This window comes from Leifsonia shinshuensis, from assembly GCF_013410375.1.
Taxonomy (GTDB): Bacteria; Actinomycetota; Actinomycetes; order Actinomycetales; family Microbacteriaceae; genus Leifsonia; species Leifsonia shinshuensis.
The window spans coordinates 1,012,443-1,066,442 of the sequence record NZ_JACCFL010000001.1 but is presented as its reverse complement, the minus strand read 5'-3'; the positions used below and the strand labels follow the sequence as shown (position 1 = coordinate 1,066,442).

59 protein-coding genes and 1 pseudogene (2 of these 60 running past the window's edge) are annotated in these 54,000 nt (G+C 69.8%); 15 read left to right on the top strand and 45 right to left on the bottom strand.

All coding sequences use genetic code 11. The features are described from left to right. The 11 genes from HNR13_RS05190 to HNR13_RS05140 form a co-directional block, all read right to left on the bottom strand. Nucleotides 1-451, bottom strand: the beginning of a protein-coding gene (locus HNR13_RS05190; RefSeq protein ID WP_179604770.1) for an ABC transporter substrate-binding protein. Its footprint begins 908 nt before the window's first position; 451 of the gene's 1,359 nt are visible here — the first part of the coding sequence; the start codon lies at nt 449-451; its stop codon lies beyond the left edge, outside the window. Nucleotides 452-568: 117 nt separating this feature from the next. After that, nucleotides 569-1,309, bottom strand: a complete 741-nt coding sequence (locus HNR13_RS05185) for a FadR/GntR family transcriptional regulator (RefSeq protein WP_179604769.1) — start codon at nt 1,307-1,309, stop codon at nt 569-571. A gap of 87 nt (nt 1,310-1,396) precedes the next feature. Beyond that, complete coding sequence (locus HNR13_RS05180; RefSeq protein WP_179604768.1) at nt 1,397-2,371, bottom strand: aldo/keto reductase; 975 nt, start codon at nt 2,369-2,371, stop codon at nt 1,397-1,399. A 49-nt stretch (nt 2,372-2,420) separates the two neighbouring features. Further along, nucleotides 2,421-3,179 carry an SDR family oxidoreductase gene (locus HNR13_RS05175; protein ID WP_179604767.1) on the bottom strand — a complete coding sequence of 253 codons (759 nt, stop codon included), beginning with the start codon at nt 3,177-3,179 and terminating at the stop codon, nt 2,421-2,423. After that, a complete protein-coding gene (locus HNR13_RS05170) occupies nt 3,176-4,201 on the bottom strand; it encodes an alcohol dehydrogenase catalytic domain-containing protein (RefSeq protein ID WP_179604766.1) in 1,026 nt (341 codons plus the stop codon). Before HNR13_RS05170 ends, HNR13_RS05175 begins: the two co-directional genes overlap by 4 nt. Before the next feature lie 105 nt (nt 4,202-4,306). Next, nucleotides 4,307-5,164: an inositol monophosphatase family protein gene (locus HNR13_RS05165; RefSeq protein WP_343063464.1), complete on the bottom strand. Its 858-nt coding sequence runs from the start codon at nt 5,162-5,164 to the stop codon at nt 4,307-4,309. After that, entirely contained in the window at nt 5,161-5,862 is a 702-nt protein-coding gene (locus HNR13_RS05160) for a glycerophosphodiester phosphodiesterase (RefSeq protein ID WP_179604765.1), read from the bottom strand. The genes HNR13_RS05165 and HNR13_RS05160 overlap by 4 nt, the downstream gene beginning before the upstream one ends. Then, nucleotides 5,859-6,926, bottom strand: a complete 1,068-nt coding sequence (locus HNR13_RS05155) for an ABC transporter ATP-binding protein (RefSeq protein ID WP_179604764.1) — start codon at nt 6,924-6,926, stop codon at nt 5,859-5,861. The genes HNR13_RS05160 and HNR13_RS05155 overlap by 4 nt, the downstream gene beginning before the upstream one ends. 23 nt (nt 6,927-6,949) lie before the next feature. Then, entirely contained in the window at nt 6,950-7,771 is an 822-nt protein-coding gene (locus HNR13_RS05150) for an ABC transporter permease (protein ID WP_179604763.1), read from the bottom strand. After that, nucleotides 7,771-8,718 carry an ABC transporter permease gene (locus tag HNR13_RS05145; RefSeq protein ID WP_179604762.1) on the bottom strand — a complete coding sequence of 316 codons (948 nt, stop codon included), beginning with the start codon at nt 8,716-8,718 and terminating at the stop codon, nt 7,771-7,773. The genes HNR13_RS05150 and HNR13_RS05145 overlap by 1 nt, the downstream gene beginning before the upstream one ends. Beyond that, nucleotides 8,718-9,869 carry an extracellular solute-binding protein gene (locus HNR13_RS05140; RefSeq protein WP_179604761.1) on the bottom strand — a complete coding sequence of 384 codons (1,152 nt, stop codon included), beginning with the start codon at nt 9,867-9,869 and terminating at the stop codon, nt 8,718-8,720. Before HNR13_RS05140 ends, HNR13_RS05145 begins: the two co-directional genes overlap by 1 nt. A 207-nt stretch (nt 9,870-10,076) precedes the next feature. On the opposite strand from HNR13_RS05140, the gene HNR13_RS05135 reads away from it, so the two are divergent. After that, a complete protein-coding gene (locus tag HNR13_RS05135) occupies nt 10,077-10,829 on the top strand; it encodes a DeoR/GlpR family DNA-binding transcription regulator (protein WP_246312718.1) in 753 nt (250 codons plus the stop codon). Between the two features lie 54 nt (nt 10,830-10,883). Here the strand turns inward: HNR13_RS05135 and HNR13_RS05130 are convergent, their stop codons facing one another. Further along, nucleotides 10,884-12,278 carry an APC family permease gene (locus HNR13_RS05130; protein ID WP_179604760.1) on the bottom strand — a complete coding sequence of 465 codons (1,395 nt, stop codon included), beginning with the start codon at nt 12,276-12,278 and terminating at the stop codon, nt 10,884-10,886. A gap of 61 nt (nt 12,279-12,339) precedes the next feature. Continuing rightward, nucleotides 12,340-13,974: an amidohydrolase gene (locus tag HNR13_RS05125; RefSeq protein WP_179604759.1), complete on the bottom strand. Its 1,635-nt coding sequence runs from the start codon at nt 13,972-13,974 to the stop codon at nt 12,340-12,342. A 99-nt stretch (nt 13,975-14,073) separates the two neighbouring features. On the opposite strand from HNR13_RS05125, the gene HNR13_RS05120 reads away from it, so the two are divergent. After that, complete coding sequence (locus tag HNR13_RS05120; RefSeq protein WP_179604758.1) at nt 14,074-14,754, top strand: TetR/AcrR family transcriptional regulator C-terminal domain-containing protein; 681 nt, start codon at nt 14,074-14,076, stop codon at nt 14,752-14,754. On the opposite strand, the gene HNR13_RS05115 is transcribed toward HNR13_RS05120, so the two are convergent. Further along, nucleotides 14,751-15,803: a hypothetical protein gene (locus HNR13_RS05115; RefSeq protein WP_179604757.1), complete on the bottom strand. Its 1,053-nt coding sequence runs from the start codon at nt 15,801-15,803 to the stop codon at nt 14,751-14,753. The two genes, HNR13_RS05120 and HNR13_RS05115, sit on opposite strands and share 4 nt — an antisense overlap. Nucleotides 15,804-15,897: 94 nt before the next feature. Next, nucleotides 15,898-16,650, bottom strand: a complete 753-nt coding sequence (locus HNR13_RS05110; RefSeq protein WP_179604756.1) for a PASTA domain-containing protein — start codon at nt 16,648-16,650, stop codon at nt 15,898-15,900. A 209-nt stretch (nt 16,651-16,859) separates the two neighbouring features. On the opposite strand from HNR13_RS05110, the gene HNR13_RS05105 reads away from it, so the two are divergent. Together HNR13_RS05105 and HNR13_RS05100 are read left to right on the top strand one after the other, a co-directional pair. Continuing rightward, nucleotides 16,860-17,465, top strand: a complete 606-nt coding sequence (locus HNR13_RS05105; protein ID WP_179604755.1) for a DUF1269 domain-containing protein — start codon at nt 16,860-16,862, stop codon at nt 17,463-17,465. Nucleotides 17,466-17,537: 72 nt separating this feature from the next. Next, a pseudogene (locus HNR13_RS05100) lies at nt 17,538-18,563 on the top strand (LLM class flavin-dependent oxidoreductase). A 41-nt stretch (nt 18,564-18,604) separates the two neighbouring features. On the opposite strand, the gene HNR13_RS05095 reads toward HNR13_RS05100, so the two are convergent. Further along, on the bottom strand, nt 18,605-18,925 hold the full coding sequence (locus tag HNR13_RS05095; RefSeq protein WP_179604754.1) for a hypothetical protein: 321 nt from the start codon (nt 18,923-18,925) through the stop codon (nt 18,605-18,607). A gap of 579 nt (nt 18,926-19,504) precedes the next feature. Between HNR13_RS05095 and HNR13_RS05090 the strand changes: the two genes are divergently transcribed. Continuing rightward, entirely contained in the window at nt 19,505-20,485 is a 981-nt protein-coding gene (locus HNR13_RS05090) for an AraC-like ligand-binding domain-containing protein (protein ID WP_179604753.1), read from the top strand. Here the strand turns inward: HNR13_RS05090 and HNR13_RS05085 are convergent. The 9 genes from HNR13_RS05085 to HNR13_RS05045 are packed head-to-tail and all read right to left on the bottom strand — an operon-like array spanning nt 20,482 to nt 29,706. Then, the gene (locus HNR13_RS05085) at nt 20,482-22,158 is read right to left on the bottom strand and encodes an FAD-dependent oxidoreductase (RefSeq protein WP_179604752.1); all 1,677 of its coding nucleotides are present in this window, start codon (nt 22,156-22,158) and stop codon (nt 20,482-20,484) included. The two genes, HNR13_RS05090 and HNR13_RS05085, sit on opposite strands and share 4 nt — an antisense overlap. After that, entirely contained in the window at nt 22,158-22,421 is a 264-nt protein-coding gene (locus HNR13_RS05080) for a UBP-type zinc finger domain-containing protein (protein WP_179604751.1), read from the bottom strand. Before HNR13_RS05080 ends, HNR13_RS05085 begins: the two co-directional genes overlap by 1 nt. Then, the gene (gene trxA, locus HNR13_RS05075; protein WP_218881171.1) at nt 22,408-22,911 is read right to left on the bottom strand and encodes a thioredoxin; all 504 of its coding nucleotides are present in this window, start codon (nt 22,909-22,911) and stop codon (nt 22,408-22,410) included. Before trxA ends, HNR13_RS05080 begins: the two co-directional genes overlap by 14 nt. Continuing rightward, entirely contained in the window at nt 22,908-25,559 is a 2,652-nt protein-coding gene (gene clpB, locus HNR13_RS05070; RefSeq protein ID WP_179604750.1) for an ATP-dependent chaperone ClpB, read from the bottom strand. Before clpB ends, trxA begins: the two co-directional genes overlap by 4 nt. Next, nucleotides 25,550-25,867 (bottom strand): chaperone modulator CbpM, encoded by a 318-nt coding sequence (locus HNR13_RS05065; protein ID WP_179604749.1) that lies wholly within the window; start codon nt 25,865-25,867, stop codon nt 25,550-25,552. Before HNR13_RS05065 ends, clpB begins: the two co-directional genes overlap by 10 nt. Continuing rightward, nucleotides 25,864-26,814 carry a DnaJ C-terminal domain-containing protein gene (locus HNR13_RS05060; protein ID WP_179604748.1) on the bottom strand — a complete coding sequence of 317 codons (951 nt, stop codon included), beginning with the start codon at nt 26,812-26,814 and terminating at the stop codon, nt 25,864-25,866. The genes HNR13_RS05065 and HNR13_RS05060 overlap by 4 nt, the downstream gene beginning before the upstream one ends. 4 nt (nt 26,815-26,818) lie before the next feature. After that, the gene (locus HNR13_RS05055; protein ID WP_179604747.1) at nt 26,819-27,373 is read right to left on the bottom strand and encodes a nucleotide exchange factor GrpE; all 555 of its coding nucleotides are present in this window, start codon (nt 27,371-27,373) and stop codon (nt 26,819-26,821) included. 13 nt (nt 27,374-27,386) lie between these two features. Next, entirely contained in the window at nt 27,387-29,261 is a 1,875-nt protein-coding gene (dnaK, locus tag HNR13_RS05050) for a molecular chaperone DnaK (RefSeq protein WP_179604746.1), read from the bottom strand. Next, entirely contained in the window at nt 29,254-29,706 is a 453-nt protein-coding gene (locus HNR13_RS05045; RefSeq protein ID WP_179609136.1) for an Hsp20/alpha crystallin family protein, read from the bottom strand. Before HNR13_RS05045 ends, dnaK begins: the two co-directional genes overlap by 8 nt. Nucleotides 29,707-29,872: 166 nt before the next feature. Between HNR13_RS05045 and HNR13_RS05040 the strand changes: the two genes are divergently transcribed. Next, the gene (locus HNR13_RS05040) at nt 29,873-31,540 is read left to right on the top strand and encodes a PucR family transcriptional regulator (protein WP_179604745.1); all 1,668 of its coding nucleotides are present in this window, start codon (nt 29,873-29,875) and stop codon (nt 31,538-31,540) included. Here HNR13_RS05040 and HNR13_RS05035 read toward each other — a convergent pair. The 3 genes from HNR13_RS05035 to HNR13_RS05025 form a co-directional block, all read right to left on the bottom strand. Continuing rightward, nucleotides 31,528-33,423: a hypothetical protein gene (locus tag HNR13_RS05035; protein ID WP_179604744.1), complete on the bottom strand. Its 1,896-nt coding sequence runs from the start codon at nt 33,421-33,423 to the stop codon at nt 31,528-31,530. The genes HNR13_RS05040 and HNR13_RS05035 overlap by 13 nt on opposite strands. An 18-nt stretch (nt 33,424-33,441) precedes the next feature. Beyond that, on the bottom strand, nt 33,442-33,762 hold the full coding sequence (locus HNR13_RS05030; protein WP_179604743.1) for a putative quinol monooxygenase: 321 nt from the start codon (nt 33,760-33,762) through the stop codon (nt 33,442-33,444). Between the two features lie 122 nt (nt 33,763-33,884). Then, nucleotides 33,885-34,457, bottom strand: a complete 573-nt coding sequence (locus HNR13_RS05025) for a TetR/AcrR family transcriptional regulator (protein WP_179604742.1) — start codon at nt 34,455-34,457, stop codon at nt 33,885-33,887. Nucleotides 34,458-34,536: 79 nt separating this feature from the next. Here HNR13_RS05025 and HNR13_RS05020 point away from each other — a divergent pair, with 79 nt between their 5' ends. Then, a complete protein-coding gene (locus HNR13_RS05020; RefSeq protein WP_179604741.1) occupies nt 34,537-34,833 on the top strand; it encodes a hypothetical protein in 297 nt (98 codons plus the stop codon). 139 nt (nt 34,834-34,972) lie between these two features. On the opposite strand, the gene HNR13_RS05015 is transcribed toward HNR13_RS05020, so the two are convergent. From HNR13_RS05015 to HNR13_RS05005, 3 genes are all read right to left on the bottom strand, one after another. Continuing rightward, nucleotides 34,973-35,422: a DUF1931 family protein gene (locus HNR13_RS05015; protein WP_179604740.1), complete on the bottom strand. Its 450-nt coding sequence runs from the start codon at nt 35,420-35,422 to the stop codon at nt 34,973-34,975. Between the two features lie 7 nt (nt 35,423-35,429). Further along, nucleotides 35,430-35,828: a hypothetical protein gene (locus HNR13_RS05010; RefSeq protein WP_179604739.1), complete on the bottom strand. Its 399-nt coding sequence runs from the start codon at nt 35,826-35,828 to the stop codon at nt 35,430-35,432. 152 nt (nt 35,829-35,980) lie between these two features. Further along, the gene (locus HNR13_RS05005; protein ID WP_179604738.1) at nt 35,981-36,673 is read right to left on the bottom strand and encodes a class I SAM-dependent methyltransferase; all 693 of its coding nucleotides are present in this window, start codon (nt 36,671-36,673) and stop codon (nt 35,981-35,983) included. Between the two features lie 88 nt (nt 36,674-36,761). Here HNR13_RS05005 and HNR13_RS05000 point away from each other — a divergent pair, with 88 nt between their 5' ends. Beyond that, on the top strand, nt 36,762-37,211 hold the full coding sequence (locus tag HNR13_RS05000; RefSeq protein ID WP_179604737.1) for an NUDIX domain-containing protein: 450 nt from the start codon (nt 36,762-36,764) through the stop codon (nt 37,209-37,211). A gap of 66 nt (nt 37,212-37,277) precedes the next feature. After that, nucleotides 37,278-38,003 carry an aminoglycoside phosphotransferase family protein gene (locus HNR13_RS04995; protein WP_179604736.1) on the top strand — a complete coding sequence of 242 codons (726 nt, stop codon included), beginning with the start codon at nt 37,278-37,280 and terminating at the stop codon, nt 38,001-38,003. A gap of 24 nt (nt 38,004-38,027) precedes the next feature. On the opposite strand, the gene HNR13_RS04990 is transcribed toward HNR13_RS04995, so the two are convergent. The 5 genes from HNR13_RS04990 to HNR13_RS04970 form a co-directional block, all read right to left on the bottom strand. Next, a complete protein-coding gene (locus HNR13_RS04990) occupies nt 38,028-38,933 on the bottom strand; it encodes an alpha/beta hydrolase (RefSeq protein WP_218881169.1) in 906 nt (301 codons plus the stop codon). Between the two features lie 27 nt (nt 38,934-38,960). Further along, nucleotides 38,961-39,464, bottom strand: a complete 504-nt coding sequence (locus tag HNR13_RS04985) for a beta-class carbonic anhydrase (RefSeq protein WP_179604735.1) — start codon at nt 39,462-39,464, stop codon at nt 38,961-38,963. Nucleotides 39,465-39,721: 257 nt separating this feature from the next. Further along, nucleotides 39,722-40,075: a hypothetical protein gene (locus tag HNR13_RS04980; protein WP_179604734.1), complete on the bottom strand. Its 354-nt coding sequence runs from the start codon at nt 40,073-40,075 to the stop codon at nt 39,722-39,724. Further along, complete coding sequence (locus HNR13_RS04975) at nt 40,072-40,854, bottom strand: permease prefix domain 1-containing protein (protein ID WP_179604733.1); 783 nt, start codon at nt 40,852-40,854, stop codon at nt 40,072-40,074. The genes HNR13_RS04980 and HNR13_RS04975 overlap by 4 nt, the downstream gene beginning before the upstream one ends. Next, nucleotides 40,851-41,174 (bottom strand): PadR family transcriptional regulator, encoded by a 324-nt coding sequence (locus HNR13_RS04970; RefSeq protein ID WP_179604732.1) that lies wholly within the window; start codon nt 41,172-41,174, stop codon nt 40,851-40,853. Before HNR13_RS04970 ends, HNR13_RS04975 begins: the two co-directional genes overlap by 4 nt. A 212-nt stretch (nt 41,175-41,386) precedes the next feature. On the opposite strand from HNR13_RS04970, the gene HNR13_RS04965 reads away from it, so the two are divergent. Both HNR13_RS04965 and HNR13_RS04960 read left to right on the top strand, forming a co-directional pair. Beyond that, complete coding sequence (locus HNR13_RS04965; protein ID WP_179604731.1) at nt 41,387-42,259, top strand: methyltransferase domain-containing protein; 873 nt, start codon at nt 41,387-41,389, stop codon at nt 42,257-42,259. Between the two features lie 94 nt (nt 42,260-42,353). Next, nucleotides 42,354-43,361: a LacI family DNA-binding transcriptional regulator gene (locus HNR13_RS04960; protein WP_179604730.1), complete on the top strand. Its 1,008-nt coding sequence runs from the start codon at nt 42,354-42,356 to the stop codon at nt 43,359-43,361. On the opposite strand, the gene HNR13_RS04955 is transcribed toward HNR13_RS04960, so the two are convergent. The 5 genes from HNR13_RS04955 to HNR13_RS04935 are packed head-to-tail and all read right to left on the bottom strand — an operon-like array spanning nt 43,346 to nt 48,217. After that, nucleotides 43,346-44,281, bottom strand: coding sequence for a ribokinase (locus HNR13_RS04955; protein WP_179604729.1), 936 nt, complete (start codon nt 44,279-44,281; stop codon nt 43,346-43,348). The genes HNR13_RS04960 and HNR13_RS04955 overlap by 16 nt on opposite strands. Further along, on the bottom strand, nt 44,278-45,114 hold the full coding sequence (locus HNR13_RS04950) for a carbohydrate ABC transporter permease (RefSeq protein ID WP_179604728.1): 837 nt from the start codon (nt 45,112-45,114) through the stop codon (nt 44,278-44,280). Before HNR13_RS04950 ends, HNR13_RS04955 begins: the two co-directional genes overlap by 4 nt. Next, a complete protein-coding gene (locus HNR13_RS04945; RefSeq protein WP_218881168.1) occupies nt 45,111-46,037 on the bottom strand; it encodes an ABC transporter permease subunit in 927 nt (308 codons plus the stop codon). The genes HNR13_RS04950 and HNR13_RS04945 overlap by 4 nt, the downstream gene beginning before the upstream one ends. 9 nt (nt 46,038-46,046) lie before the next feature. Continuing rightward, entirely contained in the window at nt 46,047-47,336 is a 1,290-nt protein-coding gene (locus HNR13_RS04940; RefSeq protein WP_179604726.1) for a sugar ABC transporter substrate-binding protein, read from the bottom strand. Further along, entirely contained in the window at nt 47,333-48,217 is an 885-nt protein-coding gene (locus tag HNR13_RS04935; protein WP_179604725.1) for a nucleoside hydrolase, read from the bottom strand. The genes HNR13_RS04940 and HNR13_RS04935 overlap by 4 nt, the downstream gene beginning before the upstream one ends. Before the next feature lie 532 nt (nt 48,218-48,749). Here HNR13_RS04935 and HNR13_RS04930 point away from each other — a divergent pair. Beyond that, nucleotides 48,750-49,478 carry a hypothetical protein gene (locus HNR13_RS04930; protein ID WP_179604724.1) on the top strand — a complete coding sequence of 243 codons (729 nt, stop codon included), beginning with the start codon at nt 48,750-48,752 and terminating at the stop codon, nt 49,476-49,478. Nucleotides 49,479-49,732: 254 nt separating this feature from the next. On the opposite strand, the gene HNR13_RS04925 is transcribed toward HNR13_RS04930, so the two are convergent. Then, complete coding sequence (locus HNR13_RS04925) at nt 49,733-50,170, bottom strand: hypothetical protein (RefSeq protein ID WP_179604723.1); 438 nt, start codon at nt 50,168-50,170, stop codon at nt 49,733-49,735. A 241-nt stretch (nt 50,171-50,411) separates the two neighbouring features. Here HNR13_RS04925 and HNR13_RS04920 point away from each other — a divergent pair, with 241 nt between their 5' ends. Then, nucleotides 50,412-51,020, top strand: coding sequence for a DUF1254 domain-containing protein (locus tag HNR13_RS04920; RefSeq protein ID WP_246312716.1), 609 nt, complete (start codon nt 50,412-50,414; stop codon nt 51,018-51,020). Further along, nucleotides 50,983-51,156 (top strand): DUF1214 domain-containing protein, encoded by a 174-nt coding sequence (locus tag HNR13_RS21465; protein WP_343063463.1) that lies wholly within the window; start codon nt 50,983-50,985, stop codon nt 51,154-51,156. The genes HNR13_RS04920 and HNR13_RS21465 overlap by 38 nt, the downstream gene beginning before the upstream one ends. A gap of 186 nt (nt 51,157-51,342) precedes the next feature. Here the strand turns inward: HNR13_RS21465 and HNR13_RS04915 are convergent, their stop codons facing one another. Further along, entirely contained in the window at nt 51,343-51,915 is a 573-nt protein-coding gene (locus tag HNR13_RS04915) for a hypothetical protein (RefSeq protein ID WP_179604722.1), read from the bottom strand. Nucleotides 51,916-52,097: 182 nt separating this feature from the next. Between HNR13_RS04915 and HNR13_RS04910 the strand changes: the two genes are divergently transcribed. After that, the gene (locus tag HNR13_RS04910) at nt 52,098-52,628 is read left to right on the top strand and encodes a flavodoxin domain-containing protein (RefSeq protein WP_179604721.1); all 531 of its coding nucleotides are present in this window, start codon (nt 52,098-52,100) and stop codon (nt 52,626-52,628) included. Here HNR13_RS04910 and HNR13_RS04905 read toward each other — a convergent pair. Both HNR13_RS04905 and HNR13_RS04900 read right to left on the bottom strand, forming a co-directional pair. Further along, complete coding sequence (locus tag HNR13_RS04905; protein WP_179604720.1) at nt 52,625-53,680, bottom strand: zinc-dependent alcohol dehydrogenase family protein; 1,056 nt, start codon at nt 53,678-53,680, stop codon at nt 52,625-52,627. The genes HNR13_RS04910 and HNR13_RS04905 overlap by 4 nt on opposite strands. Nucleotides 53,681-53,858: 178 nt before the next feature. Next, nucleotides 53,859-54,000: the final stretch of a vWA domain-containing protein gene (locus tag HNR13_RS04900; RefSeq protein ID WP_179604719.1), read on the bottom strand. It continues 1,964 nt past the right edge of the window; only the last 142 of its 2,106 coding nucleotides appear in the window; its start codon lies beyond the right edge, outside the window; it ends in the stop codon at nt 53,859-53,861.

Below are 54,000 nucleotides of genomic sequence, written 5' to 3'. Positions count from 1 at the left end.
CGGTCGCGAATCCGGAGAGGGTCGCCGCGGGGATCAATCCCTTGTCGAGGCGAGCCGCGAACGGCTGCTTTCCGGCGACCTTCTGGCTGGCCCAGGACGCGTCGTTGTTCTGGCTGGAGAACACGACGTCCGGCCAGCCCTTCCCCGCCCGGTCGTAGAGGCCCATCTTCGTCTTGAAGGAGTTCGAGCCGTTGGCGGAGCCGTCGTAGGTGACCGCCTTGACCTTGATCGACGGGTTGGCCTGCTCGAAGGCCTTCACCGCGGGGGCACGGGTGGCGTCCACCCAGACGGTGATGGTCGCGTTCTTGTCCTGCTGCGCTTCGGGGAAGCCGTACTGACCCTGGGACCCGGTGCTCTGGCCGGAGCAGCCGGCCAGCGTCGCGGTCACGGCGAGAACCGCGGCTCCGAAGAGCACGGTCCGCCTGCTGTTGCGGAACGGAGTGATTTTCATGGGTTCCTCTTCGTGTCGACATCGTTGACGACCGCGCGGATTGCGCTGTCTCGCGCTTTGATCATACGTGTGACCTTTCCTGGAATGCAAGAGCGATCCGGATCGACGCGATGCCGCTCAGCTCAGCTCGTGCCCGCTGCGGCGGCGCCAGGCGTCCAGGATGTGCACGCGCATCGCCTCGCCCGCGGCGACCTCGTCCCCGGCGGCGATGGCCTCGTACACCGCTCGGTGCTGTTCGATCGTGTAGCCGGCGGGGTCCTCCTGCGGAGCCCCCTCGAACCGAGCGAAATGGCGGGCGCGGCTGTACAGGGTGTCCGCGATGTTGGCGGACAGGAAGTTGCCGGACAACCGCATCACGAGGCGATGGAAGTCCGCGTCGGCGTCGCGGAACCGGGCGTAGTCGTCGGCCAGCTCCCGCATCCGGTCGAGGGCCGCGGCGAGCTCGGCGTGCTCCGCGGGCGACGTCGACGCGGCGGCCTGACGCGCCATCAGGCTCTCCAGCGAGGCTCGGATGAGGGTGAGCTCGTCGAGGGTGTGGTTCTCCTCGTCGTGGGCGATGATGACGCTGAGCACCAGCGGGTCGAGGACGTTCCACTCCGAACGAGGACGGACGAGGGTTCCACGGCCCTGCTGGATGGTCACCAGGCCCTTCTCCTCGAGGCGCTTCATCGACTCGCGGATGATCGTGCGGCTCACCCGGAAGTGCAGCGCCAGGGCGGCCTCCGGAGGGAGCGCCTCGTCCAGGCCGTAGCGGCCGCTCACGATCGAGTCCGCGATCTCGTGCATGAAGGCGTCCGCGGGGCGGAGGTGGTCCTCCGGCGCGCTCAGTCCGCGCAGAGAGGTCGTCGGCGAACTCATGGCATCTGCTCCTAGCACGGGCCCGACCCGCAAACGGCTGATTCGTGTGACCTTTCGATTATCCCTGAATCGGCGCGGCGCGGCGGATCACCGCGCTGGGTCGATCAGTCCGGCGTCCGCCAGCTCCTCCCACAGCTCGGCGGGAACGTCCGCCGCGCCGCGCTCCGCCCCGGAGCGGACGTGGGCGGCCGTGCCCGTGCCGAGGACGACCGAAACGACCTCGGGTCGCCGCAGCGCGAACTGAACGGCGGCGGTGGGGAGGTCGACGTCGAAACGCGCGCACACCTCCGCGATCCGCCGGGCGCGGGCCAGGATCTCCGGGGGCGCAGCCGAATAGTCGTAGTGCGCCGCCTCCGGCACGCTGGCCCGGCTGAGGATCCCCGAGTTGTACACCCCCGCGACCACCACGCTGACGCCGCGCTCCGCGGCGGCGGGGAGCAGGTCCGCGCCGGCGGACTGGTCCAGCAGCGTGTACCGTCCGGCGACCATCACGATGTCCACGTCGCACCGCCGCACGAACTCCGTCAGCATCGCCGACTGGTTCATGCCGGCGCCGATCGCGCCGACGACGCCCTGCTCGCGCAACTCGGCGAGCGCCCCGACGCCGCTGGTGGACGCGGCCTCCCAGTGCCGGTCCGGGTCGTGCAGATAGACGATGTCCAGCCGGTCGACCCCCAGCCGCTCCAGGCTGGACTCCACCGAGCGCAGGATGCCGTCACGACTGAAGTCGAAGACCCTGCGGTGGTCCGCGGGCACGGCGAAACCGTCGTCGTCCGGCCGGTCGGCGGTCTCCGGGCTCGGCACGAGGAGCCGCCCCGCCTTCGTGGAGATCACGAGCTCGTCGCGCGGCCGCCCGGCCAGCGCCTGACCGAGGCGCCGCTCGGACAGGCCGAGCCCGTAGTGCGGAGCGGTGTCGAAGTAGCGGATGCCGTCGCTCCAGGCGGCGTCGATCGCCGCCAGCGCGTCGTCGTCCGAGATCGCGCGGTAGAGGTTCCCGACCTGGGCGCCGCCGAAACCGATCTCGGTGAGCCGGCCGCCGCGACGGTAGGGGCGCTCCCTCATCCGCGGCCCCCTCTCGGACGTGTGCGGCCGGATGTCTGCGGCGCGGCGCTCATCGCGCGAGCCAACCGCCGTCGACGGGCAGAACGATACCGGTCACGTAGCCGGAAGCGGGCGCCGAGAGGAACACCACCGCGGCGGCGAGGTCCTCCGGGTCGCCCCAGCGTCCGACCGGGATGCGGTCGAGGATGGCCTGCCGCCGGGCCGGGTCGTCGCGCAGCGCCCGGGTGTTGTCGGTGGCGATGTAGCCGGGGGCTATCGCGTTCACCGTCACGCCCTGCCCGCTCCACTCGTTGGAGAGGGCCTTGGTCAGCCCGACGATGCCGGACTTGGCGGCGGCGTAGCCGGGAACATTGATCCCGCCCTGGAAGCTCAGCAGGCTGGCCGTGAAGACGATGCGGCCGTACCCGCGGTCGAGCATCCCCGCGCCGACCGCCTGGGTGAGCGCGAACTGGCTGGACAGGTCCACCTCGACCACGTGATCCCAGAGCCGCAGCGGATGCTCGCGCGCCGGCGCACGTTCGATGGTGCCCGCGTTGTTCACGAGGATGTCGATCCGGCGGTCCCGCAGTTCCTCCGCGAACGCCGTGACCGCACCCCGGTCGGCGAAGTCGACCGCGTGCGCCTCGAACCGGCGGCCGTGGGACGCGACGAGGGCCTCAGCGGCGCTGCCCTCGGGTTCGAGGGTCGCGCTCACCCCGATGACGTCGGCGCCCGCCGCGGCGAGGGCCCCCGCGAACGCCAGCCCGATCCCGCGCTTGGCGCCGGTCACGACGGCGGTCTGACCGGTGAGGTCGAACGGCCCGTTCACAGCGCGGCCCCCGCGACGTCGACGAGGACCTTCATCGCCTGGCCGGACTCGAGGCGCGCGAACGCCTCCTGGGTCTCCTCGAGCGGGACGACGTCGGTGATCAGGCGCTCGGCCGGGATGACGCCGGCGGCGACGAGCCCGATGGCCTCCTCGAAGTCGGCCCGCTCGTACACCCGGGCGCCGAGGAGGCGCAGCTCCCGCCAGAAGACGCGCTGCACGTCGATCTCCCGAGGCACCGGGTGGATCGCCACGATCACCAGGGTCCCGCGCACCTTGGCGAACGAAGTGGCCGACCGCAGGGCGGCAGCGGCTCCGGACACCTCGAACACGACATCGGCGCCCGCTCCCTCGGTCCAGCGCTCGACCGCGGCCACAGGATCCTCGCCCGCCGGATCGATCACGTCGAAGCCGAGCTCCGCCGCCTGGCCGCGCCGGGAGGCGTCCACCTCGGACACGACCACCTCGGCACCGCGATGGCGGGCCACCGTCGCGATCAGCAGGCCGATGGGGCCGCCGCCGATGACGAGGACCCGGTCCCCGCCGCGCAGCTCCGACCTCCGCACGTCGTGCACGGCGACGGCCACCGGCTCGACCAGAGCCATCTGCCGCAGGGGTGCGCTCTCCGGCACCGGGATGACGATGCGCTCGGGAACCGTCCACAGCTCCTGGAGCGAACCGGGCGAGTCGATGCCGACGAAGTCGAGATTCTGGCAGATGTGCTCGTGCCCGGCCCGGCACGCGGGGCAGGTGCCGTCCCAGGAGAGCGGCATCACCGTCACGTGCTGGCCGGGCTGGACCGCCGTCACCCCGGCGCCGACCGCGGCGACGATACCGCTCATCTCGTGCCCGAACGCCAGCGGGCGTCGGACGCGGCCGTCCATGTCGCCGTGGACGATGTGCAGGTCGGTGCCGCAGAGCCCGGTGTAGGCCACCCGGATCTGCACTTCGCCCGCTTCCGGTGCGGCGGGCTCCGCCTCGACCGCGGCCACTCGATGGTCACCCAGATACTGTGCCGTGCGCACGGCGACTCCTCTCGTCACGGAGAAACATAATACGTGTGACCTTATGCCACGCCGCGGCGGAACGGCAAGTCGGAGCCGGAGGTCCGTGCGAGGGCGGCGCCGGCGCTACACCAGCGCCGCCCCCTCCCGCGCGTCCCTCCACAGCGCGTACAGCCCGTCCGCGACCTCCGGGGCGGCGACTAGGATCCCGCCGGTGGCGGGGAAGAGCGCCGGGCGCCCGTCGTGGCCGAGCACCGCGGCGCCGGCCTCGTGGGCGATGAGCACCGCAGCCAGGTGATCCACCGGGCTGAACCGGTGGACGATCCCGCCGATGCCGCGACCCGCGGCCGGCCCGAGCAGCGTGAGGGTTCCCGAGCCCATCACGCGCAGCGTGCAGAACGCGGTCGAGAGCGACTGCGCGAGCTCGCGGAGGCCGGTCCAGGCGCGGTGGCCGGCGAGCTCGGTGCCGACGACCCCGCCGGTGAGCGAGCCGCCCGGAGCGAGCGTCAGCGGCTCGCCGTTGCAGCGGGCGCCCGCGCCGGCGACGGCGTCGAAGAGCGCGTCGTGCCACGGGTCGGCCACGACGCCCACCAGGGGACGGTCGTCGACGGCCAGTGCGAGGGAGAAGGCCGTCCAAGGCAGGCCGTTGGCGAGGTTGGTGGTCCCGTCGACCGGATCCAGGTACCAGGTCGGGCGGCCGGGCACCGCTTCGCCGCCGAACTCCTCGCCCACGAACGCGTGGCCGGGGAAGCGGCGGCGGACCTGTTCGCGGACGTGCCGCTCGATCGACCGGTCCAGGTCGGTCACCAGATCGGCCGGGTCCGCCTTGGTCGTCACCATCGTCACGGGATGCGTCCTGGTCTGCTGGATCGCCCAGGCGCCCAGCCCGACGGCGAGGGTGCGGGCGGCGGCCAGCTCCTCCGCCTTCATGGCGTCGCCCACTCGCACAGCGTCGTCCCCGTTCACAGCGTCGTTCTCCTTCACAGCGCCACCATCCCCGCGCGCATCGTCAGCAGCCGGTCGAGCCGGTTGGTGGTGATCGTGTCCACGCCCGCGTCGAGCGCGCAGGCCAGATCCGCCGGCTCGTCCACCGTCCAGGCCGTCACCGTCAGCCCCAGGTCGTGGACGCCGCGGACGAACGCCTCGCCGGCGATCCGGAACGGGACGTTGACCGTCACCGGGTCCAGCTCCGCCAGCTCCGCCGTGGTCGGGACGCGCAGCATCCGCCACGGCAGCCAGATCCGGGCGGAGGCGTCGAGCGCCCGCAGCACGCGCATGCCGTCGAGATCGCCGCACCAGTCCACGCTCGTGCTGGTGGCCGCGGCGAACGCGGAGGCCACGGCGTGCGCCGGCGCGGCGAACCGGGCGTCGTCCATGTCGATCACCAGCCGGCTCTCGCCTCCGTCGAAGAGCGGGAGGACGTCGGCGAGCAGCGGAGGCCGCTCGTCCGGCCCTCCGAACGCCGCGAGCTCCGCCGCGCGCACCTCATGGATGCCGCGCGGGTCGCCCCAGAGCCGCTCGAGCGTGGGGTCGTGCAGCACGACGACCTCGCCGTCGGCCGTGAGCCGCACATCGATCTCGACGATCTCGGCGCCCTTCGCGATCGCAGACCGCACGGCCGGGAGGGTGTTCTCGCGGAACACCGACGAGTCGCCGCGGTGGGCGGAGGCGCGTGCGATCATGCGACCACCGCCTCGGGCTGCCGCACCAGGCGGCCGTCGCGGTAGACCAGCGCCGCCTCGATGGCGGCGAAGCCGACAGCCCCCAGCGCGGGCGGAGGCCCCGAGACGTACGCCGCCAGGGTCACGTCGTCGCGGCGCAGCCGCAGCTCGTGGAAGTGGCCGTGCGGGACGATCCGCTCGACCGTCGCGCGGAGCGCTCCCGGGCGGGGCGTCGTGGTGAACGCGACGCTCTCCGGGCGGACGCCGACGACGCCGTCTCCGTCGACGATGCGGACGCCGTCGAAGGCGCCGTCGAAGCGGTTGAGGGAGCCGATGAAAGTGGCGACGAACTCGGTCTCCGGCCGCGCGTACAGCTCCGCCGGCGTCGTGAACTGCTCGATCCGGCCCTGGTTCATGACCGCGACCCGGTCGGAGATCGACAGCGCCTCTTCCTGGTCGTGGGTGACGATGACCGTGGTGATGCCCAGCCGCTGCTGCAGGTCGCGGATGTCCTCGCGGACCTTGACCCGCAGCTTGGCGTCGAGGTTGCTGAGCGGCTCGTCGAGCAGCAGCACGTCCGGCTCCTGCACGAGGGCGCGGGCGAGCGCGACGCGCTGCTGCTCCCCGCCCGAGATCTGCGGAGGACGCGAGCCGCGGTGGTGCAGGAGGTTGACCAGCCCGAGCACCTGCTCGACCCGCTCGGCGATCTCCGCGCGCGACTTCCGCCGCAGGCGCAGCGGGTAGGCGACGTTCTTCGCGACGGTCATGTGCGGCCACAGCGCGTAGTTCTGGAACACCATCGCGCTGGGCCGCTTGTCGGGGCCGAGACGCGTGACGTCGCGGCCGGCCATCGTGATGCGGCCGGCGTCGGGGGCGAGGAAGCCGGCGATCATCCGCAGCGTCGTGGTCTTCCCGCATCCCGACGGCCCGAGGAGCGAGACGAGCTCGCCACGCTGCACGGTCAGATCGAGGTCGTCGATGATGGTGCGGCCGCCGAGCGTCTTGCGCAGTGCGGTCAGGCGCAGACCGCCGTCGTCGGCGCGGTCGGCCGGGTCGGCGGCGCCGACGGGGGTGGGCGAGGACATGGAACGCTCCTTCAGGTGGACGATCACTTGAGCTGGAAGCCCTCGGCCAGCTGGCCGCCCATCACGTGCTTGCGCACGGCGAGCAGCAGCACCACCGAGGGGATGGCGAGCAGGATCGAGAACACGGCGGCGACCTGCTTGGGGAAGTTGAGGACGAGGCTGTACATCTCGGTCGGCATGGTGAGGATGTCGGGGGCGCCCACGAGATAGGTGCCCTGGGCCTCGTCGAACGCGGCGAGGAAGGCCATGACCGCGCCGACCAGGATGCCCGGGAGCGCCAGCCGCAGCGTCACGGTGAAGAACACGCGCGCCCGGGAGGCACCGGCGTCGCGCGCCGCCTCCTCGAGCGACCGCGGCACCGCCGAGAACGCGGCGGCGGGGATCCACGTCATGAAGACGATGGTGCCGAGGAGCTGCACGATCACGATGCCGGCGACGGTGTTCATCAGGCCGAGGGCGTAGTAGAGCGACGCGAGGGTCGCGAACAGCCCCATCCGCGGGAAGGCGTTGGTGGCGAACAGCCCGATCAGGAACAGCCTCCGCCCGGGGAACTCGAAGCGCGCGAACGCGTACGCGGCGGGCAGGCAGACCACGGCCGAGACGAGCACGACCACCGGGGTGATCAGCAGCGAGTTCTGGATGGAGGAGCCGAGCGCCTGGTCGCTGAGCACCTGCTGCCACCAGCGCAGCGTCCAGGAGTCGGGGAGCAGGTTCGGGTAGGTCCAGCGGTCGGCGAAGGCGTGGGCGCCGAGCCACACGAGCGGTCCGAGCACGAACACCAGCAGGACGATCGCGAAGGCGGCCGCTCCCGCGGTGCGGAGGGCCACGGCGAGAGGGCGCGGCATCAGATCCTCCCCTCGCGGCGGGCGCTGCGGAAGTTCGCCCAGACGTACAGCGCGCCGATGCCGGCGGCGGCGAGGAACACCACGAACGCCATCACGAGCGACTGCTGCGGCTGGTTGTAGGCGGTGAAGTAGCTGGCCAGCGAGACGCCCAGCATGGTGGGCGCGTTCGGGCCGGTGAAGTACGGCACCGTGTAGGAGCCGATCACGCCGATCGCCGTGAACGTCACGGCGATGACGATCGGCACGGCGCTCATCGGCAGCAGGATCGTGCGCACGATGCGCGCGGTGCCGGCTCCCGCGTCCCTGGCCGCCTCGATCAGGGCGTCGGGGACGGACTGCAGGCCGGAGGCGATCATCAGCACGGCGAACGGCAGCGAGGTCCAGGCCGAGCCGATCACGATGGCGACGGCCGTGTACGACCACACCGGGGCCGCGATGCCGGCCTGGGCGAACAGGCTGCGCAGGAAGCCGTCGGCGGAGTAGAAGGTCAGGATCGCCCAGGACGCGATCACGACCGGGATGAAGAGCGGCACGATCGCGACCGCGGACAGCAGCCGGGCCAGCCATCCGCCGCGGAGCCGCAGGTACAGGCCGATGCCGCCGGCCAGGACCACGACGATCGCCGTGCTCGCGACGGTCACGCCCAGGGTCAGAGCGAGATCCTGCCAGAACGCCGGGGTGCTGAACACGTCTCCGTAGGCGGCGAAGGTCGGCACGGCGCCGTCGGCGTGGTGGACGTGCTGGCCCACGGCGGCGACGACGGAGTTCAGACCGCCGGTGAAGCCGACGCTGAATGCGAGGGCGAGCACCACGGGCACGCCGACGAAGAGCGCGATGACGACGACCGGAGGCAGGGCGAGCAGGAAACCCGCCGCCGCGGACCGCGACGCGTGGTGCGCGCCGCGATCCGCGGTGGCCGCCGCCGGGGTGGCGGTGACGGTGGCCATTACTTGCCGGGGACCTTCTGGGCCCACGCCTTGTTCATGTCGGCCGAGACCGTGGCGAAGTACGACGGCCGCAGGTGCGCGATGTCGGCGTCCTTGAAGAGGTCCTGCGACGCCGCCGGGAGCTTGTCGAGCGCGATCACCGGGTAGCCGGAGATGCTGTCGGACACAAGGCCCTGGGCGGCGGGGGTGAGCAGCCAGGAGACCAGCTTCTCGGCGCCGGCCGTCCGCGGCGACGCCGACGGGATGCCGAGGTAGCTCGCGCCGCCGGTCAGCGACGGGTCGGAGATCTGCGTGTAGGCGATGTTCGCCGGGATCTGCCCGTTCTTACGGCCGGTGATGAACTGGTCGCTCCAGACCGGGGCCACCGAGATCTGGCCGCTGGAGAGCAGGTCGAGGACCTGGTTGTTGCCGTTCGGGTAGACGCCGTTCTGGTACACGGACGGGTTGAGGGAGGCCAGGGTGGCGAAGCCCTTGTCCCATCCGGCCTCCGCGCTCGGGTCGGTGCCCGTGACCAGCTTGGCGCGGTCGGCGTCGGAGAGGTTCTGGTCGAGCACGGTGGAGACGAACGCCGCTCCACTGCCTCCGGTGCTGGGCGAGTTGTAGGTGAACTTGCCGGGGTGCGCCTTGATCCAGGCGAGCAGGTCGTCGAGGGTCTTCGGCGGGGTGGGCACCGTCTTCGTGTCGTACGCGAGCACGACGCTCGACCCGCGGTACGGGATGCCGCCGTTGCCGCCGGCGGCGACGAGGTTCTTCGGGACGTCGGCCAGGCCGGGGACGGTCGTGCTGCTGACCTTCGTCAGCAGGCCGGACGCGGCGATCTGGGCGACGAACCCGGCGTCGACGAGGTCGTAGCCCGGGTCCTTCTTCTGGAGGGTGGCCGCGGTGAGCTTCGCCACGGTCTGCTGGTCGTGGAGGCCGTGCAGGTCGAAGTCGACCGACACCGTGTAGCCCGGGTTGGCCTTCTCGAAGGCGGGGATGAGGGTCTTCTGCCAGAGGTCCTGGATGTTGGTGTCCGCGCTGAGGAAGACGGTGAGTTTCTTGTCCGCGCCGTCGGAGGACGACGCGGCAGAGCTGCTCTGGGCGCAGCCGGCCAGAGCGAGGCCCGCGGCCGTGACGACCGCGAGGGAGGCGAGCAGGCGGGAGGTTTTCACGAGGGCGCTCCTGAGTGGGAGGAAGGGAGTGGGAGTCGCCGGCTCCCCGTCCGGAGGCCGGCGGTTTCACGCTATTCGAGCTGCGCGTTCTTGGCGATACTCGGAGCCGAGGTTTCAAATGAGCGCCCAAAGCTGTTCATTCGGTGTTCATATGAGCGAAAATGAGCACAGTAACGCTGTAGTCGCTCAGATCTGAGAGGAGAGCGCATGCTGACGCATCAACGCGAGACGGCCATCGTCGAGCGCATCCGCACGGCCGGGAGCGCGACGGTCGAGGAGCTGTCCGCACTGCTCGACGTCAGCGGGACGACCGTCCGCCGCGACCTGGAGCGCCTCGAGCTCTCCGGCAGCGTGCGCCGCGTGCACGGCGGGGCCACCCTCCCCGAGGCCGGGCACGACGACCTGGAGGACCTGGACGCCGACGCCGGCGAGAAGCGGGCCATCGCCGCGGCGACCGCCGACCTCATCCGGGACGGCGACGTCGTGCTGCTCGACATCGGCCACACCACGCTCGCGGTCGCCCGGCACCTCCGCGACCGGCCGGTGACCATCGTCACCAACAACCTGTGGATCCTGCGGGTGCTCGGCGACGACCCGGTGTGCACCCTCATCCTGCTCGGCGGCGCCGTCGGCTCGAAGCCGGGAACCGTGTCCGGTCCGCTCACCGAGCAGATGCTGGCGCTGATCCACGCGGACGTCGCGGTCATCAGCAGCGGCGGCGTGCGCCCGGACGGCTCGGTGGTGACCGACCTCAACCAGGAGGCCACGATCAAGCACCGGATGTGCCGGGCGGCCGACCGCACCATCCTGGTGGCGACCTCGCTCAAGTTCCCCGGCGACGGCGCCTTCCAGATCGCCTCCCTGCACGACTTCGACATCGTCGTCACGACACCCGGCTCCGGCACCGCGACACTGGAGGGCGCGGTGGGGCAGGGCACGCGGGTGGTGGTCGCGGGGTAGGCGGCGCCCCGAACGCGGCCGCGGCGCCGACCGTACCGGCCGGCGCCGCGCACCTCACGCTTCGGCGGCGAGCGCCTCCTCCTCGAGCTCCTCCTTCTCGGAGAAGTCCATCATCGGCGGCCGGCGGCGGAAGCCGCGGGTCAGCACGGCGAGGTAGACGACGCCGACGAGGATCCAGGAGAGGCCGACGATGAACGTCGTCGCCGTCAGCGAGGTCCACAGCCAGACGGTCAGGACGAACCCGATCGCGGGGAGCAGGCCGTAGCGCAGCCATTCGCCGGTGCTCGGCCGCCCGCGCCCGCCCTTCGGGAACAGGTGGTGGCGGATCACGGACAGGTTCACCATCGAGAAGGCGACGAGCGCGCCGAACGAGATCATCGTCGCGGCCTGGTCGAGCGTGAGGACGAGCGCGAGCAGCGACACGACCGACACGATCAGCGCGGCGAACCACGGTGTCTGGAAGCGCGGGTGCAACCGTGCGAACACCTTCGGGAGGACGCCGTCGCGCCCCATCGAGTAGATGATCCGCGAGACGCTCACCTGCGTGGTCATGCCCGAGCCGAACGCCCCGACGACGTAGACGGCGACGAAGAACGACGTGAGGAACGTGCCTCCGACCTTCGCCATCAGGTCGACGCCCGCGGAGTCCACGTGGGCGAAGGCGCGCCAGTCGGGGTAGACCAGGGCACCCAGCCACGACACGACGATGAAGATGGCGCCGCCGATGAGGGTGGTGAGGACGATCGCACGGGGGATGTCGCGGCGGGGGTTCTTGGCCTCCTCGGAGAGGGTCGACACCGCGTCGAAGCCGAGGAACGACAGGGCGAGCACGGCGGCGCCGGCGAAGACCGGCCCCAGTCCGCCCTTGCCGGGCAGGAACGGCTCGATCAGGCTCGGCGTCTGCGACGACGGGTTGGTCGCGAGCTCCTTGATGCAGAGCACGGCGAACACGACGACGAGGATGAGGGAGAGCGCGACGATCGCGATGTTCAGCTTGTTCACCAGGGTGATGCCGAGCACGTTGAACAGCAGCACCAGCAGCAGCGACGCGAGCGCGAACACCCACTGCGGGATGTCGGGGAACTGCGTGTTGAGGTAGATGCCGATCAGCAGGAAGTTGATCATCGGCAGGAACAGGTAGTCGAGCATGAGCGTCCACCCGGTGAGGAACCCGATGTGACCGCCGAAGGACTGCTGCGTGTACGTGTATGCGGAGCCCGACACCGGGAACGCGCGCGCCATCGCGCCGTAGCTCAGTGCCGTGAACAGCATCGCGATCAGCGCGACCAGGTACGCCGACGGCAGGTGGTTGTCCGTCGTCTCGGTGACGATGCCGTAGGTCGTGAAGACGGTCACCGGGGCGAGGTAGGTGAGCCCGAACAGGATCAGTGCGGTCGGTCCCAGCGCGCGCTTCAGGCGCGGCTGGGCGGGGAGGTCGGTCGTTGTCATGCGGGTGGCGCCTCTCTGGAGGGTCGTGACAGGGGATGAATGGTCGCCGCGGGGGCGGGTATCAGCTCCGTACAGGGGTGGGAGCGGGGAGGCCGCGGCGGATGCCGGCGACCCAGGTGCCCAGCACGCGGACGGAGCGCAGTTCGTGCGGGTCCACGGTGCGGGGGTCGCCGTCGAGCCAGACCAGATCGGTCTCGGCGCCGGGGCGGATGCCGGTGCGGGTGGCGTCGGCGAAGGCCTGCACGGCGACACCGGAGGAGTAGGCCTCCAGCGCGTCGGTGAGGGTGATGCGTTCGGCCGGGGTCCAGCCGGCCTCGGGCACGCGCTGCTCGGTCTGCCGCGTGACCGCGGTGGCCACGCCGGGGCGCCAGTCGGCGCTGCTGACCGGCCAGTCGCTCCCGAACGAGATCCGCGCCGAGCCGTGCAGGGTGCGGATCGGGTACTGCAGCCGCTCCCGGTCCGGGCCGAGGCGCGGGATGGTCAGCGCCAGCATCATCGGGTCGAGCTGGGCCCACAGCGGCTCGAAGTTGGCGATCACGCCCAGCCGCCCGAAGCGCGGCAGGTCGACGGGGTCGACGACCTGGACGTGCGCGATGACCGGCCGGCGGTCGCGCGGGCCGTTCGTCCGCTCGACCGTCTCGAAGACGTCGAGGGCCGTGCGGGCCGCGGAGTCGCCGATCGCGTGCAGGTGCAGCTGGAAGCCGAGGCCGTCGAAGGCGACGGCCGCGGCGGCGAGCTCGTCGGCCGCCCAGTTGGGAAGGCCGCGGTCGCCGGGGGTGTCGACGTAGTCGTCGAGCATCGCGGCCGTGTGGTTCTCGACCACGCCGTCCACGAAGACCTTCACGGTGCCGGCCGTCAGCAGCGGGTCGCCCAGCTCGTCGACGCGGCGGCGCGACTCCACGAAGCCCTCGACCTGCTCGCGCCAGGTGAGGGGGTCGGCGCGCAGGGCCAGGTTGACGCGGGTCGAGAGGAGGCCGCGGCGGGACGCCTCCAGGTACGCCTCCACCTCGGCCGGCTCGACCCAGGCGTCCTGCACCCAGGCGACGCCGAGCTCGGCGTAGGCGGCCGTCGCGAGGCGCAGCGCTTCGACCCGCTCCTCGTGCGTGCGTCCCGGCTCGGCGGCGAGCAGCAGGTCGACGGCGCCGGGCTCCTGGAGGATGCCGAGCGGCGACCCGTCCGGTCGGCGCGGGATGCGGCCCAGCGCGGGCTCCGGGGTGCTCGCGTCGATCCCGGCGCGGCGCAGGGCCTCGGAGTTCACCCAGACCGTGTGGTAGTCCCAGGCCCGCAGCACCACCGGCCGGTCGGGCACGACCGCGTCGAGCCAGCGCGCGTCGAACATCCCGTCCGGGGCGAGCGTGGCGTCGTAGCTGCCGCCGTAGATCCACTCCTGCTCGGGGTGCGCCTGCGCCCAGTCCGCGACGCAGGCGACGATCTCCTCGACGGAGCCGCACGAGCGCACCTGCGGGCCGAGCTTCTCGAGACCGGCCTGCAGCGGGTGGGCGTGACCGTCGCCGAACGCCGGCGCCAGCACTCCCCCGGCGAGGTCGACGGTCTCGACGCCGGGTCCGTCGAGCGCCAGCGCCTCGGACCCGACGGCGACCACGCGTCCGTCGCGCACCGCCAAGGCATCGCTCGTCTCGGCGTCCGGGCGGTAACCGCCCAGGATCGTCCCGCCCATGAACACGGTCGTGGTCATGCACACCTCCATCGCTGCAGACCGAACGCCGTGAATAAATGAACGACGTTCTTTTGTTTGGAGCGATATTAGGCTGTGATCGTGCCCGAAAGGAAGAGCATGGCCGAAATCGCCTCGCCGGCCCGGCGCGCCGGGCGACCGAGGAAGGCCGTACTGACCCGCGACCTGATCGCGCACGCGGCGCTGCGACTGCTCGACGAGTCCGGCGCCGAGGGCTTCACCATGGTGCGACTCGCCCAGGCGCTCCGCGTGCGGCCCAGCGCCATCTACAACCACGTCGAGGGCAAGGAGGACGTGATCGCGAGCGTCCGCGAGCTCGTCTCCGACCGCATCGACGTGAGCGCCTTCGCGACCGAGCAGTGGGACGTGGCGATGCTGCAGTGGGCGCGCTCGTACCGGCGGGCGTTCGCGACGCATCCGCCGACGATCGCCCTCCTGGCCACCCTTCCGCTCACCGGGGCGCTGCGGACGATGCACATGTACGACACCGTCGTGGCGGCGATGGTCCGGGCCGGCTGGCCGGAGGCGGAGGTGCTCTCGGCGATCGTCGCGATCGAGTCGTTCATCCTCGGCTCGGCCCTCGACGCGGTCGCCCCCGGCGACATGTTCGACCCGGCCGGCGCCGAGCACGAGGTCCCCGCATTCGCCTCGGCGTATGCCGCCCGCGCCGCCGCCCTGGACGGCGCGGAGCCCGCGGACGCCGCCTTCGAGCTCGGGCTCCGCGCCCTCATCGACGGGCTCCGCTCACGCCATGCGGCGCTGCGGAGCCGACTGCTCTAGTCCGTCCAGTCCACGGAGCCGAACAGCGCTCCGGAGTCGGTGAACGAGCTGATCCACCCCGTGACGTCCGCTTCGATCGGACCCGTGGACGTGACATCGCCCGTCTCGCCGGTCGCCGGAATCGAGTAGTCGGCGTGGAACGTGACCTCTCCGGGCGCGGTCGTCGTCACCGGCCAGCACCCGCCGGCGCTCACGCCCGCCGTGGTGGGCGTCCGGCAGCCGAAGTCCCAGTCGCCGATCGCGAGCGTCGGGCGCGACTGCACCTTCCAGGACTGGTTCGCCCAGACCTCGCCCGCGTCGGGACCGGAGGTCAGCCCGAAGGAGCATCGGACCGGATGGAAGTCGGGTACGGCCGCGCACTGGTCCAGCCAGGCGTCGGCGGCGGCGATCGCGGCGTCCCTGCCCTTCGCCGTCAGCGTCGCGGGGACCTGGAACCGGTCGGAGTGGCCGAAACCGGCGACGGAGACCGCGGCATCCGGCACGGTGAACCACGGCGACTGCGACGTGAGGGCGAACGCATAGTCGCCGGGGAACGCGTGGATGTGCTGCACCGCGCCTTTCCACCCGAGCGGGACCCCGGCGAGGGTCGCAGCGATGCGGCCGGGCGCGCCCACCGTGATCTCCACCGTCGTCAGCTCCACCGGCCGAAGCCTCCACGTGTCCAGCCCCAGCGGACTGAGCGGGGTGACCGTCCTGCTCAGCTCGAAGGTCGCCGTGGACGAACCGCTCTTCTGCTGGATGCGCGCCTCGACCGTCGCGCCGGCCCCGACCGTGCGCGTGCCGAGGATGTCGAACCCGGTCATCCGGTCCGTCGCGTGGCGGTACGCCGTGTCGGTGAGCAGCACCTCCGCCGGGTCCGCGGCGCGGCCCTCCATCCGCAGCGCCGCGGAGATATGACCGCGCTCCACCTGCGACAAGTAGGCCGAGACGATCGCCGACGGCTGCGAGGCCTCGCGGGCGCCGAAGAACATCACCACCACGGTGGCGGCCAGCCCCAGGCACAGCGCTGAGGCGAACGCCCCGATCACGATCCAGACGCGCGTCGTCATATCGATTCCCCCCGAACGAAGCAGTGCGAGCCACAGCCTAGCGAGGCGTCGCAGGTCCGCCCGTCAGGCGTGGCTCGACAGGCGGGCGGCCGCCCTAGACGACGGAACGGAGGAGGCCGCCGACGACACCGAGCGGTGATCCCGGAAGCGGCGGAAGCGGCAGGGAGGGCCCGGGCGGCGCCGGGACGGCCGGCGGAGGGGTGACCGCCGGGGCCGGCGCCGGGGCCGTCGGAGGCTGTGGAGCGGGCGCCGGCGGCGCGGGCGCGGGAACCGGCGGGACGGGAGCGGGCGCCGCGCCGCCACTGCGGGAAGCGCCCGCGTTTCCGACTCCGGCGCCGCCCTCGGCCGCGCCCGTCGCGGACGTGCTGCCCGGCCCGGCCGGCGCCGGGACGGCTCCCGATCCTGTCGAACCGCCTGCGTTCGGAGGCGGCGTCGAGCCACCCGATCCCGCCGGCGCGACGGTCAGGGCGATCCTCGTCCCCTTCGCCGCCCACGCTCCCGCGCCCGGGGACTGCCGGATCACGACGGAGCCCACCTCGCCGGACGCGGGCTCCCCCGACTCCGTGCGGAACTCCGTCGAGAACCCCCGGGCGCGCAAAGCATCCGTGGCGCGGGACTCCGAGAGGCCCACCACGTTCGGAACGGACAGGGCGACGACGGGGGCGGCGCCGGACCCGGAGGAGTCCGGATGTGCGGGCGCCGGCGTCCGGTCGGCCGTTCCCAGCGCCGTGACGGCCAGCGCCGTGACCAATGCCGCGGTCACGACGGCGCCGGTCGGGAGCGGGTGCGCGACGATGACATCGCCGACCCGGCGGAGCCCGCCGGTCCGCGCGGTGTGCCTGCCCACCGTTCTCCCTTCCCTGCCGATGATCGCGTCGACGAGCGGATGCCCAGTCCACCCTGATTGCCAGTCGACGGCGAAGACGGTACGCCGCACACGCGGAATCCGTGAGGGCGGCCCAGGAGACTGCCAGGCAAACCGGGATAGCCGCAGGCAATGCCCGCTCCTATACTTTCGCCCGAAACGGCAGACACCGCTCGTGAAGGAGACCGGACATGACCGACACACCATCCACTCCCGCCGACGACTCCGGCGCGGATGACTCGGACGTCGCCGTGCAGGCGGCGGGCATCAGCGACGGCGCCTACACGCTGCTCGCCGCAGACTTCGCGGACACCGACATCGCGCTGGAGGCATACGAAGCTCTGAAGAAGGCCGAGGACGGCGCGACGGTCAAGATCGACGGGGTCGTCGTCGTCCGACGGACCCCGGACGGCAAACTCGAAGTGCAGAAGGCCACGGACCACAGCACCCGCGAGGGACTCACCTGGGGCGCAGTCGGCGGCGCGGTGCTGGGTGTGCTGTTCCCACCCTCGATCATCGGCAGCGCCCTGGTGGTCGGCGCGGGCGGCGGCATCATCGGCAAGCTGCGCGAGCGCCACCACAAGAAGGAGCTGGCGAAGGAACTCGAGGACGCGATCGAGCCGGGCCACTCCGGCATCATCGCGCTCGTCTCCAACCCCGGCGAGGTCAAGATCCGCCAGGCTCTGGAGAAGGCCGACCGGATCGTCGAGAAAGCCATCGACAATGCCGCCGCGGCGGACATCAAGGCAGCGGGCAAGGAGGGCGACGGCGCAGGCAAGGCGGAGTCCGCCGGATGACGTCACCCACGACGTGACAACGCGTTACGCGACGGTCCGCTCAGGCGGTTCGCCCACCGCTACGGTGATCGCGTGACCAGACCGCTGCGCTCCCTGGGCTTCCTCACGATCGGCCTCTTCGACCGCGACGACCCGCGCGCCGGCCATGAGGCGACCCTGGCGATCATCGAACGCGCCGAGAGGCTCGGTTTCGACAGCGCCTGGCTGCGCGACCGCCACCTGCAGTACGGGATCTCCTCGCCCGTGGCGGTGCTCGCCGCGGCATCCCAGCGCACCCATCGCATCCGCCTCGGCACGGCCGTCATCCCACTCGGCTACGAGAACCCGTTCCGTCTCGCCGAAGACCTCGCGACGGTCGACGTGCTCACGGGAGGGCGTCTCGAGCCCGGGTTCTCGGTCGGACCTCCCGGACGGTTCGACGAGATCGCTCCGGCGCTCTACCCCGACACCGCCGAGCACGAGCAGTTCGGCTACGAGCGGCTCGTGCGCCTGCGTCGCTATCTCGCCGGGGACCGCGTGAGCCCGTTCTCGGGCACGGAGGGGATCGAAGCGTACTCGGAGCGGATCGAACCGCACTCGCCCGGCCTCGTCGACCGGCTCTGGTACGGCGCGGCAAGCCCGGCCTCGACGACCTGGGCGGCGGAGAACGGATTCCACCTGCTGACCAGCAGCGTCGTGCAGTCGGTGAACTCGACAGACTTCGACACCGAGTAGTACGAGCAGATCCGGCTGTACCGGGAGCGGCATCCCGACGGCGAACGGGCCCGGGTGTCACAGGGTCTCGTGGTGATCCCGACCGATTCGGCGACCGCCGAGCAGCGCGAACGCTACCTGGCGTATGCGGAGTCCCGGCGAGGACGCGTCGGCATCCCGCACGGTCCGCGCGGGTTCCTGTTCGCCGAAGACCTGGTCGGCACATCCGAGCAGATCGCGGATCGGCTGCTGTCGACCCGCTCCTTCCCCGAGGTCGACGAGGTCGCCTTCGCCCTGCCGTTCGACTTCACCCCGGACGACTACGGGCAGATCCTGGAGGATATGGCGGGCGCTCTCGCACCGATCCTGGGGTGGACTCCGCCGGCGTCGTCCGTCAGGGCGTGACGCTTCTTTCCGCGAGAGCGAGCGCACTCACGCATCGCGGCTCAGGGATGCCTCAGCTCCCGGTGGACGTTCCCTGGCGCGCCGGGCGCTGCCGCGAGATCCTCCAGTCCCAGCTCGATCAGGGCCAGGCGAGCGCGGAGGACGACATAGCGCGGGAAGCCGGTCAGCTGCTCGAGCTGCGCATGGCTCACCATCGAAACGCCGGCGGTCGATGCCATCGACACCTCGCAGCGCGCGACCGCGAGCACGGTCTCGGGGTCGATCGCCTTCGCCGCGAAGATCTGCTGCGCATCGTGCCGCGACAGAGCGCGCTCGACCGCCGCGATCCACTCGCCTCGGCCGCAGAAGCGGGAGTCTTCCACCCGCGTCACCGCCCGAAGAACCGGAACAGGCGGGCGAGCACCCCTCGCCTCGACCCCCGGGTCGCCGGTCGGTACTGCTCAGTCGGCGGGTCGTCACCGGAGGGCGTCTGCAGCCGCAGGAATGCAACGAAGTCGCACCGCGAGCAACTCCACAGATGGCTGTGGACCGCCAGCCCCACCCCGTAGTACGGATTGCTGTCCACGGTGGCGCGCGAGCCGCAGCGCGGGCACGACCTCGACCGCATCGGGAACTCCGACTCAGCCATCGAACGCCGACCGCGCATTTCCGTGTTGCATTTCGCTTCCGCCTCGTCTCGACCTGCGGTCGCAGTGACGTTGCCCCAGGGCGCGATGGCCCTCCCCACCCGAAGGGGAGGGCCATCGCAGTTCGTCGACCCCTAGTCATGTCGACGCCTCCACGTTAGGCAGGCCGAAATCGAGGTCGATATCCGGTTCGCGCGTCTCGCTGTCCGCCTCGCGCAGCCTCAGCGCCGGCGACCGCCGCACCCTGAAGGAGCTCGCAGTCCGCGTCGACCCGATCGTGAGGGCACACACTATTAGGGCACGTACAATCTGTCCGTGCACCCTGAGATCGAGATGTTCGGCAGCGGCCGAATCACATCCGCTCCGGGTGTCGAGGAGGCGCGGCACGAGCTCTCGCGCCTGTTCCTGCCCGTCGAATTCCCCTCCGCCCGGGCGTCGAGCACCGTCGGTCTGACCCTCAATGCGGTGATCGTCGGCCGGACGACCTGCGGCTACATGCGGTTCCGGGAACCCGTGCGCATCGACACCGCAGAAGCCGACAACTACCACGTGGACATTCCCATGACCGGCCGGGCGACCATGGAGGCCGGCCTCGGGACCCCGGTGTACGGGACGTCGCGCACCGCCGGCGTCTTCATGCCGGGGCGGCCGGTGAGCTTCGACTGCAGCCCGCGCTTCTCCCAGCTCTCGCTGATGTTCCCGCGCGACGACGTGCGGCGCGAGCTCGAGGACCTGCTCGGCGAGCCCGCGGTGCGCCCGCTCGAGTTCGCAGCCGACCTGAGCATGAGCAGCGCGGGAGGACAGGCGATGCTCCTCGCCCTCCGCATGATCGACCGCACCGCGGCGCAGGCGAACGGCGCGCTCGCCCACCCGCTGGCGGTACAGCGATTGGAGCAGGCGCTGCTCCACAGCCTCCTGTTCGGGCAGCCGCACAACTACACGGCCGCACTCGCCGCGCCGTCGCCCACGGCGGGCACGCGCCCGGTCTCGAGGGCCGCGGAGCTTCTGCGCAGCGACCCGGGGCGACCCTGGACGGTGGCCGAGCTGGCCGCCGAGGTGTCGATGAGCGTCCGCAGCCTGCAGGAGGGCTTCCGGCGATCGCTGGGCACGACGCCGATGAGGTACCTCCGCCGGCTCCGGCTGGAGAAGGTGCAGCACGAACTGTCCGAGGCGACGCCCGGCACCGTCACCGTCACGGACGTCGCCACACGCTGGGGCTTCCTGCACCTCGGCAGATTCGCCGCGGCCTACGCGCACGCTTTCGGGGAGCAGCCCTCGGTGACCCTGCGACGCTAGGACCTGCTGCCTCCGGTGGCGAGGTAGTCGTGCACCATCTTCACCACGCTCGCCCCCTCTCCCACCGCGGCCGACATCCGCTTGACCGACCCACTGCGCACGTCGCCCACGGCGAAGACGCCGTGCGCCGAGGTCTCGAAGGGTTGGACCAGGGGTTCGGCGGCGCCCGGCCGCGGGCCGGTCAGCAGATACCCGCGTTCGTCCCGCTCGAGGCCGGGACCGAGCCACGCCGTCGCGGGAACCGCGCCGATGAACACGAAGAGGTGCGCGGTGGGGAGTTCCTCGCGCGCGCCGGAGGGCCGGTGCTCGACGGTCACGGATTCGAGCCGGGATCCTCCGGCGGCCTCCACGACCTCGGATCGCACGTGCACGGTGATCCGGGGGTGATCCTCGACCTGGGCGACCAGGTAGCGCGACATGTCCGCGCCGAGCTCGTCCCCGCGTACGACGAGGTGGACGTGCGAGGCGGTTCCGGAGAGGAAGACGGCGGCCTGTCCGGCCGAGTTTCCGCCGCCGACCACCACCACCGGGTCGATCCCGCACTCCCGCGCCTCGTTGATGGTCGCCGCGTAGTAGACGCTCGTGTACTCGAACCGGTCGAGGTTCTTCGCCGCCAGCCGGCGGTACTCCATTCCGGACGCCACGACGACCGCCCGGGGGGTCACGGTCGTTCCGTCCGAGAAGCGGACCGTGATCGCGCCCCCCGTGGCGTCGAGCTCCTCGGCGGAGGCGGGCGCGACGACCGTGGCTCCGAACTTGGCCGCTTGAAGGCGGGCGCGCTCGGCGAGCTCGGCGCCGGAGATCCCCGCCGGGAACCCGAGATAGTTCTCGATCCGGGCGGATTGTGCCGCCTGGCCACCGGTGGCGACGGAGTCGCAGAGGACGACCGACAGCCCATCGGAGGCGGCGTACACTGTCGCCGCCAGCCCCGCCGGCCCAGCGCCCACGACGAGGAGATCGCAGGTCGGTTGCGCCCGCGCTCGGCGGATGCCGAGCGCCTCCGAGACCTCCGCGACGGACGGATTGCGCATGATCCGCGTGCCGCCCACGATGACGACCGGGAGGTCGGCGACGTCCAGGCTCAGTCGCCGGACGATGAGCTCGGCCGCGGGATCGCCGTCCAGGTCGAGGAGCCGGTGCGGAATCCGGTTGCGCGCGGCGAAGTCCAGCAGCCGGCGGGTGTCCGGCGAGAACCGTGAGCCCACGATGCGGAGCCCGGCGCCGGCCCCGATCGCCAGCGACCGCCGGATGAGGTACGCGCGCAGGATGATGTCGCCGAGCAGCGGGTCGCCGGTTACGATCCGCTCCAGCGCCGGTATCGGCACGGCGAGCACCGTGCCGGCCTGAAGCGCGGTCACGGTCGCGAACGACGGTTGGCCCTCCAGCAGCCCGATGTCGCCGACGAAGCGGCCGGGCCCGTGCACCTCGGTTCGCGCTCCCTGTCCGTCCGGGTCCGTGTCCTGGACGCCGACCCGGCCCTCGATCACGGCGAAGAACGAGCCGATCGGCTCGCCCGCCCGTGCCAGCACCTGACCCTCCGAGACGGGGACGGTGGCGCCGTGCTCGCTCAGCGCCTGCAGCTGCGGCGGCGTGAGCCGCGGGTACGCTCCGAGCGCGTCCGGGGTCTCCGCCGACGTAACCTGCTCCGGCGGCTCCGAGCGAGGGTCGGTCATCACACGTAGTCCTCGTCGATGTAGCACCACCGCCAGCTCTCACCGGGCTCGTGCGATTGGACGATGGGATGCCCGTCGTGCGCCGCATGCGCCCGCGCGTGCCGCATCGGCGAGGCGTCGCAACAGCCCACCTTGCCGCAGGTGAGGCACAGCCGCAGGTGCACCCACGGCGTGCCGAGCGCCAGGCAGTCCTCGCACGCGCCCGGCGTGCGCGGGGTCACCGGGCGGATGTAGACGATGTGGGGATCCCTACGAATCGTCACGGGGCGTCCCTCCCTCCGCGCCGGCGCCGACGCTCTTCCTGGCGCGCCGCTGCTGCAGCATCGCGTCGTCGAACCAGCGGCGCAGGACGGCCACCGGCGCCGCCCCGGCCTGCCGGGCGATCACCTCCCCGTGGTCGAGGATCATCAGGGTCGGGACGGCCTGCACGGTGAACCGGGACGACACCCGGGGCGCCCGGTCGACATCCACCTTCACGAGCTTGACCTCCCCCGCCCGCTCGCCGGCCAGTTCCTCCAGGACCGGGCTGACCATCCGGCACGGGCCGCACCAGGTCGCCCACATGTCGACGATCACGGGCAGGTCCGCCTTCTCGGCGATCTCCGCGAACGTGTCGTCGAGAGCGTCGGCGATCCACGGGAGCGGCTTGTGGCAGTTCGCACAGCGTGGACGTCCGCCGGCGGCCGCGGGCACGCGGTTCTTGCGGCCACAGTTCGGGCAGCGGATGATCCTGGCCTGGCCGATGGCGCTCATACCGCGGCCTGCGCTTCGGCATCGGATTCGGCCGGCGCCTCGACCGCGTCGACGACGATCTCGCCGTCCCGGACGTCGATGCGCACGGTGGAGCCGTCCCGGACGACCCCCGAGAGCAGAGCCCTCCCCAGGCGCGTCTCGATGTCGTGCGAGATGTACCGGCGCAAGGGCCGCGCGCCGTAGAGCGGGTCGTAGCCGCGCTCGGCGATGAGGCGCCGCGCCTCGGGCGTGACCTCGAGCCCGATCTGGCGTTCCGCGAGGCGGCGCGCCAGGTCGCCCATCAGGAGGTCGACGATCGACTCGATCTGCTCCAGCCCGAGCGGCGCGAACACGATGATGTCGTCGACCCGGTTGAGGAACTCCGGACGGAAGCGGCCGCGCAACTCCGCGAGCACCAGGTCCTTCACATCCTGCGGGATCGCGCCGTCGCTGTCCCGGGAGCCGGTGAGCAGATGCTCCGCCCCGATGTTGGACGTCATGATCACGATGGTGTTGCGGAAGTCGACGGTGCGGCCCTGGCTGTCGGTGATCCGCCCGTCGTCCAGCACCTGCAGCAGCGTGTTGAACACGTCCGGGTGCGCCTTCTCGATCTCGTCGAAGAGGACCACGCAGTAGGGTCGGCGGCGCACCGCTTCGGTGAGCTGCCCGCCCTCGTCGTACCCGACGTAGCCGGGAGGGGCTCCCACCAGCCTGCTGACGGTGTGCCGCTCCTGATACTCGCTCATGTCGAGCCGGATCATCGCGGACTCGCTGTCGAACAGCGCGCTCGCCAGGGCCTTGGCGAGCTCCGTCTTGCCGACGCCGGTCGGCCCCAGGAAGATGAACGAGCCGATCGGCCGCCGCGGGTCGCGGATCCCTGACCGCGCCCGGATGATCGCGTCGCTGACCAGCCGCACCGCCTCCTCCTGCCCGACCACACGCTCGTGCAGGACCTCGTCGAGCTTGAGCACCTTCGCGCGCTCCCCCTCCTGGAGCCGCGCGACGGGGATGCCCGTCCACGCGGCGACGATCTCGGCGATCTCCTCCTCGGTCACGACCTCGCGGAGGAGCCGCTGCCGCCCCTGCTTGGCCTGCAGCCGCTGCTCCTCGGCGGCGAGCTGACGCTCGAGCTCGGCGAGCCGGCCGTAGCGCAGCTCCGCCGCGCGGTTGAGGTCGTACCTGCGCTCGGCGTCCTCGGCTTCGCGCCGCACCTGCTCGAGCTCGCTCCGGAGCTCCTGGACCTTCCGGATGGCCTGGCGCTCCGCCTCCCACTGGGCACGCTTCGCGTTCGCCTCCGCCTGGAGGTCGGCGAGCTCGCGCCGCAGCTCCTCCAGCCGGATCCGGCTCGGCTGGTCCTTCTCCTTCTCCAGCGCGGCCTCCTCGATCTCCAGCCGGGTGACGCGTCGCGTGAGCTCGTCGAGGTCGGCCGGCATCGAGTCGATCTCCGTGCGCAGCCGCGCGCAGGCCTCGTCGACGAGGTCGATGGCCTTGTCCGGCAGGAACCGGTCGGTGATGTAGCGGTGCGAGAGCGTCACGGCCGCCACGAGCGCGTTGTCCTGGATGCGCACCCCGTGGAAGACCTCCAGGCGTTCGCGCAGCCCGCGGAGGATGGAGATGGCGTCTTCGACGCTCGGCTCATCCACCAGGACGGTCTGGAAGCGCCGTTCCAGCGCGGCGTCCTTCTCGATGTGCTGCCGGTACTCGTCCAGGGTGGTCGCGCCGATGAGGTGGAGCTCCCCGCGGGCGAGCATCGGCTTCAGCATGTTCCCGGCGTCCATCGCGCCCTCAGTTGCACCGGCTCCGACGAGGGTGTGGAGCTCGTCGATGAACAGCAGGATGCGCCCTTCTGCGGCCACGACCTCGGCCAGCACGGCCTTCATCCGCTCCTCGAACTCGCCGCGGTACTTGGCGCCGGCGACGAGCGCCGCGAGATCGAGCTGGAAGACCGTCTTGTCGCGGAGCCCTTCGGGAACGTCGGTGTTGACGATCCGCTGTGCCAGCCCCTCCACGATCGCCGTCTTGCCGACCCCCGGCTCGCCGATCAGCACCGGGTTGTTCTTCGACTTGCGCGACAGGATCTGGATGACGCGGCGGATCTCCGTGTCGCGGCCGATGACCGGATCGAGGCGGCCCGCCCGGGCGTCGGCGACCAGGTCACGGCCGTACTTCTCCAGTGCCTCGTAGGTCTGCTCGGGGGTCGCCGAGTTCACGTGCTGATTGCCGCGGACCGCCGTCAGCGCCCGGAGGAAGCTCTCCCGCGTCACCCCGTTGCTCTGCAGGAGACGCGCGGCGGCCCCTCCACTGGGATCGTCGGCGAGCGCCAGCAGCAGGTGCTCGACCGAGACGTAGGAGTCCTTCAGCCGGTTCGCCTCCCGCTCGGCACGGTCGAGGGTCGCCGAGAGCGTCCTCGAAAGGTACACCTGACCGGGAGTCGCCCCCGGGCCGGTCGTCCGCGGCTTCCGTTCGATCGCCTGCTGCACCTCCGTGAGGAGAACGGTCAGGTCGACCCCGGCCGCTTCGAGCAGCCGCGGGATCAGGCCGCCGTCCTGGGTGAGCAAGGCGAGCAGGAGGTGCTCGTTCTCGGTCTCGGTCTGCCCGTTCCGGCTCGCGATGCTCTGGGCCTCCTGGAGCGCCTCCTGGGACTTCTGGGTCAGCTTGTTCATCTCCATGGCGGAGTCTCCCTTCCGGGGCGGATGATCGTCCGCTGCGCCTCGAGCACGTCGATCCGGGCGAGCAGGTCGATGACGAGTGCGACAGCGGCGTAGTTGAGCGACAGGTCGGCGTGCAGCCGCACGATCCGCCGCACCTGCTCGGGTGCGTCCGGGGTGAACCACAGCCGGCCCGACGCGTCCGTGCCGGCGCGGATGAGGCCGAGCTCGACGAACCGGCGGACCAGCTCGGGATGGACGGACGCGGCGACCGCGACCATCCCGAGGTCGAGCCGGGGCGGGATCACGGGGAGCAGAGGGGAACTCATGACGACGACCTCGGATCGAAGCCGGACTCGCGCTGCAGCTGCTCGAAGAGCTCGCGCTCGCGAGCCGTGGGATGCGGAGGGACCATGATCTTCACCTTCGCGAACAGGTCCCCCGGCTTTCCTCCCTGCTGAGGCATCCCCTGGCCCTTCAGCCGCAGCCGGCGTCCGCTCGACGAGCCGGGCGGGACCCGCACGGTGATCGGGCCGCCGGGCGCGCGCGTCCGGACACTGGCGCCGAGGGCGGCCTCCCACGGCGAGATCAGGAGGTCCATCTCGATGTTCTTGCCGTCGAGCCGGAGTCGCCGGTCCGGCTTGACCCGGAGCGTGATCACGAGGTCGCCCGCCCCGCCGTCCTGCCGCCCGGGTCGTCCACCCCCGGAGACGCGGATGCGCTGCCCGTCCAGTGCGCCGGGCGGTATCTGCAGCTCGAAGGTCTGACGGTCGCCGTCGGGACCGGCGAGGACGACCGTGCGTGGACCGCCCCGGAACGCCTCCTCGACGGTGAGCTCGAGCTCGGCCTCGGAGTCCATCCCGCGCATCGAGCCGAAGACGTCGCCGAAGAGGTCCTCCCAGTCGACCGATGCGCCGCCCGGACCCGCTCCGGCCTGCGCGCTCGACCAGCTGAACCCCGACGGCCCCGGCCGGGCGCGTGTGCGCGCTCGTCCGCCGCCGCCCGCGCCTCCGCTTCCGGCGCCCTGCGAGGCGTACTCGCGTTCCGCCTCCGCGTAGCGCCGGAACTCCGGCCCGAACCGGTCGTACTGGGCCCGCGACTCGGGGTCCGCCAGCACGTGGTAGGCCTCGCTGATCTTCTTGAACGTGTCCTCTGCGCCGGCCTGCTTGTTGACGTCGGGGTGGTACGTGCGGGCCAGTTTGCGGTACGCGCGCTGGATCTCCTTGGCGTCGGCGTTCCGCGAGACTCCCAGCAGCTGGTAGTAGTCGTCCGCCACGGCGTCACTCCCGGGCCCGGGCCACGACGACGCTCGCCGGGCGCAGCAGCCGCTCCGGCGCGCCGAAGCCGAGCCGGGCGACGGCCACCACCGTCTGCGGCGCCACCTCGTCCGTGTCGACGACCGACACGACCTCGTGGATGCGCGGGTCGAACGGCACGCCCACCTCGTCGATGCGGGGGTAGCCGAGCCGTTCGAGGGCGACGATGGCCTGCTCCCGGATCGACTCGATCCCTTCGGTCAGCGGGTCGCTCACCTGCTTCGCGTAGGCGAGCGCATCCGTGAGGCCGTCCACGACGGGGAGGAAGACGGATGCGGCGCGAGCGCGCTCCGCGTCCCGGACGAGGGCGACTTCGCGCGCTGTCCGCTTCCGCACGTTGTCCAGGTCGGCGGCGGCGCGGCGCCAGCGGTCCTCCAGGTCGGCGAGACGGGCGTCCCGTTCGTCGGGCGGCGCCGCGGGCGGCTCGTCGGTCGCCGGCGGCTCGTCCGTCGCGCTCGGCCGGCCGCCCGGGTCGGGCTCCTCCACGCTCTCCGCGCTCCGCGCGTCCGAGGTGTCCATGTCCCGGCGTCCGTCAGTTCCGGTCGAAGTCGGCGTCGACGACATCGTCGTCGTCCACCTCGGGCGCGGCGTCCGAGGCCGTCGCACCCGGAGCCGGGCGGGCGACGGACAGTGCGGCGTCCACCTGCCGCAGCTCGCTCGTCAACTCGCGCGCCTCGGAGGCGGAGACCTCCCGTTCGACCGCGTCCCTGGCCTGTCCGACCAGCAGCTCGGCCCGCGACCGCTCGTGGGCCGGCGCGGAGTCGCCGTGCTCCGCGAGCGCCCGCTCCACCCGGTAGGCGGCGGCGTCCAGCTCGTTCCGCGCATCGATGTCCTCGCGCAGCCGCTGATCCTCGGCACGATTCTGCTCGGCCTCGCGCACCATCCGGTCGATCTCCGCCTGATCCAGGTTGGTGGTCCCGCTGATGGTGATGCCCTGCTCCGCCCCGGTGTCCTTGTCGCGAGCGGTGACATTGAGGATCCCGTTCGCGTCGATGTCGAACGTGACCTCGATCTGCGGCTCCCCCCGTGGCGCCGGCCGGATCCCGGTCAGCGAGAACCGACCCAGGACGCGGTTGTCCGCTGCGCGCTCGCGCTCGCCCTGGAGCACGACGATCTCGACCGAGTCCTGGTTGTCCTGGGCAGTGGAGAACACTTCGCTCCGGCGCGCGGGGATGGTGGTGTTGCGCTCGATGATCGGCGTCATCACCCCGCCGCGCGTCTCGACGCCCAGCGAGAGCGGGGTCACGTCGAGCAGGAGGACATCGCTGACCTCGCCCTTCAGCACGCCGGCCTGGATGGCCGCGCCGATGGCGACGACTTCGTCCGGGTTCACCGTCATGTTCGGGTCTTTGCCGCCGGTGAGGCGCTTCACGAGGTCCTGCACCGCCGGGATGCGGGTCGACCCTCCGACGAGGATGACCTCGTCGATGTCGTTCTCGGTGACCTTCGCGTCCTGCATCGCCTGGCGCACCGGGCCGAGGCAGCGCTCGACCAGGTCGGCGGTGATGTTCTCGAAGGTGGCGCGCTTGAGCGTGGTCGTCAGGTGCTTGGGGCCGGAGGCGTCCGCGGTGATGAACGGCAGGCTCACCTGGGTCTGGCTCACCGAGCTGAGCTCGACCTTCGCCTTCTCCGCCGCTTCGAACAGCCGCTGCAGGGCCTGGGGGTCGTTGCGCAGATCGATCCCGTTCTCCTTCTGGAACTCGTCGGCGAGGTAGTCCACCACCCGGCGGTCGAAGTCGTCTCCGCCGAGGTGCGTGTCCCCGGCGGTCGAGCGCACCTCGACCACGCCGTCGCCCACGTCGAGCAGGCTGACGTCGAAGGTGCCGCCGCCGAGGTCGAACACCAGGACCGTCTCGTGCTCCTTCTTGTCCAACCCGTAGGCCAAGGCCGCCGCTGTCGGCTCGTTGATGATGCGCAGCACCTCGAGACCCGCGATCCGGCCGGCGTCCCTCGTCGCCGTGCGCTGCGCATCGTTGAAGTACGCCGGAACGGTGATGACCGCCTCCGTGACCTTCTCACCGAGGAACTTGGCTGCGTCGTCCGCGAGCTTCCGCAGGACGAGTGCGCTGATCTCCTCCGGTGCGTAGAGCTTGCCGCGCACGTCGAAGCGGGCTTCGCCGTTCGGGCCTGCGACGACGTCGAAGCCGACCGCCTTGGCCTCCTCGCCGATCTCGTCGAAGGAGCGCCCGATGAACCGCTTGGCCGAAGAGATGGTCCCCTTCGGGTTCAGGATCGCCTGGCGCCGGGCGAGCTGCCCGACGAGCCGCTCTCCGGTGTCGGTGAACGCGACGACGGACGGGGTGGTGCGGGCGCCTTCGCTGTTCGGGGTGACTCTCGCCTCGCCGCCCTCCCAGACCGCGATCACCGAGTTCGTGGTGCCGAGGTCGATTCCGACTGCCTTAGCCATGGGTTGCTCCTCCTTCGTGGCCCGTCGGGGTGATCGGGCGATCGTCCGCGCCCTCCGACGATGAGATGTTCACCTGCCGTGATTCGCTGGACTCGTCGACCGGGACGAGCAGGGTCAGCACCCCGCTGCCCAGATGCGCCACCAGCCGGGACGAGTCGAGGCTGTCGCCGAGGAAGAGCTGCCGGACGAACTCGCCGCGGGGGCGCTCGTCGATGAGGACGTGATCGCCTTCTGCGAACTTCGGCCGGCGCTGGACGGTGATCGTGACGATGTTGCGCTCCACGCGGACATCGACGTCGCGGATGTCCACCCCCGGCACATCGGCTATCACGATGTACTGACCGCCCCGCCGATACGCCTCCAGCGGCACCGCATAGGTTCTGCGGTTGACGCCGAGCGCCTGCTCGACCGCTCGATCCACATCGCGGAGGGTGTCGAACCGCATCAGGGCCACCGGGACCACCTCCTCGATCGCTCGCGATCCACTCGATGCGAGTGTCCGCCGGTGGCCCGGCGCAGCGCTTCGACCCCGCAGGACCAAAGAAGACCCGCTCGTTGCACTGTCGAGTCGAACCGATGAGTGCTACGGTGAGCCGCGCGGGAGAGGGCGGATGAGCGCATCGAGAGATCCGGAATCCGAGGCGCAGCCCTACCCCGGCGCCGACGGGCCCCCCGGCCTGTACGACATCTTCCGAGTGGGCTCCCGGATGTTCGAGCACCCGTCCACCCGGGAGACGCTGCGACTCGCGGAAGCCTCCGTCATGGAGATCGCCGCATGCGCGGTCGCGGCCGTCTACGTCGCCTCCCGCGGACGCCTCGTCCGCCGTTCGGGCAAACCGGACCGTCCGCTCGATCTGCTCGTGGAGGCGCGCGCGGGAGCCAGCGGGGTCCTCTCGAGCGAGGAAGGGTGGCGCTACGCCCTCTTCTTCCGCGGCGGCGGGAAGCTGAAGGGCGCCTTCGCCCTCCAGGCCGCGGCGGAGCCGTCGAGTGCTCAGCTCTTCCTGCTGCACGCGCTCGCCGAGCCCACCGGAGCGGCGCTCGCTGCGGCCGAGCTCATCCACCGCGAGCGACACCAGGCACGTGAGCTCCGTCGTCTCGGAGAAGCGCAAGTGGCGTCGAACCGTACGATGGCCGCCACGATCGTCAAGCTGAACGCACAGCAGCGCATCCGCGATTCGATCGTCGCAGCGGCCGGGTCGAGGAACGGGGAAGCGCAGATCGTCGAGACCGTGAGCATCCTCACCGGGCGTTCGGTCGTGCTCCAGGACTCCTTCGGAAACGAGCTCGCCCTCGTCACCGCCGCGGGCGCCGCGGGGCCGCCCGGGTCGATGCCCGTCGAGAACCTCTCGGCGGGCGGCCGGTCGAGCGCCTGGCGATCGGTCGCCATCCGGTCCGGCGGTGAGACGCTCGGCGTCTTCGGGATCTACGATCCCGACGACAACCGGAGCGACGACGACCGCTTCGCGGTCGAGTACGCCTCCGCCGCCATCGCCGTGGAACTCGCCCACCGGCGGAGCCTCGCCGAGGTCGAGCTCCGCCTCGGTCGCGAGCTGGCGGACGATCTCGTGGCGGGAGGCGAGGTCGTCGACGCTCTGGCTCGCGCCGAGGCGCTCCACTTCGACCTCGGCAGCCTCCAACGCGCGGTACTCGTCGCCTGGGAGTCGCCCGCTCCGAACGGAGTGGACGTGAGTGCCGCCGTCCGCCATCAGCTGGCTGCGATGCATGTGCCCGCGCTGGTCTCGCGGCGCCCGGAAGCGACGCTCGCCGTCGTCCCGGACGGCCCCGACCTCTCGCGGCTCTACGACAGGGTGTCGGCCGCCCTGACCAGCGTGCGCGGCACGATCGGCGTCGGCGGCCGGGGCACCGCCGAAGACCTGCCCCGTTCGTTCGCCGAGGCCGGCCGCGCACTGCGCATCCGGGCCGAGTCCCGGCAGCCGCTCGGGCTCTCGAATCACGACGATCTCGGCCTCCTCCGCATTCTCGACACCTCGGACAGCGGTGCGGCGCTGGAGCGCTACATCGCCGAGTGGCTCGGCGAGCTCGTCGAGCACGACCGGAAGCACCGCACCGAACTGGTGCGCACCCTGGGCGCCTATCTCGAGGCAGGTGGGAACTACGATCGGACGTCTGCTGCGCTGGTCATCCACCGGAGCACCCTGCGCTACCGTCTCAGCAGGATCCGCGACGTGAGCGGCCGGGACCTCAATGACCCGGAGTCCCGCTTGAATCTGCACATCGCCATTCGAGCGCGGGCCTCGCTCACCGACTACTTCGGCTGATCCGCGCCCTCGGTGTGATCCGCGCCCGTCGGTCGAGCTGCGCCCGTCGGTCGAGCTGCGCCCGTCGGTCGCGCTGGGCCGGTCGGTCGATCCGGGCCGGAGGCGGCCGCGGCGAGCGCCGTCACCTGCGCCCGTTCGATGAAGCCGGGCAGCTCCGAAGGCTGGACGCTCCCGGACGCGGCCCTGCTCGCCTCCCACTTGTCCCATCGGCTGAACGGCGTCCCGCCCTCCACGATGTCGCGGGCCGCGAGGATGTCGCCTGCGGATCCGTCCGAGACCAGGGCCGCCACGAGCCCCGGGTCCGTGGCCGAGCGGGGATCGTTCGTCTCGGCGAGGTAGCGGAGCCACCCGGAGAGGACCAGGAGACCGGCCCGGACCTCGGAGCGCGCCGCCCCGTCCGGGTCCAATTCGAAGAGCCGCCTGAGCTCTCCCGCCGCGATCGTCGCGATGTCCGGCCGCCGGGCGTCGAGGGCGAGTTTGACCAGTTCGACCATCGCCCACGTGCCGCGGGACCGCAGGGCGTGGGGCTCGCTCGCGGAGGGGTCCGAGTACAGCGTGAGGTTCTGGACGCACGCGACGATGCGAACGGGCAGCGCCTCGAATTCCGGCCCTCCGCGCTGGAGGATGTCGGACCACTGCCGCATGAAACTCCGAAGGCATTCCTCGATGTACTCCCCCGAACCCGTCGCCGCGGCCTCCAGGGTCCGGCTCGTCGTCGCGGTGACGAACACCTGGGCCACCTGGGGGGAGAGCAGGACGTCCTGCTCCACATCGACGATGCTCTGGAGGAGTCCGCTCCCGCGGGTCACCGACGCCCGGTCGGCCGTGGAGCGGTCGAGTCCGGTCATCCAGACGCCCTGCACGATCTGCCCGAGGAGTTCCAGCGCCCGCTCCGCGGTCGCCAGGGCACCGGAGCGCAGGTTGGTGCCGATGGCGTCCATCAGCGTGGCGATCTCGTGCTCGGTCTCCTCGTACGCCGTGACCGCTCCCGGCGGCTCCAGCTCGATGCTCGACTGGAGGAGCTGAACCATCCGGACGGCCGCAGCCTCGTCGAGCCGGTTCGACGTGACGATCCGGAACGCCACGGCCCCGAGCCGGGTTCGGTCCCCCGGGCGCACGTCCAGAAGGATCCGGGGCGGGTCGTCGTCGCCGGACGCCGCGAGCGAGGCGATCGCCTGGCGGACGCCCTCCGGATCGATGGTGCGGATGACCCGCCCGGCCTGCGGCACCGGGACGTACACCGTCCAGACGGAGTCCGTCGAGGTGCGCGACGACTCCGGCGTGAGGAGTTCGTCCAGTCCGCTCCGCGCGTCGGAGTACCGGCGCGCCACCCGGTCGAACCGATCGGACAGCGTCTCGATCAGCGAGGTCCGCACGACTTCGTCGAGGCGGGACGGGTGCCCGAAGAGATGCGTGAGCCGGGACGTGGACACCATCAGCAGGGCGGCGGTCGCGGCGAGCCACGTGAACGCGATCGCCACACCCGTCGCGCTCGGCAGCCAGATGGACTCGAGAGCCATCACCGCGTTCCCGGCGAGCCCGGCGGTCACGAACCAGCTCGCGCCGATGTACGCCAGGATGCGCTTGCGGGACGTGCCGATCGCGAGGGGAGCCTCCGCGAACAGCTGGGCCGCGATCGTCAGCCCGGCGAACCCCACGGACAGGAAGGTCGTCTGCACCTGCCAGATCGCGGCGTCGGAGCCCGGGACCGGGGACACGTACCGGCGCACCCAGGCCGGATCTCCGAGGGAATGGAAGGCGATCAGGAGCGCCACGCTGACGAGCAGCGCGCAGCCCACGATCACGACCTCGCGCCACCACGCGCCTCCCGGTGCGTCCGCTCCTCCGCGCTTCCCGCGCATGACGCCGACACTCGTGGCCATCGACGACACGGGCGCGGTCTAGGACCGCGCGCCGTCCTGCTCGTGCTTCACGGCGAGAAGGTCGACCGTGCTCAGCTCGGGGTCCTTCGCCAGCAGCGCCGGCCCCACCTCGCCGAGGGCTCGAGGGATCTCGCCGCCGAGGTGCGCGCGCCGGGCATCCTCGTCGGCGAAGGAGTCGAAGATGCCGAAATGCGTGTCGTCGAGCTGGAACGCGTACCACGTGCGCGTTCCGGGCTCGCCGTCGACGACCGCTTTGCCGCCGATCAGGAACTCCTTGAGCTCCGCCGCCTTCTCGGGCTTCGCTTCGAGCAGTGCCAGTACGCCGAACTTCAGGTCCATGTCCTTCTCCTTCGTGGTCAGGACGCCCCGTCACCCCTCGGAGGTGTCAGCACCCTCGGAGGTGCCAGGGCGGACGATACCCCTCGGTGGGCGCGCCTGCTATTCCCCGCCGCCGATCGGCCTCAGTGGGCGACCATGGCTGCGGCGGTCGCGACGACGTGGCTGCGGTAGCGGCTCTTGGCCTCCTCCGGAGCGACCCCGCCGAACACCATCCGCACGAGCTGCGGCGCGGCCACGTACCAGTAGCACATCGCGATGATGGAGAAGTAGATCGCCTCGGCGTCACCGTCGCCGCCGAGGGCGTCACGGACCGCGGCGACCCGCGACTGGAAGTAGCCGGAGCGCTCCGCGAGCGCGGGGACATCGGCGGTGCCGTAGTGGAGCCCCTCCTGCTCGAACAGCCAGGCCACCACCGGCTCGGCGGTGAGGAAGTCGAACAGGTCGCCGGCGTAGGCCGCGAGGTCGTCCGACTCGATCGCGACCCTGTCCGCGAGCTGGCCGAGCTTGGTCTGCAGCGCCGCCTGGAACAGCTCGTCCTTGTTGCCGATGTAGGAGTAGATCGACGCCTTGTTGACTTCGGCGCGCTCGGCGATGCGATCGACGCGCGCCCCTCCGACGCCGTGGCGGGCGAACTCCTCGGCGCTGGCTTCCAGCAGCAGGCGGACGCTCTCATCCCGGTCGTACCGTCTGGCCATCGATCCGGACCTCCCTCTTCCCTTCCGAACGAATGTGATCTACTATACAACTAACCGTTTAGTTATATTGGAGATCGGAATGAACACCCAACTCACCGCACGCACCATCACCGAGGCCCGGCTCGACGCCGCCGAGGTGGCCGAGCTGAGCACCCGCCCCCAGGGCGCCGGCCCGAAGGTGGTGCTCCAGGCGGAGGGCCTCGGCTCGCCCACGCAGTGGACCTCGCAGTTCCCCACCGCCGCAGAGCGCATCGTCGTCGAGTACGGCCCGGCGGGCCGCCGCTCCGAGCGGGCGTGGACCCTGTCGGCGCAGACCGGCAGCACGCGCTACTACACGCTCGCGCACGACACCGACGGCGGGTACGTCAGCCGCTGAACTGCGGCTCACCCAACGAGCGGCTCACCCGACGAGCGGCTCACCCGACGAGCGGCTCACCCGACGAGCGGCTCACCCGACGAGCGAAAGGGGGCGCAGCATCCGCTGCGCCCCTTTCGTCGTGGAGCCGTGACGCGCGCTACAGGAGCACATCGAAGACGCGGCCGGCCTGCTCCCAGTGCCGGGTCTGCGGGTTCTTCACCTTCTCGTCGAGGATGCGGAACGTCCGGGCCAGCGCCACGCCGAGACCGCCGGCGATCCGGGTCAGCCTCCCCTCCGTCTCCTCGCTGTAGGCGAGGTCGAGCGGCGGGCGCCTCGTCAGCTGTTCGAGAATCCTGTCCAACGACACCTCCTCATCGATCGCCTCGAAGGCGTGGATGGACTCCTGCAGACCCTTCGTGATGGGCAGGTCCTGCGGCTCGATGACGTCGCGGCCGTTGGCCTTCGCGTTCGCGACGCCGCGCAGCAGGAGGTCGTAGAGCCGATCGTTGACGAAGTCGTCGAAGCGCCGCAGGTCGTCCTTGTCGACGTCGAGACCGGCGGCCTCGCGGAAGAAGCGCTCCAGCGATGCGATACCGAAGAGTTCCATGATCCCGTCACCTCGCTCCACGCCGCTCGAACTTCTCCGCCAGCCGTTTCGCCATGCCCTTCGTCTCCTCCTCGACGCGCTGCGCGAGCTGCTGAAGCGTGCGGAGCGCACCGATGAGACCCGACCGACGGTGACTCGACTCCTCGGCCGTCTCGCCGAGCGGCACGACGAACTCCTCATCGGCGATCGCGACGACATAGGCGGAGTCGTCCGCGTTCAGAGCGATGCTCACCGGCACCGGCTCGCCGGTGTCCGGATCGACCGCGACCGCGTTGACGGCGAGGTCGACATGCGACCCGTCGTCCGCCTCCACGATCTCGACCTCGGCGAGCGGGCCGCTCTCGATCGCGAGCACGAAGTCGTCCTGGGTGGGGGTCCTGTCTTCGTCGTCTCGTTCTCCGGCCATGGCGACTCCTTCGTTAGCGTGGGTGGTACGGCCGCACGCTACGCGGAGCACCGAACCCGGCCTATGTCCTGTCCGGCCCAAACTCGGGCCGCCACTTCACCTGCGGGGGCAGGGGAGCGGGCGTTCGCGGCGGCTGCCGCCGTCAGTGGGCGTCAGCCGACGGTCGCGCCGAAACCGGCCGCGGGTGCCACCCAGACTGCCGTGTAGCGCCAGAACAAACGGCGTCGCATCTTCACGCCCGGGAGCACATCCCGCGCCACTGCCTCGATCTGCTCGAACGTCTCGAGCGGCTCCGCCGTGGGCGCCGTCATGTTCTCCGGTTCGGCCACTGCGCGTCGCGGATGACGGACGGCCCCGACAGCCGCGTTGAGGAACACCGACGCCAGGGACCGCGGCAGGTCGGCCGGCGTTTCCCGAGCGAGCCCGACGATGACGAGGCATCCGCCGGGCCGCAGCACCGAGCGGGCGGCTCGGAGTGCCGGTTCGAGAGGCAGATGGTGGAGCACCGCGACGAACGAGACGAGGTCGTAGCGCGGCTGCTCGTCCGGACTCAGGTCGAAAGACTCCTCGCGCACGTCGGCGTTGTCGATGTGAGCGAGGTTCGCGCGCGCTCGTGCCGCCGTTCCGGTGTCCTGTTCGATACCGGTGACTTCGCCCATGACACCCGCCAGCTTCCGGACGAGGTTCCCCGTGCCGCAGCCGACGTCAAGGGCCGCAGAGCCGCCGCGGCGGGTTCGGCGTGCGTGCCACAGCACCCAGGGGCCGTAGGCATCATTGTGGGACCACGGATGCTGCGCGCTGAAACGAGCCAGCGCTGAGAGAACACGCGCGCCCACTCTGCCCATATCCTGCAGCGTATCCAGAGTTCCGCCCGGCTGCCGAACGCCGATCCTCTCTGCCGACGGCATCGTGCTGCGAAGCTAAGGTCGAACCATGCCGATGTCGCCCTACGTTCGATCCCTCCGTGAACGCGTCGGACATGATCTGCTCCTCCTCCCCGGCGTGACGGCCGTGATTCGCGACAGTGATCGTTTCCTCCTGGCACGACAACGCGACACGGACCGATGGAGCCTCGTCGGCGGCGGTGTCGAGCCCGGCGAGACGCCGCACGAGGCCGTCGCTCGGGAAGTCCTCGAAGAACTCGGCGTGACGCCGGAACTCGGCGCGATCCTGGGTGTCTACGGCGGACCGCTCTTGGAGACGGTCTATCCCAATGGGGACCGCGTCGCCTACATCACGACCGCCTTCGAATGCCGCCTCCCGAACACCGCTCTCACGCTGGAGTCCGCGGAGCTGCTGGAGACCGGCTGGTTCACCCGCAGTGACGTCGACGGTCTCGTCCGGCACGAGTGGATCGACACCGTACTCGACGACACCCGCTGAACGACTGTCTTCCGGACGCCTTCGATGCCTGCTCGGCCGTATGCTCATCCCGAGGATCGGGGGCTCATGGAGGAGTTGCTGGCCGGCGGAAATACGACCGAGGGCGTCGTCAAAGCAGGCCGAACCGTTCGACGCCCGCGTGGTCATCGTGCGGCGTTCGCGAGCGAGGTCCTTCGCGCGCTGAATGCGGCGGGCGTCACGTGGGCGCCCACCTATCTCGGCATCGACGCGGAAGGCCGCGACACCTTCTCCTACATCCCGGGGATGACTACCGACCACCCCTCGCAGCGCGACGAGCGCTCGTACGCGGCCTTCGGAGGAATGCTGCGCGAGCTTCACGACTTCAGCCGGGGCATCCCACTCGCGTCCGGCGCCGAATGTCTGGTCCACGGCGACCCGGGTCCGTTCAATGTGGTCATGGCCGAGGGGATGCCGGTGGCGCTGATCGATTGGGACAGCGTCCATCCCGGTGACGCGATGGAGGACGTCGGCTATGCGGGATGGACCTGGTGCATCCACGCCGTGGGGAACGTGCCTGTCGCCGATCAAGCGCGGCGGCTGCGCCAGCTCGCCGACGGGTACGACGCGGAACTGCGGGCCGACGTTCTGATCGACGCGATCTTCCGGTGTCAGGACTCGATCATCCGGATCGAGGGAGCGAACGCCGGCGACGGGCGGCTCAGCGACCAGCGACGCCGGCACGCCCGCACCGCTGTCGAGTGGGCCGCCAGCTGCCGGCATGTGCTGAGCACCAACCTCCAGCTCTTCACCGATGCCCTTCGACACGACTGACGACGAGAAGAGCGTCCACCCGCGCTACCCCACCACCCGCTCCCGCAGGAACCGCCCGATCCGCTCGGTCGCCTCAGCCGCCTCCGGGGTGCCGAGCATGAGCTGATACACGTGCGGCAGCCCCTCGCCGACCTCCAGGCGCACGTCGACACCGGCGGCGGTCGCCGCGCTCGCCAAGCGTTCGGCGTCGCTGAACAGCAGATCGGCGGTCCCCACCTGCACGAGCATCGGCGGCAGCCCCGTGAGCGTCGCATACAGGGGCGAAGCCAGCGGCGTCCTCGGGTCGGCCCCGGCGAGGTAGTCGGAGGCCAGCTGGCGCAGCAGCTCGGGAGTGGAGATCGGATCCTGGTCGATCCGGTCCGCCATCGACGGCCCGGAGCTCGTCAGGTCGACGGTCGGAGACATCAGCACCACAGTGGCAGGGAGGTCTCCTCCCGCATCGCGGGTGGCGACGAGCAGGGCGACGGTGAGTCCACCGCCCGCGGAGTCGCCGGCGACGGCGATCGAGTCGGCGGGCACCCCCTGTTCCTCGCGAAGCCACCGCCAGACGGCGAGGACGTCGTCGATCGCCGCAGGGAACGGGTGCTCGGGCGCCAGCCGGTACTCCGGGAACAGCACCCGCATCCGGCCGGCCCGTCCCAGTCGGGCAGCGAGCTCCCCGTCACTGGCCAGCGAACCCAACCGGAATCCCCCGCCGTGCAGGAACAAGAGGACCCTGCCCGGGTCGGCCCCGGGAGGCTCCAGCCAATGCGCCTCCACCCCGCCGGCCGTGACCGCGGTCACCCGCACATCGTCCGGTATCGGATGCACGGGGCCGGCCGGCGCGAAGCCCGCTCGCTCCTCCGCCAGTGTCTCGGGCGTCTGGCCGGCCGCAGCGTTCTGCCGCTCGTGGAGCGACGCGATCAGCTCGTCCATCGCGGGACTCGGCATGGTGGCACCTCCTCAGCCGCGACCGCGTCAGTCCGGGACGACTTCGCTGAGCCGACCGGTGTGGACGTCGAAGACGAACCCCCGGACCGGGATGTCGGCGGAGATCCACGGATGGGTCTTCACCTTGGCGACCTGCTCCTTGGTGTTCTGCTCCACGTCGGTGAAGCTGTAGAAGCGGGCCGGCGCGATCGGCGTCGCTCCCGTCTCGGTGCGCAGCCGGGCCTCGAGCTCCTGGTCGGCGAACTTCGACATCCCGCAGTCGTTGTGGTTGATGATCATGATCTCCCGGGTGCCGAGCAGCCGGGTGGAGACGATGAGGGATCGGACCGAGTCGTCATCGATCACGGTCCCCACGTTCCTGATCAGGTCGACGTCGGCGTCGGCCAGGCCGAGCATCCTCACGATCCCGCTCAGCCGGGGATCCGCACAGGTGACGATCGCGATCTTCGGCGCCGGCGGCGACCCGTTGCTCGCATCGTAATCGTCGGCGTTCGCTGCAATGGCGCTGAGCGCCTCATCGATGATGGTCATGGCCCGTCCTCAGGTTGTCGTCGTGCAACACGTGGCCCCACGACGGAGGTCAGTGACTGGGCGGATCCGAGAGCGGCGGATCGTTCGCAATGGCGACCGACGTCGGCGACGGGTGGGGCAGACAGGGTTCGATGGGCCTGAGCGTGAGAAGCGCACGGTTCGCTTTCGTGCGCTTCTTCAGGGTAGAACGCGAGCCGCGCAGCCGCCAGGGTGCGCTGCGCGAGGGTGGAGCCGACCCCGACCGCTCACTGCCGCAATCACGGCTCGCGCCGTCGAACGAGCTGCCGCGAGATGACTCGCGCGAGCAGTGTGAGCACGATGGAGCACACCGGGCCGACGAGGCCGAGCACGAGCGCGAAGAGGATGCGTTGCGCCTGGGGCGTGTTGCTGGCGTTCGCGGTGTAGAGGAAGACGGCGCACAGGAGGTAGCCGTACACCCCCGACGCGAGCAGGGCGGTGAGCCGGTCGGTGGCGAGGAGGCCGATGGCGATCGCGACGATCGCCCAGGGGATCAGGTTCCAGGCGGAACCGCCGAACAGGATCCGGCCGCTGAGGGCTCCGAGCCCGATTCCGACCGCGCCGCTGACGACGACGGTGAGCGTCCGGTTCACGCTGCGGACGCCCGGACGGGTCGGATCGTCACGAGGAACCGGACGAGGAAGACCAGGCCGAAGATCAGCGCGACCACCCCGTCGGTGTAGAGCACGCCCTGCCCCCACGCCACCCGCGAGACGCCCTGGGTGGCTCCAGCGGCGAGGAGCGCGACACCGGCGCCGAGGAACGCGGTCGCTCCGATCGCGGTGACGACGGTGCGCGGTAGGCGAGCCGTGGCGCGGAGCGGACGCCGCCGGGCCAGCCGCATCGCGGCCAGGATGACCCCCGCGATGACCAGCCCGATGACCGCCGCGACGAGGATGAACAGGAAGGAGTCGTCGGAGCTCTCCAGCGCGGCCGCGCTGCTGCAGCTGGTCGCGCCCGGCTGGACGGCGAGCCAGTGCGCGCACTGCGCCGCGCTGAACCGGTAGCCGGCGGGCGCCCCGTAGACCCACTGGGTCGAGGTCACCAGCGCCAGCGCCCGCGCGAGCAGTGTGGCCACGCCGATCGCGGCGAAGCCGTACACGGCGAGCTGCGCGGCCGCCCGAACACACGCGGCGATCAGCTCGGCGGGCCGGCGGCGGTTGGCGGCGCGCGCGATCGCCGGGGCGTCGCCGAACGCGTCGATCGCGGCCGCCTGTGCGGCGTCGGCGTCCATCCCGCCGCGCTGGTACGCGTCGGCGGAGTCGCGCAGGTGCGTCTCGGCCTCGGTGAGCATCCGGCGGCGTTCTCCCGGGGTGCCCTCCAGGCGGTCGAGCATGTCGTCCAGGTAGGCGTCGATGCGATCACTGGTCATGCGGATGCTCCCAACACTCGGTTCATGCCGCTGGCGAAGCGCTGCCAGTCGGCGGCCTGCTGATCCCGGGCCTCGCGTCCGGCGCCGCTGAGCTCGTAGACGCGGCGCCGCCTGCCCCCGACGACCTCCCACGAGCTCGTGATCAGCCCGCGGGATTCGAGCCCGTGCAGCGCCGGGTAGACGGTGCCCTCGGCGAGGACGAACTCGCCGTCGCTGCGCTCGCGGATGCTCGCGGTGAGCTCGTAGCCGTGCGCCGGGCCGGCGGCGAGCGCGGCGAGGAGCAGGAGGTCGAGATTCCCCTTGATTCGATCGTTCGCCATACCTAGGAATTCTAGGCATGGGAGTCCTAGGTATCAAGAGGCGAAGGAGGTAGAGTTCCGTCCACGGCGTGGCTCACGCCGAACCTCGATGCCGGCACCCAGCGCCGGCCGCACGCGAGGCAAAGGGTCTTCTCGACTCGGGCCGGTCACGAATCCTGGATCGCCCCGAGGCGAGCCGCTGGGGGCATCGCTTCGCGGCGTGAAGGAGCGTCATGACCCGGAACCGCAACCTCAAACGCCGAGTCCGCCTGCGCGCGGCGAAGACGGGCGAGTCCTACACGAGCGCCCGCCGGCAGCTGATCCCGGACGAGCCGCCCGCGTCGAAGTTCGAAGCCCAACGCCCCTCGGACTATCTGCTCCGAGCCGCGGCATCCCCGGCCGGCCGGACCTACAAGACGCTCGCGATCGAGCAGCTCGCGATCGACCCCGCCAACACGATCCTCGATCTCGGCTGCGGCACCGGCGGCGAACTCGACCCCCTCCTGCGCGCCCTCGGCCCGGCCGGCTCCCTGATCGGCGTCGACGCCGACGAAGAAGCGCTCCGCGCCGCGCGAGACCGGTTCGAGGACCCACGACTGAAGCTGATCGTCGGCGACGCCCACACGCTCGCCCTCGACGACGGGTCGGTCGACCGGGCCTATGTCGACCGGACCGCGCAGCACCTCACCGCCCCCGCGACCGTGCTGAGCGAGCTCCGGCGCATACTGCGCCCGGACGGCCGGGTCGTCCTCGCCGAGCCGGACTGGCAGACCCTCGTCATCGACAGCCCCGAACCCGAACTCGCCGAGACCTACCGGCGCTTCGTCATCGAGGAGGTGATCCGCAACCCGCGCATCGGCAGCGAACTCCCGCGGCTCGTGCAGCACGCCGGCCTCCAACTCGACACCGTGATCCCGGTCACCGCCACCTACACCGACCCCATTGAGGGCGACCGCATCTTCGGCTTCGCCCGCGTCACCCGCCGAGCGGTCGCCGCGGGATACCTCGACCCGGACCAAGCGGACCGCTGGCTCGGGTACTTGGGTGGTGGGCCGTTCTTCGCGTCGCTGACGGTGTTCATCACGGTGGCCACACGGATTTGTTAACGTGGTTTCCGATTCGAAAGCCGCCGGTCAACAGCTTTAAAGCACCTCGGTCTACCGATAGACTACGCGAGTAGATTCTCTTGAAAGAGGGCCCATGACCGACACTGGCAAGCGTGAAGTCACACGCTCTGACGTCGCCAAGCACGCCCGGGTTTCCACCGCTGTCGTGAGCTACGTCGTGAACAACGGTCCGCGTCCAGTGGCCAAAGCGACGCGCGAGCGGGTCCTCGCCTCCATGGAGACCCTGGGGTACCGACCAAATGCTGCAGCCCGGGCCTTGCGTCTGCAGCGGGCGACCGCCGTGGGCCTTGTCGTGCCGGACGTCAGCAACACATACTTCGGGGCACTCGCGCAGGCGGTGTCCAATCGGGCTTTTGACGCCGGTTACGCTCTGCTCCTCGGTGATTCTGACAACGACATAGATCGCGAGGCCGCACAGATCGACTCTCTTGTCGGACGCCAGGTGGACGGCCTCATCGTCGTCAGCTTGGACCCGAGCACCACGATGGCGGTCGGTCGTACGCCAACCGTGTACCTCGATCGACGCGCCGCGGCGGATCAGGCTGTGATATTGCCCGACAACTATGGCGGCGCACAGATGGCAGTCGAGCACCTCCTTCAACACGGCCGAAAGCGTATCGGACACCTGGCCGGTCCCGAGGGAGGGCCAGGAGCTGACGAGCGCTTGAAGGGCTGGGAGGACACCGTACGAAGCGCTGGCCAGACCGAAGCACTGAGCTTCGTCGAGCGAGCTGAGTTCACCCGGAACGGTGGGTATGAAGCCGGTCGTCGGCTGCTGAAGAACCCTGACCGCGCACCCGATGCGCTATTCGTGAGCTCGGACGTTCAGGCCCTGGGTCTGTTGCGCGCGGCTCGCGAGGCGAACGTGCGGGTCCCCGAGGATCTTGCGGTGATCTCGTTCGACGGAACCGAGGACGCCGCGTACAGCGACCCGCCGTTGAGTGCTATCGAGCAGCCGATCGAGGAGATCGCTGCTGCTGCTCTCGCAGCGGTGCTCGCCGACCCATTCATTCCTGTGCACGAACGGGTCGGCGTCAGCCTGGTGACGCGCGCGTCGTGCGGGTGTCACTCGTACGCGTAGGCCTGCTCAGCCTGCCACTGGGCGAAGGCCTCCCGTGACGGGTAGGAGGATTGAGCGCCTGACCGCGTTGCCACCAGCGACGCAAATGCAGTCGCTCGTTCCAAAGCCTCGGGTAGAGGTGTTCCCTTGGAGAGTTCGCCGGCGAGCACGCCGGCAAGAGCGTCACCGCAGCCTGTCGTGTCGACAGCCTCGACATGACGGCTCTCCTGACGATGAATGGTCGGCGTCGGCGTGGATCTGTCCACGGCGATCGCGCCATCCTTCCCTAGAGTGACGATCAGCAGCTGCGTCGCGAGTTCCGCGAGCTTGGTGAGCCAGTCGTCGTCCTCGGCCGGAAGCTCACCGAACAGAGCGGAATACTCGTGCTCGTTCACGACGACGATGTCGGCCAACTCCAGGAGGGCGCAGTCGAACGCACGCAGCGGCGAAGCATTGAGCATCACCCTCGCGCCCTGACGCTTCGCCCGAAGCGCAGCGTAGACCAGCACGTGATCGGGGACCTCGAGGCAGAGGGAGATGATCGCGGCGCCGCCGAAGTCTGAATCACCGATGCGCTCGGGCGTGAGGTGGTCGTTCGCCCCGGCGGCAACGACGATGGTGTTCTCGCCCTGATCATCCACCGTGATGAGGGCGGTTCCCGTTGCCGTCGACACGATCGTCGACACACTGGAGGTGTCAACGCCGCTCGCCTCCAGCTGTCGTCGCAGTGCCGTCCCTGCCTCGTCGTCTCCGACCGCGCCGATGAGGGACACCTCGGCTCCCAGCCGTGAGGCCGCGACGGCCTGATTTGCGCTCTTCCCGCCGGCTGAGACGAGCACATCGATCGCGGCGACGGTCTCGCCGGGCTTCGGCAACACGTGCACCTTCAGCGACGTGTCCTGATTGAGCGAGCCGACCACCAGCAGCTTTCCGGACGTCATCCTTTGATCCCTGTCGACGACAGCGACTGGGTGTACTGCCGCTGGAAGAGAAGCAGAAGAATCATCGGGATGATGCTGAGCACGAACGAGCCCGCGAGGATCTGGCCCATGTCGACCGTGAAAAGTGTGCTGAGGTTGGCCAGCGCAATCGGGGCGAGCTGCCTCTCCGGCGATGTGCCGATCAGCAGGGGCCAGAGATACGCCTGCCACTGGGAGAGGAAGAGCATCATGCTCGCGCCGATCAGCGCGGGCCTGGCCGAGGGGAGGACGATCCACCAGAGCGTGCCGAATCGGCCGAGGCCGTCGACCGCGGCGGCGTCGAGCAACTCGGTCGGGATGCCGAGGAAGAACTGACGCAGCATGAAGATGGCGAATCCGTTGGCGAGGGCCGGGAGGATCAGTCCCGCGTAGGAATCCGAGAGCCCCCAGTTCTGGAACAGAGAGGCCAGCGGGATCGAGATCGCGTCGAAGGGGATCATCGAGACGATGACGATGAAGCTGAAGACGAGCCCTCGTCCCTTGAACGGAATGGTGGCGAGAACGTAGGCGGCGGGTACGGCGACGATCAGGCCGAGGAGGATCGTGAGACCTGCAACAAGAAAGCTGTTGCCCAGACCGATCAGGAAGGGCCCCGAGAACACCGAAACATAGTTGGTGAGGTCGCCGCCGATCGGGATGAACGCCAGCCACGACAGCGGAGTCGTGTAGTTCACGTAGGTGTTGCCGGGGCGCAGCGACGAGACGAAGACCCACCACAGCGGCAGGAAGACGACGATCGCCGTGACAATGGAGGCCACGAGCAGGGTGATGGTGGCGCGCCGTGATTGCTTCATCGGGTATCGTCTCGCAGAAGTCGGAACTGGATGGCGACGATGATCGCGAGTATGGCCATGAGGACGACCACCTCGGCTTGGCCGACGCCTTGATCGTTGAGCAGGAACGCTCGATTGAAGATGTCGTACATGATGAAGTTGGTGGAACCTTCCGGTCCGCCCTTCGTGAGGATCTGCACGGGAGCGAACTGCAGGAAGTTGCCGACTGTGCACGCCACCAGGACGAACGCCATGGGTCGCTTCAGGAGCGGGAGCGTGATCGAGAACAGCCGACGCCACCAGTTGGCGCCATCGATCATCGCGGCTTCGTGCAGCGAGTCCGGGATGTCGTTCAGCCCCGCGATGATGAAGATCATCCAGTAGCCGAGCGCACCCCACGTCACGAGGATGCCGATCGACATCGCTGCCTGGCTCGCAGAAGTGAAGAACGGCTGAGGGGGCAGGCCGAAGAACGTGAGGATCGAATTCACGAGGCCGTCGGGCTGCAGTGCTGTGCTCCAGATCAACGTCACAACGGCACCCGGAACGGCCGCCGGCACGAAGACCAGCGACCGCCAGAGTCCCACCGCGGGCACACGCTGGGTGTACAGAAGTGCGACTGCCGTGGAAAGGACGACGATGACCGGGTTGACCACGATGTTGAACGTCAACGTCACCCAGAGCACCGAGTAGAAGTCCGGCGACGTGAAGAGGTACGCGTAGTTGGCAAGGCCGGTGAAGCTCGACCCCTCGGAGAGCGACTGATGCTGGAAGCTGGTGCTGACGGCACTGACCATCGGCACGACTCGCATCACGATGAGGATGATCAGGGCCGGCGCCAAGAGCGCGGCCGCGACAAGCAAGTCTCGGCGGGCGCGAACCGAAACACGCCGCCGGGCGGCGCCGGAGGTCGTGACCCCCGACGCCGCCTTGGTGCTGAACACGGTCATAAGCTACTTCAGCCGTGCGATCTGAGCAGTGAGCTCGTCGTCAGCCTTCTGCGCCGCGGTCTTGGGGTCCGCGCCGTTTCGGATGTCGGCGAACATCTGGTCCGCGCCCGGCTCGAAGACGCTGTAGCCGAGGACGTTCGGACGGTGGACCGCGTTGTGCTTCAGCTGGTACTGCATCACGTCACCGAAGTTGGCGCTGGAAGCCCCCGCGGTGGCGTTCGCCTTGGTCGCGTATGCCGGATAGGCGTCCTTGTTGGTGGGCGTGATGTTGGCGACCTGAGCGGACTCCGTGTTCCCCGTCGAGTTGATCGTCAGGTACTGCAGGAACTTCTTGGCAGCGTCCGTCTGCTTCGACTTCGCCGAGACCGCAACGCCCCACGAATCCGTTGACGTGGCCTGCTTGCCGCCGTCGAAGTACGGGGCGGGCGCGATGCCGAAGTTGATCTTGCCCTGCGCGGCGACCGAAACGCCCCACGGACCGGAGATCATGAACGCGGCCTTGCCGGTCTGGAACAGCGGCCCGTTCTTGTCGTTGGTGATCCCGCGCGGCGAGATCCCATCGGTGAACAGGTCGTGGTACCAGGTCAGCGCCTTCTGCCATCCCGCGTTCGCGAAGTCGACCTTGCCGCCGTCCGAGATCCCGTTGCCGCCTCCCGCGGAAGCGCCGACCATCTGGAGCTGGTAGTAGCTGTCCCACTGGTCGAACAGGAACGCGTACTCGGCGGCGTTGGTCGCCTTGACCTTCTTGGCCGCGTCGGTGAGCTGCTCATAGGTCCATGGCTGGGAGGGATCGGTCGAGGGCTCCTGAACGCCGGCTTTGGCGAGCAGATCCTTGTTGAAGTAGAGGAACTGCGAAGTGGTCCACGGCTCGAGGGCGTACAGCTTGCCCTTGTACTCCCGCGCGGTGACCATGTCCTCGCTCACGGCTGTATCGATGGCCTGCTGCTTCAGGTCGCTGATGTCCGCGAGGTAGCCTCGGCTGGCGAAGTCCGCCAGCGCGCCGCCCGCGTCCACGACCATGACGTCGATTCCGCCGCCGCCCTGCCCCATGCGCTGGTTGATGGTCGCCACGTATTGCGCGTACGGGATGTTGAGCTGCTTGACGGTGATGTTCGGGTTGGCCTTCTCGAACCCCTTCACGGCGTCGCCCCAGGTGGCCGAGGTGTCGGCGTTGGCGAACGTGATGGTCACCTTGTCGCTGCCGGCGCTCCCGGACGCACAGGCGGCCAAGCCGGCCAGCGGGATCAAGGCGACCGCGGCTACTGCCAGGACCTTTCGGGTGTGCTTCTTCATTGCTTCTCCTCTTCGAGCGGTGCAAGGTTGCGCACGCCAGCGGCGACGATGCGCGAGACGATCTCGGAGGCCACCTGCTCTGTGTCGACATCTGTGACGACACGGTGCGGGCCAGCGGGATCGGGTACGAAGGTGGTCACTCCGGCGTCGGGTCCGGATGTGGCCACGGTGATCTGACCTCGCTCGGTCGTGAACAGGTCAGGCCGGGCGATGGCGAGAACCGCCACTGGGTCGTGGGGGACGTTGTAGTCCTGCTCTGCGAAGGACCAGAACTGGCGCACCTCGCTATACAGGAGGTCGCCGAGCGGGCCCGCAGTTTCGATGGCCTCCAGAGAGCGTTCGGTAATGCGGACGCGCTCGGTTTGGTCGAGCCCGACCGCTGTCAGCAGCACACCGGAACGGAAGACGACATCGGCGGCATCGACGTCGCAGACGATGTTGTGCTCGGGCCGACCGAGGCGGAACTCGCCACCCATCATCACGATGTGATCGACAGCCCGATCGGGTCTCTCCGTCATTGCGGCGATGTTCGTCAGCGGACCGATCGCCGCCACCGTGCTCGCCGATGCGAGAACCGTGATCGCATCGAGATCATCGTCGATGACCTCGATCTCCAAGTCCGGCATCAAACGGCCCTCGTGACCGGGCCACCAGACCGGACGACCGGACCGGGTGAGCCCGAGGCCGGGGACGATCACGGGGCGCAGTGCGCCAGCGACAGCGAGAGTGCGCGCGATCATCCGGGCGCGAAGCCGGACGTCGCCGTAGACAGTTGTGACACCGGTGAGATCGAGTTCCGGAGAACCCACGATCATGGACAGAGCGAGGATGTCATCGACATCCGTTCCGATGTCCGTGTCCAGCACGAGGGGTTGGGGCACGCTGGGTTCCTTTCACTACAGCAGCGTAGGTTGACGCGAGTAGAGTCTACTCGAATAGATAGCGGTGTCAAATGTTTGTTCGGACGGATTTTTCTGCTTGTTTGCGGGAGTCTACAGGAGTAGCGTTTTGCCCTCGAGCGAGTGCTCGCCGAACGAAAGGACAAGGATGTCTTCTCCTACCGCAACCCGCCGACGCCGCCGGCGCCAGGCCTTGTTGGCCTTGGCCGCTGGCGTCGCGATCATCGCGTCGACAGCGCAATCCGCGGGCGCGATCGGTTCCTGGTCGTCTCCCACTCTGGTCTACGACCCGAGCACAATCCAGACGACTGCCTACAGCTATGCGCCCGAGATGGTCCCGGGCGCCAACGACCGCGGCTGGTCATGTCATAGCCGCAGCTCTGGCACGATCCGAGATGACATCTTCGAGACAACGCTCAACAGCTCCGGGACCGTACTCTCGAGCACCTCGGTACTCTCAGGGTCGGGTACCGGTTGGGACAACTACCATAATTGCGACCCGAGCGTCGTGGCAGTGAACGCAACCATCGGCGGCACGAGCTACACGTACGCCATGTTCTATACCGGCAACGACGCCAACTGCTCGTGCCACAACCAGGTCGGCGTCGCGTTCGCGAACAGTCTCGATGGACCATGGACCAAGTACTCGTCACCCGTGATCGCGTTCGACTCGACCAAGTCGACCAGTCTCTGGGGTGAAGGCCAGCCGAGCGCCACGACGATCAACCCCTCCGCAGGAACCGTCGTCCTCACGTGGTCGTCCGGCTACACCAGCAACCCGGCCGACACGAAGGCCTACTTCGCTCAGGTCAGCTTCGCAACCGGCGCTCCGGTCATCAGTGGCAAACACCAGATCCAGACGACGGGACTCACGGATCTGAACGGATCTCAGGACTTCATCAACAACTTCGACATCGTCTACTCCACCACGCGCGACGCGTTCTACATGATTCGCGAAGCCCACCCTTATCCCACGAGCAGTCCGAACTACATTTCGACAGCAGTGCAGGTCGATAGCATCCCGGGCTCGTCGATGTGGTCCGGCTCAGGTTCCTGGACGGTACTCAGCAACATCGACAGCAGCGTCTCCTCGGCCGCACGAATCCACAACCCCGGGTTCTCACGCACGATCTACGGAACTCTTCCGAACGAATCCTCGATCACAGCGCTCTTCACGACGGCGAGCCTCGACCCCAACTCGCTCTGGACGTACCGGTGGTTCAAGACCACCGCCGCTCTATAGCGCTGCACCGGCGAACCGACGAAGAGGCTTCCGAAAAGGTCTGATCACCAGGTCCGTCCAGGGGGTGAGCCAGCGCGGTTGGCTTACCCCCTTTTGTTTACTCACCGACCACTCCACTCCCGGCCTTGAAGCCCATTGGGGCCGACTCTCACCCGAGCGCGGCGAGCTGCTGCTGAACGATGTTGCGGGCTTGGTCTGGTCTGGATTCCCGTGCCTCTGCGGGTAGAAGCCCCCAGGCCTCAAGCCCGTTCGACTCACCGCCCGTCGCGCACGGATGTCGACGCAGGTCTCGTGAAGCCCGCAGCAACGGGAGCGCCTGGGCCCGCGCCGAATGGCCCGTTGATCACGCCGAGGAGGACGAGCACGAGGGCGACTTCGATGACGCCCGTCGTGAAATAGAGGGCCTGCAACCACGACAAGCCACGGATGATCCCGGTTTCGACGAAGATCCAGATGATCATCCCGAAGCCGGCGACCGCTGTCCACGCCAGCGCCGACGGACGTCGGGCGAGCAAGAGCCCGACGGCGAGCGACTGGGTGCCGCCCACCACCACCAGAAGGATGATCCCGGGCCAGAGGAACGAGGCGAATGGCCCCCCTTTCAGCATGGAAGCGGGCATACCGAGGCCGTTCGTCAGAAGAACCGCCGCCCCGCCGCCGACCGCCGACAGCGCGTTGAAGCTCGCGACCACGACAAGTGACCAGAACGCGATGGTTGTGCGAGCGGGACGGGACCGGTCCCGAGCCTGACCCGGTCTGAAACCTCCGAAAACCTTCACGCCTCCGATCGTTCGCGCATCGGAGGAACGATTCCAGAGCCGAAGGTCCCGGCCGACCGGCTCTCAGGCGTTGTGCCGAGCCAGGGCATCCATTCGCCGGTTGGTTCCCGCCGCTACGCTCACAGCATTACGGCGTTCGGCGAAGGGGCGGGGCATGTCGGTGCAGGTGAATGTGGACAACTTCGTGCGGGCGGAGACCAACCGGATGTTCGACTTCGGCCAGTCGCAATCGGGCGGGATCAACCAGTGGTTGCGCTACCGGGTCCCGACACCGTTCGATGAGCAGCCGGTGATCCGGCAGAACCGGGACACGCTCTACAGCGGCGCTGTCGTCGACGTGTCGCGCGGAGCGCGGCTGACAGTCCCGGAACACGGTGACCGGTACGCGTCAGCGATGGTCGTCAACCAGGACCACTACATCCAGCACATCTTCCACACGCCCGGCACCTACGAGCTCACGGCGGACCAGTGCGGCAGCGACTACGTGCTGGTTGCCGTTCGCATCCTCGTCGACCCGACCGATGACACCGACATCGCGGCCGTGAACACGTTGCAGGATCAGTTCACCATCCACGCCGCATCCTCCACACCCCTCACCCACCCCGACTACGACACCGCCTCCTTCGACACGACCCGGAACCACCTGCTCGCCCTGTCCCGGGGCCTGCCCGACTATCGGAACGCGTTCGAACGGCCAGTACGAGCTGACCGTCAAAGACGTCCCGGTGGACGCGTTCTGGTCCGTCACCGTCTACAACGCTGAGGGGTACATGGTCGACAACCCCGAACACGTTGTCAGCGTCAATAGCGTCACCGCCGTCCCGAACGACGACGGATCCATCACCGTCCGGTTCGGGGACAGCGACGAACCCAACTCCATCCCGACCCCCGAGGGGTGAAACTATATGGTTCGCATGTATCAGCCGCAGGCCGTTGCACGCAGCCGGGAGTGGACCTTCCCCGCACTCTCTCGATAGCCGGGTCGGCAGGCTCCTGGGAAAGGTTCCCGGCGATGTTCCAACCGGTTGAGGCCAGACCGGGTGCCGGGAGATGCCGCGCGTCTCCCGGCACCCGCGGAAACGAACTCAGGCCGCTGCGGTCGCGTTCGTGTCGCTCATCTGTTTGAAGGCGGTCTCGAGCGCGTCGTCTTCGGCGTCCTTCTCGTCCGTGACACCCGTCTTCACGACCTTCTTCTCGGCCTTCGTCAGAAGCGCGTCGATGTCCAGCCCTTTCGGGTCCACGGCGATGATCAGCAGACCGGCCTCTCCCGAGGACAGCGTCGCCCCCATCTCCTCGACGGTGTCCTTGGGGATGTTCCGGTAGAAGTGCCCGATGATCCCGCCCGCGCCGGCGAGCGCGCCCGCAGTGGCGACCGCGCCCCCGCCCGCGAGGCCCGCAGCCAGGGTGGTTATTCCGAGCGGCGGGACGAGGACCACCAAGGAAGCGCCCACGATGGCCCCTCCCCAGGCAAGGTGCTTCGCCGTCGAGTCGTGGCGGTCCACAACGAGCTTGCCGTCCTGGTCTTTGGCGATCACGGCGATGGCGAGATGACCGAGCTCACCCTGATGCTTGGCGCCTCGAATGATCTCGTAGTCCTCGACCGCGGCATCGCGCGACGCATAGGTGGCGACGGCGACCGTCGTCGATTTCGTTGACATGGTTTTCTCCTCCCGTAGGCGTGACGCGGCAAGGCTACGGCCGAGCGTGTCTGGACGCGCGGGCCGAAGGTCCCTCCTCTCGGGCGCCGTGTGACCTTGGTCCCTGTGCTCTCGCCCGGCGGGCACCGTACGGTGCCGCTGACCCAGGAGAATCGCACGCACCGACCGGGAGGCAAGACGCCATGAGAACGCTCGTCGCTTACGCAAGCAAGTACGGCGCCACCGAAGGGATCGCTCAGCGGATCGGGACGGTCCTGCAGGACAAGGGTCTCGAGGTCGAGGTCCGCCGGTGCGAAGACCTCGACGACGTGTCCGGGTATGACGCCTACATCGTGGGGTCGGCCACCTACGAGTTCAACTGGCGCAAAGCGGCCCGCCGGTTCGTCCGCCGGAACGTCGACGAGCTGGCCGCCCACCCCGTGTGGTTGTTCAGCAGCGGACCGGTCGGCACGGAGCAGGTCGACAAGAACGGCCAGGACGTCCTGAAGGCCGCGGAGCCCAAGCAGTTCTCCACCTACGCCGACCTCCTGCATCCGCGTGGGATGCAGGTCTTCCGCGGGGCCTTCGACCACGAGAAGCTGCGCGGATCGGACCGTCTCTTCGCGTGGATGCCGGCCATCCGCGACATCCTCCCCCAGGGCGATTTCCGGGAATGGCCCGTCATCGAGTCCTGGGCGGCATCGATCGCCGACGAACTGCAACCGGTCCGCTAAGCCTGGATGAGCACCTTGAGCGCATCGTGTTCGGCGGCGTTCCCGAACACCTCGTATGCGTCGGTCAGCTGATCGAAGCCGAACCGGTGCGTGACGAACTTGTCGGCGGGCAGGCGATGCTGGCTGACCAGTTTCAGCAGCATCCCGAGGGTGTTGGTGTTCACCAGCCCGGTCGAGATGGTGATGTTGCGGATCCAGAGTCTGTTGAGCGCGAGTTCGACCGGCTTGCCGTGCACACCGATATTGGCGACGTGACCGCCCGGCCGGACGATGTCGACCGCCATCGTGAACGTCTGAGGGATGCCGACCGCCTCGATCGCGACGTCGACGCCGGCGCCATCCGTGAGGGCCAGCACCTGCTCCTTCCAGTCCGCGTGGCCGGAATTCACCGTATGGGTGGCCCCGAAGTCCGCGGCGCGAGCCAGTCGGGCGTCGTCCAGGTCGATGGCGACGACCTGGGAGGGACCGTACAGCTGCGCCGTCATCACCGCTGCGAGCCCGACCGGCCCTGCACCGACCACGGCGACGACATCGCCTGGCTGGACGTGCCCGTACTGCACCCCGATCTCGAACCCGGTGGGGAGGATGTCGGAGAGCAGGATGCCCTCGGCGTCGGTGACGCCGTCCGGAACCTTGTAGACGGAGTTCTCGGCGAACGGCACCCGGACGTATTCGGCTTGCGTCCCGTCGATCATGTATCCGAAGATCCACCCGATTCCCGGAATGCCCTCCGGATTCAGGCAGTGGCTGTAGAGGCCTTTGCGGCAGTTCGAGCACACACCGCAGGAGCTGACGCAGGCCAGGATGACACGGTCGCCGACGGCGAGCTGGGTGACCCCCGATCCGACCTCCGTGATGACGCCGATGCCCTCGTGCCCCAGGATCCGGCCTTCAGCCACTTCGGGGACGTCCCCTTTGAGGATGTGGAGATCCGTGCCGCAGATCGTCGTAGCCACCATCTTCACGATCACGTCGGTCGGATGCTGGATCGCAGGGTCCGGCATGTCGGTCCAGCTCTTCTTTCCCGGGCCGCCGTACACAAGAGCCTTCATTTCGCTTCCTCCATTCCATCGGCCTTCGGCACCTCGGGTGCCAGCGCGAGTCAATCGCTGGCACGCGCACGCCGGCAGGGCTGAAGGTCCCGCCGGGCCGCTGGGGCGGATCGCTCCGGCCAGGTGTCCTGGTTCGCTGGAAGAACAGCCGGCGACACAGCCCGGGGGACTTCTGCGGCTAGCCTCGAACGCGCGTCAGTCGGAGAGCGATTCCGGCGCCGACGAGGAGCACCGCTGCGAATACGGGGACGAGCATCCAGCCGGTGTCGGAACCGGTGTCCGACAGTGTCTCCGTCGGCGATCCGCCCGAGGCCGTCGCT

What these genes read in the sequence shown, in the direction of transcription:
- HNR13_RS04920 (WP_246312716.1), top strand. Translation starts at nt 50,412, where the DNA reads ATGTCGGTGCAGGTGAATGTGGACAACTTCGTGCGGGCGGAGACCAAC.
- HNR13_RS04950 (WP_179604728.1), bottom strand. Translation starts at nt 45,114, where the DNA reads ATGAAGCAATCACGGCGCGCCACCATCACCCTGCTCGTGGCCTCCATT.
- clpB (WP_179604750.1), bottom strand. Translation starts at nt 25,559, where the DNA reads ATGGAGATGAACAAGCTGACCCAGAAGTCCCAGGAGGCGCTCCAGGAG.
- HNR13_RS05040 (WP_179604745.1), top strand. Translation starts at nt 29,873, where the DNA reads ATGAGCGCATCGAGAGATCCGGAATCCGAGGCGCAGCCCTACCCCGGC.
- HNR13_RS04940 (WP_179604726.1), bottom strand. Translation starts at nt 47,336, where the DNA reads ATGAAGAAGCACACCCGAAAGGTCCTGGCAGTAGCCGCGGTCGCCTTG.
- HNR13_RS04910 (WP_179604721.1), top strand. Translation starts at nt 52,098, where the DNA reads ATGAGAACGCTCGTCGCTTACGCAAGCAAGTACGGCGCCACCGAAGGG.
- dnaK (WP_179604746.1), bottom strand. Translation starts at nt 29,261, where the DNA reads ATGGCTAAGGCAGTCGGAATCGACCTCGGCACCACGAACTCGGTGATC.
- HNR13_RS04905 (WP_179604720.1), bottom strand. Translation starts at nt 53,680, where the DNA reads ATGAAGGCTCTTGTGTACGGCGGCCCGGGAAAGAAGAGCTGGACCGAC.
- HNR13_RS05135 (WP_246312718.1), top strand. Translation starts at nt 10,077, where the DNA reads ATGCTGACGCATCAACGCGAGACGGCCATCGTCGAGCGCATCCGCACG.
- HNR13_RS05000 (WP_179604737.1), top strand. Translation starts at nt 36,762, where the DNA reads ATGCCGATGTCGCCCTACGTTCGATCCCTCCGTGAACGCGTCGGACAT.
- HNR13_RS05180 (WP_179604768.1), bottom strand. Translation starts at nt 2,371, where the DNA reads ATGAGGGAGCGCCCCTACCGTCGCGGCGGCCGGCTCACCGAGATCGGT.
- HNR13_RS05045 (WP_179609136.1), bottom strand. Translation starts at nt 29,706, where the DNA reads ATGCGGTTCGACACCCTCCGCGATGTGGATCGAGCGGTCGAGCAGGCG.
- HNR13_RS04990 (WP_218881169.1), bottom strand. Translation starts at nt 38,933, where the DNA reads ATGCCGAGTCCCGCGATGGACGAGCTGATCGCGTCGCTCCACGAGCGG.
- HNR13_RS05160 (WP_179604765.1), bottom strand. Translation starts at nt 5,862, where the DNA reads ATGATCGCACGCGCCTCCGCCCACCGCGGCGACTCGTCGGTGTTCCGC.
- HNR13_RS05105 (WP_179604755.1), top strand. Translation starts at nt 16,860, where the DNA reads ATGACCGACACACCATCCACTCCCGCCGACGACTCCGGCGCGGATGAC.
- HNR13_RS04985 (WP_179604735.1), bottom strand. Translation starts at nt 39,464, where the DNA reads ATGACCATCATCGATGAGGCGCTCAGCGCCATTGCAGCGAACGCCGAC.
- HNR13_RS05020 (WP_179604741.1), top strand. Translation starts at nt 34,537, where the DNA reads ATGAACACCCAACTCACCGCACGCACCATCACCGAGGCCCGGCTCGAC.
- trxA (WP_218881171.1), bottom strand. Translation starts at nt 22,911, where the DNA reads ATGAGCGCCATCGGCCAGGCCAGGATCATCCGCTGCCCGAACTGTGGC.
- HNR13_RS05010 (WP_179604739.1), bottom strand. Translation starts at nt 35,828, where the DNA reads ATGGCCGGAGAACGAGACGACGAAGACAGGACCCCCACCCAGGACGAC.
- HNR13_RS05145 (WP_179604762.1), bottom strand. Translation starts at nt 8,718, where the DNA reads ATGGCCACCGTCACCGCCACCCCGGCGGCGGCCACCGCGGATCGCGGC.
- HNR13_RS05005 (WP_179604738.1), bottom strand. Translation starts at nt 36,673, where the DNA reads ATGGGCAGAGTGGGCGCGCGTGTTCTCTCAGCGCTGGCTCGTTTCAGC.
- HNR13_RS05120 (WP_179604758.1), top strand. Translation starts at nt 14,074, where the DNA reads ATGGCCGAAATCGCCTCGCCGGCCCGGCGCGCCGGGCGACCGAGGAAG.
- HNR13_RS04955 (WP_179604729.1), bottom strand. Translation starts at nt 44,281, where the DNA reads ATGACGTCCGGAAAGCTGCTGGTGGTCGGCTCGCTCAATCAGGACACG.
- HNR13_RS05065 (WP_179604749.1), bottom strand. Translation starts at nt 25,867, where the DNA reads ATGAGTTCCCCTCTGCTCCCCGTGATCCCGCCCCGGCTCGACCTCGGG.
- HNR13_RS05155 (WP_179604764.1), bottom strand. Translation starts at nt 6,926, where the DNA reads ATGTCCTCGCCCACCCCCGTCGGCGCCGCCGACCCGGCCGACCGCGCC.
- HNR13_RS04965 (WP_179604731.1), top strand. Translation starts at nt 41,387, where the DNA reads ATGACCCGGAACCGCAACCTCAAACGCCGAGTCCGCCTGCGCGCGGCG.
- HNR13_RS05030 (WP_179604743.1), bottom strand. Translation starts at nt 33,762, where the DNA reads ATGGACCTGAAGTTCGGCGTACTGGCACTGCTCGAAGCGAAGCCCGAG.
- HNR13_RS04960 (WP_179604730.1), top strand. Translation starts at nt 42,354, where the DNA reads ATGACCGACACTGGCAAGCGTGAAGTCACACGCTCTGACGTCGCCAAG.
- HNR13_RS05085 (WP_179604752.1), bottom strand. Translation starts at nt 22,158, where the DNA reads ATGACCGACCCTCGCTCGGAGCCGCCGGAGCAGGTTACGTCGGCGGAG.
- HNR13_RS04915 (WP_179604722.1), bottom strand. Translation starts at nt 51,915, where the DNA reads ATGTCAACGAAATCGACGACGGTCGCCGTCGCCACCTATGCGTCGCGC.
- HNR13_RS05015 (WP_179604740.1), bottom strand. Translation starts at nt 35,422, where the DNA reads ATGGAACTCTTCGGTATCGCATCGCTGGAGCGCTTCTTCCGCGAGGCC.
- HNR13_RS05125 (WP_179604759.1), bottom strand. Translation starts at nt 13,974, where the DNA reads ATGACCACGACCGTGTTCATGGGCGGGACGATCCTGGGCGGTTACCGC.
- HNR13_RS05185 (WP_179604769.1), bottom strand. Translation starts at nt 1,309, where the DNA reads ATGAGTTCGCCGACGACCTCTCTGCGCGGACTGAGCGCGCCGGAGGAC.
- HNR13_RS04975 (WP_179604733.1), bottom strand. Translation starts at nt 40,854, where the DNA reads ATGACCAGTGATCGCATCGACGCCTACCTGGACGACATGCTCGACCGC.
- HNR13_RS05055 (WP_179604747.1), bottom strand. Translation starts at nt 27,373, where the DNA reads ATGGACACCTCGGACGCGCGGAGCGCGGAGAGCGTGGAGGAGCCCGAC.
- HNR13_RS05115 (WP_179604757.1), bottom strand. Translation starts at nt 15,803, where the DNA reads ATGACGACGCGCGTCTGGATCGTGATCGGGGCGTTCGCCTCAGCGCTG.
- HNR13_RS05150 (WP_179604763.1), bottom strand. Translation starts at nt 7,771, where the DNA reads ATGCCGCGCCCTCTCGCCGTGGCCCTCCGCACCGCGGGAGCGGCCGCC.
- HNR13_RS04970 (WP_179604732.1), bottom strand. Translation starts at nt 41,174, where the DNA reads ATGGCGAACGATCGAATCAAGGGGAATCTCGACCTCCTGCTCCTCGCC.
- HNR13_RS05130 (WP_179604760.1), bottom strand. Translation starts at nt 12,278, where the DNA reads ATGACAACGACCGACCTCCCCGCCCAGCCGCGCCTGAAGCGCGCGCTG.
- HNR13_RS04995 (WP_179604736.1), top strand. Translation starts at nt 37,278, where the DNA reads ATGGAGGAGTTGCTGGCCGGCGGAAATACGACCGAGGGCGTCGTCAAA.
- HNR13_RS05035 (WP_179604744.1), bottom strand. Translation starts at nt 33,423, where the DNA reads ATGGCCACGAGTGTCGGCGTCATGCGCGGGAAGCGCGGAGGAGCGGAC.
- HNR13_RS05025 (WP_179604742.1), bottom strand. Translation starts at nt 34,457, where the DNA reads ATGGCCAGACGGTACGACCGGGATGAGAGCGTCCGCCTGCTGCTGGAA.